Origin of the sequence: Pseudomonas sp. C2B4, assembly GCF_013359695.1 — a bacterium.
In the GTDB taxonomy this organism is placed as follows: Bacteria; Pseudomonadota; Gammaproteobacteria; order Pseudomonadales; family Pseudomonadaceae; genus Aquipseudomonas.
On sequence record NZ_JABFMU010000023.1, the window covers coordinates 1 to 56,212 of the forward strand.

At 55.8% G+C, this 56,212-nt stretch carries 56 protein-coding genes and 3 pseudogenes (1 of these 59 cut by a window edge); 32 read left to right on the forward strand and 27 right to left on the reverse strand.

Annotation, left to right across the window (positions count from 1 at the left end; translation table 11 throughout):
• Positions 1–1,457 (forward strand): tyrosine-type recombinase/integrase (locus HNQ83_RS16105; protein ID WP_256669009.1); only part of this gene is annotated, 1,457 nt, incomplete at its 5' end.
• Positions 1,447–1,881 carry a TetR family transcriptional regulator gene (locus HNQ83_RS16110; RefSeq protein ID WP_175389880.1) on the forward strand — a complete coding sequence of 145 codons (435 nt, stop codon included), beginning with the start codon at positions 1,447–1,449 and terminating at the stop codon, positions 1,879–1,881. The genes HNQ83_RS16105 and HNQ83_RS16110, both read left to right, overlap by 11 nt.
• 85 nt (positions 1,882–1,966) lie before the next feature.
• Here the strand turns inward: HNQ83_RS16110 and HNQ83_RS16115 are convergent, their stop codons facing one another.
• Positions 1,967–4,870, reverse strand: coding sequence for a TrlF family AAA-like ATPase (locus tag HNQ83_RS16115; protein WP_175389881.1), 2,904 nt, complete (start codon positions 4,868–4,870; stop codon positions 1,967–1,969).
• 338 nt (positions 4,871–5,208) lie between these two features.
• Here HNQ83_RS16115 and HNQ83_RS16120 point away from each other — a divergent pair, with 338 nt between their 5' ends.
• Positions 5,209–6,387 carry a Y-family DNA polymerase gene (locus HNQ83_RS16120; protein WP_372241909.1) on the forward strand — a complete coding sequence of 393 codons (1,179 nt, stop codon included), beginning with the start codon at positions 5,209–5,211 and terminating at the stop codon, positions 6,385–6,387.
• Between the two features lie 647 nt (positions 6,388–7,034).
• On the opposite strand, the gene HNQ83_RS16125 is transcribed toward HNQ83_RS16120, so the two are convergent.
• The 8 genes from HNQ83_RS16125 to HNQ83_RS16160 all read right to left on the reverse strand — a co-directional run bounded on the left by HNQ83_RS16125 (position 7,035) and on the right by HNQ83_RS16160 (position 13,232).
• Positions 7,035–8,303 carry a DUF1173 family protein gene (locus HNQ83_RS16125; protein WP_175389882.1) on the reverse strand — a complete coding sequence of 423 codons (1,269 nt, stop codon included), beginning with the start codon at positions 8,301–8,303 and terminating at the stop codon, positions 7,035–7,037.
• 10 nt (positions 8,304–8,313) lie between these two features.
• Positions 8,314–8,823 (reverse strand): hypothetical protein, encoded by a 510-nt coding sequence (locus HNQ83_RS16130; RefSeq protein WP_169882255.1) that lies wholly within the window; start codon positions 8,821–8,823, stop codon positions 8,314–8,316.
• 1 nt (position 8,824) lies between these two features.
• Positions 8,825–9,394 (reverse strand): helix-turn-helix domain-containing protein, encoded by a 570-nt coding sequence (locus tag HNQ83_RS16135; protein WP_169882257.1) that lies wholly within the window; start codon positions 9,392–9,394, stop codon positions 8,825–8,827.
• A 471-nt stretch (positions 9,395–9,865) separates the two neighbouring features.
• Positions 9,866–10,495, reverse strand: a complete 630-nt coding sequence (locus HNQ83_RS16140) for a recombinase family protein (protein WP_169882260.1) — start codon at positions 10,493–10,495, stop codon at positions 9,866–9,868.
• A gap of 267 nt (positions 10,496–10,762) precedes the next feature.
• The gene (locus HNQ83_RS16145; protein ID WP_169882262.1) at positions 10,763–11,179 is read right to left on the reverse strand and encodes a hypothetical protein; all 417 of its coding nucleotides are present in this window, start codon (positions 11,177–11,179) and stop codon (positions 10,763–10,765) included.
• 4 nt (positions 11,180–11,183) lie between these two features.
• Entirely contained in the window at positions 11,184–11,525 is a 342-nt protein-coding gene (locus tag HNQ83_RS16150; protein WP_169882264.1) for a TrfB-related DNA-binding protein, read from the reverse strand.
• Positions 11,522–12,448: a ParB/RepB/Spo0J family partition protein gene (locus tag HNQ83_RS16155; protein ID WP_169882266.1), complete on the reverse strand. Its 927-nt coding sequence runs from the start codon at positions 12,446–12,448 to the stop codon at positions 11,522–11,524. The genes HNQ83_RS16150 and HNQ83_RS16155 overlap by 4 nt, the downstream gene beginning before the upstream one ends.
• Positions 12,449–12,458: 10 nt before the next feature.
• Positions 12,459–13,232 (reverse strand): ParA family protein, encoded by a 774-nt coding sequence (locus tag HNQ83_RS16160; protein ID WP_218585540.1) that lies wholly within the window; start codon positions 13,230–13,232, stop codon positions 12,459–12,461.
• Between the two features lie 939 nt (positions 13,233–14,171).
• On the opposite strand from HNQ83_RS16160, the gene HNQ83_RS16165 reads away from it, so the two are divergent.
• Genes HNQ83_RS16165 through HNQ83_RS16240 form a run of 16 tightly spaced genes read left to right on the forward strand, consistent with a single transcriptional unit; the run spans position 14,172 to position 26,608 of the window.
• Positions 14,172–14,633, forward strand: coding sequence for a TrbC/VirB2 family protein (locus HNQ83_RS16165; RefSeq protein WP_169882270.1), 462 nt, complete (start codon positions 14,172–14,174; stop codon positions 14,631–14,633).
• Positions 14,634–14,636: 3 nt separating this feature from the next.
• Positions 14,637–14,930, forward strand: a complete 294-nt coding sequence (locus HNQ83_RS31645) for a VirB3 family type IV secretion system protein (protein WP_169882272.1) — start codon at positions 14,637–14,639, stop codon at positions 14,928–14,930.
• Positions 14,917–17,601 carry a type VI secretion protein gene (locus HNQ83_RS16175; protein WP_256669010.1) on the forward strand — a complete coding sequence of 895 codons (2,685 nt, stop codon included), beginning with the start codon at positions 14,917–14,919 and terminating at the stop codon, positions 17,599–17,601. Before HNQ83_RS31645 ends, HNQ83_RS16175 begins: the two co-directional genes overlap by 14 nt.
• Before the next feature lie 8 nt (positions 17,602–17,609).
• The gene (locus HNQ83_RS16180) at positions 17,610–18,284 is read left to right on the forward strand and encodes a type IV secretion system protein (RefSeq protein ID WP_175389883.1); all 675 of its coding nucleotides are present in this window, start codon (positions 17,610–17,612) and stop codon (positions 18,282–18,284) included.
• Positions 18,285–18,311: 27 nt separating this feature from the next.
• Positions 18,312–18,524 carry a hypothetical protein gene (locus tag HNQ83_RS16185; protein WP_094933913.1) on the forward strand — a complete coding sequence of 71 codons (213 nt, stop codon included), beginning with the start codon at positions 18,312–18,314 and terminating at the stop codon, positions 18,522–18,524.
• Positions 18,517–18,921: a hypothetical protein gene (locus HNQ83_RS16190; RefSeq protein ID WP_094933914.1), complete on the forward strand. Its 405-nt coding sequence runs from the start codon at positions 18,517–18,519 to the stop codon at positions 18,919–18,921. The genes HNQ83_RS16185 and HNQ83_RS16190 overlap by 8 nt, the downstream gene beginning before the upstream one ends.
• The gene (locus HNQ83_RS16195) at positions 18,909–19,772 is read left to right on the forward strand and encodes a type IV secretion system protein (protein WP_094933915.1); all 864 of its coding nucleotides are present in this window, start codon (positions 18,909–18,911) and stop codon (positions 19,770–19,772) included. Before HNQ83_RS16190 ends, HNQ83_RS16195 begins: the two co-directional genes overlap by 13 nt.
• A 3-nt stretch (positions 19,773–19,775) precedes the next feature.
• The gene (locus HNQ83_RS16200; RefSeq protein WP_094933916.1) at positions 19,776–20,441 is read left to right on the forward strand and encodes a type IV secretion system protein; all 666 of its coding nucleotides are present in this window, start codon (positions 19,776–19,778) and stop codon (positions 20,439–20,441) included.
• Positions 20,442–20,466: 25 nt separating this feature from the next.
• Complete coding sequence (locus tag HNQ83_RS16205; protein WP_094933917.1) at positions 20,467–21,258, forward strand: TrbG/VirB9 family P-type conjugative transfer protein; 792 nt, start codon at positions 20,467–20,469, stop codon at positions 21,256–21,258.
• Between the two features lie 2 nt (positions 21,259–21,260).
• The gene (locus HNQ83_RS16210; RefSeq protein WP_094933918.1) at positions 21,261–22,544 is read left to right on the forward strand and encodes a TrbI/VirB10 family protein; all 1,284 of its coding nucleotides are present in this window, start codon (positions 21,261–21,263) and stop codon (positions 22,542–22,544) included.
• 9 nt (positions 22,545–22,553) lie between these two features.
• Positions 22,554–23,582: a P-type DNA transfer ATPase VirB11 gene (gene virB11 / locus HNQ83_RS16215; protein ID WP_175389884.1), complete on the forward strand. Its 1,029-nt coding sequence runs from the start codon at positions 22,554–22,556 to the stop codon at positions 23,580–23,582.
• On the forward strand, positions 23,566–24,471 hold the full coding sequence (locus HNQ83_RS16220) for a lytic transglycosylase domain-containing protein (RefSeq protein ID WP_054902291.1): 906 nt from the start codon (positions 23,566–23,568) through the stop codon (positions 24,469–24,471). Before virB11 ends, HNQ83_RS16220 begins: the two co-directional genes overlap by 17 nt.
• A gap of 29 nt (positions 24,472–24,500) precedes the next feature.
• Positions 24,501–24,830, forward strand: coding sequence for a TrbM/KikA/MpfK family conjugal transfer protein (locus tag HNQ83_RS16225; protein WP_054902290.1), 330 nt, complete (start codon positions 24,501–24,503; stop codon positions 24,828–24,830).
• A complete protein-coding gene (locus HNQ83_RS16230; protein WP_175389885.1) occupies positions 24,820–25,425 on the forward strand; it encodes a phospholipase D family protein in 606 nt (201 codons plus the stop codon). Before HNQ83_RS16225 ends, HNQ83_RS16230 begins: the two co-directional genes overlap by 11 nt.
• 14 nt (positions 25,426–25,439) lie before the next feature.
• Positions 25,440–25,922, forward strand: a complete 483-nt coding sequence (locus HNQ83_RS16235; RefSeq protein WP_175389886.1) for a hypothetical protein — start codon at positions 25,440–25,442, stop codon at positions 25,920–25,922.
• A gap of 47 nt (positions 25,923–25,969) precedes the next feature.
• Positions 25,970–26,608, forward strand: a complete 639-nt coding sequence (locus HNQ83_RS16240; protein ID WP_175389887.1) for a hypothetical protein — start codon at positions 25,970–25,972, stop codon at positions 26,606–26,608.
• A gap of 529 nt (positions 26,609–27,137) precedes the next feature.
• On the opposite strand, the gene HNQ83_RS31005 is transcribed toward HNQ83_RS16240, so the two are convergent.
• Genes HNQ83_RS31005 through HNQ83_RS16255 form a run of 3 tightly spaced genes read right to left on the reverse strand, consistent with a single transcriptional unit; the run spans position 27,138 to position 28,329 of the window.
• The gene (locus HNQ83_RS31005; protein ID WP_003159187.1) at positions 27,138–27,674 is read right to left on the reverse strand and encodes a hypothetical protein; all 537 of its coding nucleotides are present in this window, start codon (positions 27,672–27,674) and stop codon (positions 27,138–27,140) included.
• Positions 27,675–27,685: 11 nt separating this feature from the next.
• Positions 27,686–28,081 carry a type II toxin-antitoxin system VapC family toxin gene (locus HNQ83_RS16250; protein ID WP_003159186.1) on the reverse strand — a complete coding sequence of 132 codons (396 nt, stop codon included), beginning with the start codon at positions 28,079–28,081 and terminating at the stop codon, positions 27,686–27,688.
• On the reverse strand, positions 28,078–28,329 hold the full coding sequence (locus HNQ83_RS16255) for an AbrB/MazE/SpoVT family DNA-binding domain-containing protein (protein ID WP_003108276.1): 252 nt from the start codon (positions 28,327–28,329) through the stop codon (positions 28,078–28,080). Before HNQ83_RS16255 ends, HNQ83_RS16250 begins: the two co-directional genes overlap by 4 nt.
• A gap of 181 nt (positions 28,330–28,510) precedes the next feature.
• Between HNQ83_RS16255 and HNQ83_RS16260 the strand changes: the two genes are divergently transcribed.
• From HNQ83_RS16260 to ung, 5 genes and pseudogenes are all read left to right on the forward strand, one after another.
• Positions 28,511–29,077 carry a recombinase family protein gene (locus HNQ83_RS16260; protein WP_003159185.1) on the forward strand — a complete coding sequence of 189 codons (567 nt, stop codon included), beginning with the start codon at positions 28,511–28,513 and terminating at the stop codon, positions 29,075–29,077.
• A 33-nt stretch (positions 29,078–29,110) separates the two neighbouring features.
• Positions 29,111–31,900 (forward strand): annotated as a pseudogene (locus tag HNQ83_RS16265) (Tn3-like element TnAs1 family transposase); the annotation flags it as partial.
• Positions 31,901–31,935: 35 nt separating this feature from the next.
• Positions 31,936–32,961, forward strand: a pseudogene (locus HNQ83_RS16270) (DEAD/DEAH box helicase); the annotation flags it as partial.
• 35 nt (positions 32,962–32,996) lie between these two features.
• Positions 32,997–34,370, forward strand: coding sequence for an IS1182 family transposase (locus HNQ83_RS16275; RefSeq protein ID WP_003458619.1), 1,374 nt, complete (start codon positions 32,997–32,999; stop codon positions 34,368–34,370).
• Between the two features lie 164 nt (positions 34,371–34,534).
• A complete protein-coding gene (gene ung / locus HNQ83_RS16280; protein ID WP_162493905.1) occupies positions 34,535–35,230 on the forward strand; it encodes a uracil-DNA glycosylase in 696 nt (231 codons plus the stop codon).
• Between the two features lie 65 nt (positions 35,231–35,295).
• On the opposite strand, the gene HNQ83_RS16285 is transcribed toward ung, so the two are convergent.
• From HNQ83_RS16285 to HNQ83_RS16305, 5 genes are all read right to left on the reverse strand, one after another.
• Positions 35,296–36,333, reverse strand: coding sequence for an AbrB family transcriptional regulator (locus HNQ83_RS16285; RefSeq protein WP_099167912.1), 1,038 nt, complete (start codon positions 36,331–36,333; stop codon positions 35,296–35,298).
• Positions 36,326–37,840: a tripartite tricarboxylate transporter permease gene (locus HNQ83_RS16290; RefSeq protein WP_076962520.1), complete on the reverse strand. Its 1,515-nt coding sequence runs from the start codon at positions 37,838–37,840 to the stop codon at positions 36,326–36,328. The genes HNQ83_RS16285 and HNQ83_RS16290 overlap by 8 nt, the downstream gene beginning before the upstream one ends.
• A 1-nt stretch (position 37,841) precedes the next feature.
• On the reverse strand, positions 37,842–38,300 hold the full coding sequence (locus HNQ83_RS16295) for a tripartite tricarboxylate transporter TctB family protein (protein WP_076962519.1): 459 nt from the start codon (positions 38,298–38,300) through the stop codon (positions 37,842–37,844).
• Between the two features lie 130 nt (positions 38,301–38,430).
• Positions 38,431–39,414 carry a tripartite tricarboxylate transporter substrate binding protein gene (locus tag HNQ83_RS16300; protein WP_076962518.1) on the reverse strand — a complete coding sequence of 328 codons (984 nt, stop codon included), beginning with the start codon at positions 39,412–39,414 and terminating at the stop codon, positions 38,431–38,433.
• Between the two features lie 45 nt (positions 39,415–39,459).
• Positions 39,460–40,752 (reverse strand): OprD family porin, encoded by a 1,293-nt coding sequence (locus tag HNQ83_RS16305; RefSeq protein WP_076962517.1) that lies wholly within the window; start codon positions 40,750–40,752, stop codon positions 39,460–39,462.
• A gap of 247 nt (positions 40,753–40,999) precedes the next feature.
• Here HNQ83_RS16305 and HNQ83_RS16310 point away from each other — a divergent pair, with 247 nt between their 5' ends.
• From HNQ83_RS16310 to HNQ83_RS16325, 4 genes and pseudogenes are all read left to right on the forward strand, one after another.
• Positions 41,000–41,671 carry a response regulator gene (locus HNQ83_RS16310; RefSeq protein ID WP_029299087.1) on the forward strand — a complete coding sequence of 224 codons (672 nt, stop codon included), beginning with the start codon at positions 41,000–41,002 and terminating at the stop codon, positions 41,669–41,671.
• Positions 41,664–42,764: pseudogene (locus HNQ83_RS16315) on the forward strand (sensor histidine kinase N-terminal domain-containing protein); the annotation flags it as partial. The gene HNQ83_RS16310 and the pseudogene HNQ83_RS16315, both read left to right, overlap by 8 nt.
• 89 nt (positions 42,765–42,853) lie before the next feature.
• On the forward strand, positions 42,854–43,126 hold the full coding sequence (locus HNQ83_RS16320; RefSeq protein WP_306156883.1) for a hypothetical protein: 273 nt from the start codon (positions 42,854–42,856) through the stop codon (positions 43,124–43,126).
• Positions 43,123–43,494: a hypothetical protein gene (locus HNQ83_RS16325; protein ID WP_023294894.1), complete on the forward strand. Its 372-nt coding sequence runs from the start codon at positions 43,123–43,125 to the stop codon at positions 43,492–43,494. The genes HNQ83_RS16320 and HNQ83_RS16325 overlap by 4 nt, the downstream gene beginning before the upstream one ends.
• Positions 43,495–43,920: 426 nt before the next feature.
• On the opposite strand, the gene HNQ83_RS16330 is transcribed toward HNQ83_RS16325, so the two are convergent.
• The 4 genes from HNQ83_RS16330 to HNQ83_RS16345 form a co-directional block, all read right to left on the reverse strand.
• Positions 43,921–44,598 (reverse strand): hypothetical protein, encoded by a 678-nt coding sequence (locus HNQ83_RS16330; RefSeq protein WP_256669011.1) that lies wholly within the window; start codon positions 44,596–44,598, stop codon positions 43,921–43,923.
• A gap of 147 nt (positions 44,599–44,745) precedes the next feature.
• Entirely contained in the window at positions 44,746–47,691 is a 2,946-nt protein-coding gene (mobF, locus tag HNQ83_RS16335; RefSeq protein WP_169882230.1) for a MobF family relaxase, read from the reverse strand.
• A gap of 10 nt (positions 47,692–47,701) precedes the next feature.
• Positions 47,702–49,258 (reverse strand): type IV secretion system DNA-binding domain-containing protein, encoded by a 1,557-nt coding sequence (locus tag HNQ83_RS16340; protein ID WP_169882229.1) that lies wholly within the window; start codon positions 49,256–49,258, stop codon positions 47,702–47,704.
• Complete coding sequence (locus HNQ83_RS16345) at positions 49,251–49,643, reverse strand: hypothetical protein (protein ID WP_256905043.1); 393 nt, start codon at positions 49,641–49,643, stop codon at positions 49,251–49,253. The genes HNQ83_RS16340 and HNQ83_RS16345 overlap by 8 nt, the downstream gene beginning before the upstream one ends.
• Positions 49,644–50,059: 416 nt before the next feature.
• Between HNQ83_RS16345 and HNQ83_RS16350 the strand changes: the two genes are divergently transcribed.
• The 4 genes from HNQ83_RS16350 (at position 50,060) to HNQ83_RS16365 (ending at position 52,546) form a co-directional block, all read left to right on the forward strand.
• Positions 50,060–50,515 (forward strand): conjugal transfer protein TraD, encoded by a 456-nt coding sequence (locus HNQ83_RS16350; protein WP_169882228.1) that lies wholly within the window; start codon positions 50,060–50,062, stop codon positions 50,513–50,515.
• Positions 50,512–51,231, forward strand: coding sequence for a StbB family protein (stbB, locus tag HNQ83_RS16355; RefSeq protein ID WP_169882227.1), 720 nt, complete (start codon positions 50,512–50,514; stop codon positions 51,229–51,231). Before HNQ83_RS16350 ends, stbB begins: the two co-directional genes overlap by 4 nt.
• Positions 51,232–51,234: 3 nt before the next feature.
• Entirely contained in the window at positions 51,235–51,624 is a 390-nt protein-coding gene (locus tag HNQ83_RS16360) for a hypothetical protein (protein ID WP_175389888.1), read from the forward strand.
• A gap of 133 nt (positions 51,625–51,757) precedes the next feature.
• Complete coding sequence (locus HNQ83_RS16365; RefSeq protein WP_169882225.1) at positions 51,758–52,546, forward strand: SprT-like domain-containing protein; 789 nt, start codon at positions 51,758–51,760, stop codon at positions 52,544–52,546.
• A gap of 749 nt (positions 52,547–53,295) precedes the next feature.
• Here the strand turns inward: HNQ83_RS16365 and HNQ83_RS16370 are convergent.
• From HNQ83_RS16370 to HNQ83_RS16395, 6 genes are all read right to left on the reverse strand, one after another.
• Complete coding sequence (locus HNQ83_RS16370) at positions 53,296–53,592, reverse strand: hypothetical protein (RefSeq protein WP_169882224.1); 297 nt, start codon at positions 53,590–53,592, stop codon at positions 53,296–53,298.
• The gene (locus HNQ83_RS16375; RefSeq protein ID WP_169882223.1) at positions 53,585–53,914 is read right to left on the reverse strand and encodes a TrfB-related DNA-binding protein; all 330 of its coding nucleotides are present in this window, start codon (positions 53,912–53,914) and stop codon (positions 53,585–53,587) included. Before HNQ83_RS16375 ends, HNQ83_RS16370 begins: the two co-directional genes overlap by 8 nt.
• Before the next feature lie 23 nt (positions 53,915–53,937).
• A complete protein-coding gene (locus HNQ83_RS16380; protein WP_169882222.1) occupies positions 53,938–54,360 on the reverse strand; it encodes a hypothetical protein in 423 nt (140 codons plus the stop codon).
• Between the two features lie 54 nt (positions 54,361–54,414).
• Positions 54,415–55,242: a DUF932 domain-containing protein gene (locus tag HNQ83_RS16385; protein WP_169882221.1), complete on the reverse strand. Its 828-nt coding sequence runs from the start codon at positions 55,240–55,242 to the stop codon at positions 54,415–54,417.
• A 193-nt stretch (positions 55,243–55,435) separates the two neighbouring features.
• Complete coding sequence (locus HNQ83_RS16390) at positions 55,436–55,912, reverse strand: single-stranded DNA-binding protein (RefSeq protein ID WP_169882220.1); 477 nt, start codon at positions 55,910–55,912, stop codon at positions 55,436–55,438.
• A 71-nt stretch (positions 55,913–55,983) separates the two neighbouring features.
• Positions 55,984–56,212, reverse strand: the 3' portion of a protein-coding gene (locus tag HNQ83_RS16395) for a hypothetical protein (RefSeq protein ID WP_169882219.1). It continues 167 nt past the right edge of the window; only the last 229 of its 396 coding nucleotides appear in the window; the start codon falls outside the window, past its right edge — the gene reads right to left on this strand; it ends in the stop codon at positions 55,984–55,986.

Here is a 56,212-nt window from a genome sequence, read left to right on the forward strand (position 1 = left end):
GATGCTCCCGCTTCAATTCAATAACCGTGTTGCACTCAGATCCTGCAACCAGCCATTATTGTAAGCATGAACTTAAACTGAGGCCGCTTCCTTTGTATGGGCGGCTACGGATTATCGATTTCATTTGGATTTTCGCTGCCGATATGCTATTCCCGCTTCAGAGTTATCCGTGGGGCAACTCTACACTATGGCGAATATGTGGAATTAGTAAGGTAAAAGGGCTTGATGCTGCTAACAAGAACGTAGGTCGAACGGATATAATCCCGCCTGAAGATCTGTCGAAAATATTCAATTTTTCGGAGGCTGTCGTTCGGGATATGAAATCCGAGCTTTCGATCAATGGCATTGGATACAACCCTAGCGATGATCAGCTATCAGTGCTTTGCAGAGATGCCGTACTTTTTATAGTTTCAATAACTAGCGGCATGCGTAATGATGAGGCTATTGGGATCGAGGTTGGAGCTTGGCGCCGTGTCGTTAAAGACGGCGTGTTGTTTTGCTGGGTTTCCACGATAGAGCACAAAACTGGGAAAGGGCGCGTAGAGTATCTCGTTCCTGAGTTAACTCTGAACGCGCTTGAAACCTTCGCAAAATATTCAGTAGCTATCAGAAAGGAGCTAGATCAAGAGATCAGGCTTCTTGCAAAACTTACCAATCCAGATGACCCCGCTGAACATTTGCTCCGGCTGGAAAAGGCGCGAAGGGACTCGAAAAAGCTATTTCTTGGACGGCATGCTCCGGGTGGAAGAATTCAGGATCAATATGTGGAGGCCCTTAGCGGGCAGGCATCAAATTATGCATTTGATCGGTTAGCCAAAGCTGCTGGGAGCACTTGGCCACTGAGGACGCACCAATGTAGACGAACTTATGCTCGATGCTTTGTAGAATCCCGTATGGGCCGCACCTCCCTGATCTATTTAAAATGGCAGTTCAAACATACCAGCATGAGCATGACTCAGCTCTATGCATCGAATCCGCAACAAGATCTAAGCCTTTTTGACGAAATCTTCCAGCAAATGACCGAATTCAAAATCGACCTGATCGAGTCATGGCTCGATGATCAGCCATTGGCTGGCGGGGCCGGCGAAAAGATCGTGGAGATGCGGGCTATTCCGATCAAAGATAGGGCCGCTCTACTTGCCCAAACGGCCCCACATGCCAACATTCGTGCTACTGGCCACGGCTGGTGCATTGCGACGGAGCGGGGCTGCGGTGGAGCTGGGTTATACGAAGCAACACGCTGCCCAGGATGCAAAAGCTCGGTGATTGATGAGTTTTTCGCTGGCACGTGGCAGGACATTTACAGCCAACAGCAGGAGCTGATCAAAATCGTGGATGCAGGCCCTGCTGTTAGGCAGCGAGCAGAGCGCGACATGCAGATCGCACTGGATGTCATCACAAGCTTAGGTCTATCTCCCATCAATGACGATACCAACGAGGCTGGGAATGGCGATTAAGCCGACTGAGGGGCAGTCCCCTGGCCGTTCGCGGTCAAAAACACTAGATGCCCTTGATAAAGTCATTGATGGCCTTGTCGAAGGTAACGAGAAGATTTCCATCGCTTCGGTTGCCCGAGCAGCAGGCGTTACACCTGGCCTCATTCACAACACGTACCCAGCGGTGGCGGAGAGAATTCGCACACTCATGGGCAAGTCAGTGCGCGCCCAGCGTGATTCGAAACATCAGGCGCTGATGGTTGAGAAGGAGAAAAATCGTGCCCTTCGTGCGGAAAACGAGCAGCTTCTGGAGGAGCTCGCCCGATTGGCATCTGTAAACCAGGTTTTGATACTTGAAATGGCCCACTTGAAGGGTGTCGTTGACGGTAAAGTTGTCGTCTTTGTACCGAAGTCAGGGGCCAATAACGAAAAGGCCCCTGATTGAGAACGTTTCCTCTCTTTTCTTTTTGCCCAGACCCATTACCAGACAAGACTAAAGACAAACGTTTCACGTCCTTGTTTGATAAGGTCTAGATTTTAAAACCATATTTGAGTTCTCGTTCCTTGAAGGCCGTAACTCCGCCTTCAAGGATCTCGCATACATGCTGGCGGATGCCCTGAGATCTCAATGGGCCGCCTATCAGCGGTGCCTCATAAGAGCACTCTAAGCTTCCACTGAAATAATCGAATCGATAGTTGTCTACAGCAGTATCCGATTGTTGGCCTGCTTGGTTCGCTACGATTATGCACTCCGCATCAGCTGCTACCACTAGGTTCGCATTGTGAGTGACCATAATTATTTGGCGTTTTCTTTTTTTCTGTCTGATGAAATCCTTCAGCTGGTCGTAAATAGTTCTGTTGTCTAAGTTGTCCTCTGGTTGATCGATAAGAATTGGGTGTGATGCGTTGCTTAAGTGCAAAATCAAATTTAATAGCACCAATCCGCGCTTGCCTGGTGACATGGTCGCAATGTCATCGCTTTTATAGTGAACAACATAGTTGATATAGAAGCAGTTGCTATACAGCTTTCTAATTACTTCAATATCTTCTATGCCTTTGCGAATGGCAGGAATGTTGATTTTTTTTATATAGATCGAGTGTGTGCTTGCGATACGTTCTGCATGAGTTTCGATATTAAAATTTAGCTCGCCCGTGGGTAGTACAAGATCACCTAACAAATTGCTCATATTGCCGCGTCGATCAAATAACAGGGAAAACTCGTTGAATTTATCCTCATTCAGCAGGACTTCTGCTGATACCGCAATGTCTTCTTCAAATTGATAGTCCGGCTTTGAGGTTTCTTTAGCATAATCGTAATAGATTTGTATAAGTTGGGTGTATAGATCGCTTAGCTCTTGCTTGCAATCTAGTCCTTGTGTTTTGATTGATGTTTGTTTTTCGGAAATATCATCCAACTGTTTTAGCTTTCCTTCCTCTGCTTTTAGTTTTTTGGTTGCAAGATCAAGTGTTGCTTGGTCGGTTATTTTAATTAAAAGGGGCTGAAGTGTCCTGTCGATTTCGCTCGATTCAGTTGCTATTTTTATATTTAGTATTGGTGTGTTTTGAATGCTGCGAGATAGTTCTTGTTTGAAACTTTCAACTGCGTTCAAAAGCTTTCGTTCTAAAGAGTTAAGAGCGTTGCTCGTAAAGGTTGACTCGCTTGGTAAATCTATATCAGCAAGTATCAAGTCTTTAAGGGTTTCGATTTGAGCATTAAATCTACTTGTGACAGACGCGGATATCTGCTGACTCCCAATCTCAATTTTTGAAATAATAGCTTCCCGCTTTTCAAGGCTTGATTTACGAGTCGAAAGACGCTTGTATTTTTGTTCCTCTAAATCGGAGAAGCCGGATTTTTCGCGCAAAGTTTTAATTTCACTCTGCAATCTTTCAATCTCAGCCGTAATAGCCGGTCGGGTTCCAATTGCTTCTGCCTCCTTGTTTAGAGAGCCGTACTTAGCTCTAAGCTCAAAAAAAGATTCGATCTTCTGATTTATATCTTTGTTGGTTGTAACTATTTTTCTTTCTTGAGTTTCAGAAAATTGTTGAAATGTTGAATTTTGTAGAAGTATGTCTTGCACTAGCGCGTTGAGTTGGGATCTTCCATCTTCCTCGGCCAGATGATTAATATAGAGCTGAGGTATGTATGTGATAGGTTTTTTTTCTGAAATTTCTGAAAGTCGACTGATATCGCCGTTAGACCAGCACGCTTCAAAGTCGAGAGAAGGTAGTCCCGTGTAAGTCGAAGCCTTAGCTAACTGCATTTTACTATCAACTTCTTCTGCATTTACTGCTCTGGCAATATGATAGAGCAGTAAAGATTTTCCGGAGGATTTCCCTCCAATGATCGTATTCAGATCCGGATTGAGCACTTGCCATTTTTCGCTAAATAGCTTCTGCTGCCCATTGTTTAAGAAGCGTACTTTTTCAATGGTCTGGTAGGGGCTTTTTTGCTGCGGTGAGAGCTCTTGTATCGCAACCCTTGAGCTAGGATCGTAAATCACCTGTTTTAAGCCTGAAAAAGTTAAATCACCCTTGACCCATGTATGTCTATTTTTTGCGGGGTTGAATAGCTCATCCCATTTGTGTGCGTCGGAACCCCATAAACAAGCTTTAATTGCTCCAAACTCTTTTATGAAGGAAGCTTTTTCTTTACCTCCAAGAAAAAATGCTGCCGTTTTTTGGTTTGAAGAAAATATGAAGTGCGCCTGTTTTATAAGGTTTTTGCGTAAATTGTGTCCTTGTGAGTTCCAGTTGACATCGCTAAGGTCTTCGTCGCACGGAAGAGCTGTCAGATGCCTATCCTTAAAAAAAGCATTCTGATTAAGAAGTCTTGATATTTCGTCTTCATCTACAGATGCGCACATCATCCCAACGAATAATGCGCTGCCACTTGTTGCGAATGGCGGGTGTTCCGCAATCAAACGCTGACCGAGTTCTTCAAGATTAGATCTTGTCAGTGGACGACGCTCAATTTGGCTGCCGACAGTAGCATTGAAAAAAATCTGGATTTGCGAAATGAAATCGCTTTCAATTTTTTCTACAGGTATTTCATCGGACAATAGAACGTGGTAGTTTACCTTCCGATTCCAGGAAAGATCTGCTTCTTTACCAATAACCAATTTGTTAATTCGGAACTCTATATTGGGAAATATTTTTATTTCGTTAATTGCAAGGAGGGTTTCGGCATCAAAGAGTTCTTTCATCTTTTCAGGATTATCTAAATAATCCCGTCTAAGAATCTTGTACCCCTCTGGCAGATAATAATCGGTAACTCCAATTGCGCTAACTCCGGCTGCAATGGCTCGCGTGAAAAGTTCAGTTACATATCTGTCCCAGTCTTGGCCAAATTCACTCCTGAGCACAGAGGCAGGAGTATGCACATGAAGATCCCACTTGCGCCATTCCGATCCTTTTGGGTAAGTCTTATTCACTTCAAATCATCCATTTAAGAGTTGCAAGCTTTTGAGTGTGACTGTTCTTTTTACTTCCAGCGCGGGTAGCATTGAGCCATCAATGCTATTGAAGCCGATTTCGAGGCGCCTGCATATGTGAACGTTGTTTGGGTGGGCATTTCTCTAGGGACGGTGAAGCATGCCTTGTCAGGAACGTGGGTTGCTAGGCGTCTGCTTACACACCTGTAGAAACATTTCGCTAGCTTTCACTCGTTCGAGCGCATCACCTAGAAGGTAATCGTCAATGCTAAAATCTTGAAAACTGTTAGATGAATAATTTATTTATAAATCAATGGCTTACAGTTTACTAACCGTTAGTGTCATTCAGATACTCAGATGGCTGCATCGTTGCTTGCACCAATGAGGCCAAGGCGCTTGGTTTGAAGATGGGAGATCCTTATTTCAAGATCCGGGCATTTCTGGAGCGTAACGGTGTTGCAGCGTTCAGCAGCAATTACACGCTCTACGGCGAGTTATCGCACAGGATGGCCATGGCTACAGCGTCCCTGGTCAGTGCCGTGGAACAGTATTCAATTGACGAATCCTTTGTACGCTTAGAGGACCAGCGCGAACCATTGGTGGACGTGGGCCGAGCTATTCAGGCGCGCGTGCTGCAGTGGGTCGCGTTGCCGGTAGGTGTGGGTATCGGCCACACCAAAACGCTCGCCAAGGCAGCACAACATGCCTCGAAGATCTGGCGAGAGAAAACCGGTGGTGTAGTAGACCTGCGCAAGCCGGAGGCCGTTGAGTGGTTGTTGCGCCGGATGCCTGTCGAAGAAGTGTGGGGCATTGGCAGGCGTATGCGCGATAACCTGGCCGGTGAAGGCATTAAAACAGCGTGGGAGCTATCGCACGCTGAGCCGCGAACAATGGGCCGCAAATACTCAGTGGTCTTGGAACGCACGATCAGGGAGCTTCGCGGCGAGTCCTGCATCGACATGGAACAAAGCCCACCGGACAAACAGACCATTTGCTCAAGCAAGATGTTTGGTCAGCGCGTCCACACAATCGAGGGGCTTGGCCAGGCGTTGGCCACCTATATCCACAAGGCCGCTGAGAAGCTGCGCAAGCAGCGATCTTTGTGCGGTGGCCTGCGGATCGGCATACAGACCTCGATCCATGGCGACGGTCCGAAGTACGCCAATGCAGCCACGGTCATTCCCGACTACCCAACAGATGACGTGCGCGTGCTGACAAAGCACGCGCTGCGTGCGTTGGAAGGCATCTACAGGCCGGGCTTTGCGTACAGCAAAGCTGAGGTCATGTTGATGGATCTGCGAAAGCGTGGTGAGTACACGCAAGATCTGTTCACGCCGAGTCAACCGGCGCGCACTGACGCGCTCATGAGCGTTATGGACAAGATCAATAGACGGTGGGGACATGACTGCTTACGCACTGCAGCTGTGCCCCTGTCGCCGGACTGGGGCATGCGTAGGGCTCTGCTGAGCCCTAGCTACATGACCAGTTGGGATCAGATGTGGACAGTAAAATGCTGAATCGCAGGCAAAAAAAAACCGCCTGAGAGGGGCGGTCTTTTTTGCTGGTCTGGTTGAGAGACCTGGCCAGCGGTTCCACTAGATACAGTCACTGAGGTCGATAGTAGAAAGAGTTGACACGTATGTCAATCACTACGTCTCATCCTACGTCACTGCCGATCACGCTGGCATGATGCCATTCCAAAGCTGAGAAGATGCGGTATGATGCCCACGCTTATGAGCGATTTGTATCAAGTGGAAGGGGCTGGACGTAAAGATTTCGCTGTACCACCCCTCCCGACACGACCCTGAGAAAGTCGTGCTGGTGGATGTTTTGGGAGGGCCAACCCCCGGTCGTACTTCCACTAGATACAGTCACTCGTACCTAAAGCGCTGAGTGCCAGCACAGGCGTTGGAAGGATGGCCAGCCAACACGGAGGCCATGGAATATGAAGCGTATGCTAAATATTTTGAGCCACGTATGGAGCACCTTGCGAACCTTGAGCATGCTCAAGTCAGCCTGGGAATTCATTCGTGATCATCATGATTTCTTGTCCTAACGGGCAGTGATCCGCTGATGTTGTAACACCAGTTGTAGGGCCGCCCTAGCTTGCTAGGGCGGTTTTTTTTCGTTTAGGCGCATACGAATTCTCGCGTGCGAGAAAGTCTTACGTCCGAACAGATGGGAATTCCGGTATTGCATTGCCTTGCGGATCGGAGCTTGCGTCCCATGCCCACCACCCAGTTCCGTAATGAGTCCGGTAGTAAGTGGCCTTCACCTCTTTACGTGCCAGATATTTAGGATCGGAGCGGCCATAGACCTCCATCGGATATTCAGTGCCGGCACTGGCGTCCATCAGCCAGAAGTCGGGGAATACCTGGTCTTCGCTTGAGTCGAATCGCAAGGGTTTGACGAACCTGCGTGATTCCTCACGCAACCTCGCCTCGATCACCGCTTCATAAGAGGATTCCACCGGGATCCACTCGTCACTGACCACCATCAACGCGACATTGAGCGCCTGTGCTTTACCCGGCTCCGTGGGTTGATCGGTCTGAACAATCGCTATAACCCGCCGTCCTTGCCTCCAGGCCGACAGCTCACGCTTGAATCGACGAGCAACGGTCGACCAGATCTCGTCATCGAGGAACATGCGAGGCACGCCATTGAAACCCGTGATGGTCAGGTAGCGAGCTGCGGTCTTTTCTCGGTCTTCGGTATGGCCTGCAAGTGGAGCGATCACCAATAAGCGACGGTTGTTCTTGATCGCGCTCTTGACCTTCCGCTCGTTGGCCTCGGATTGAAACCCCTTCGATCCTGCCGCAATGACAAGCGCATCACCGATCCGCATTCTCGACGCAAGCATTCGATCTGCTGCGTCCTGTAGCCTGCTATGAACGAGGCCCAACCCGCGTTTACCTGCCATGCCCGGCGACCATGTATTGAGCCCTGCTTCATTCCAAAGCAGGTGCAACAAGCCCAACAGGGTCATGGCCGGTTTTGTGGCTTTGCCGCTGCCCGAGCTGCTGCCGGTGGCTTCGGGTGCCTGTCCAGTGTCTGCGGGCTCTTTCTTGCGTAACGAGAGGGTGAGCTTGATCTTGAGATCACCCTCGGACGTTTCTTCAACCACGCCTTTGCTGTACGAGCCAAGACCCGATTTATCGGGATCTGGCGAGTAGTAAACGCAATCCAAGGCGTGTTCGGCGCCGGTGCGTGGATAACGCGAAAGGTGGAATGAATCGTTATCCGACATATGCCGTACAGCAAGGAGGCGGCAACCAGTGCCAGGGCATTGGCAACTGACGGTCGCCTGCTTGTGAGCTTTCTGCAGTACCGCTTTCCAAGGTGCTGCATAGCTGGCCTGAGTTTGGAACTGCTCGCTGTACTGCTTGACTGAATCACCGTGAACGATGGTCACGGCGTATCGTTGATCAGACATAAGATGACTCCTACGGATCGTCGTGGAGCGCGTCGATAGCGGTGCTGGCCATGCGCGCTAAATGCGCCTTGGCCACGTCCGCGACAGCTTCCAGCCAGCGAGGGAAAAACTCGTCGAATGTGAAGTCAATGACAGCGCCATCGTGCGGGGATTTGGCGCTGCCCAAATCGATAAACTGCGCGGTGTCGCCGATCCGGCAAAGGTCGTAGGGATCTTCCTGCTGAAACCAATCCAGAAAAGCGGCCGCTGGGCCGTGTTCGACCAGAACCTCATAGACGTCATGGTCAGGGCCTGTGAAAAAGTCATCAGGCCCGTCGCTTTGAATAACTTCTTCCACATGCCGGATCTGAGCCCGTACATAGCTTGAAGACATTGGTTGGATCTCCGTGTGGTTGCTGACGCCAGTTCGGCGCGCTCTGTAAATACCCACGGCCACGGTGTATGATGGGCGCGTGGATTTTTGCTCCTTCGCAAAAAACCTAGAAACCCGCAAGCATTGCCGTGCTGCGGGTTTCGTCATTTTAGGGTTCCTTCTTTTCGCTGTGCGGAATCGAAGGCATATCAGGCAGGTCTACTCCCTCTAATGAGTCTTGCGCCGGTGGTGCCATACCTGGGCCGGATGGCAATTGGATTTCGCCGTCATCCATGGTCGGCAGTTGCTTGAGTTTGTCGCTGCCAAGATCGGCCTGGTCCTCTGACGATATAAGCACCCGAGCATTGAAGCGGGCGTATTGCAGATTTTCGCGTTTGTCTGCCCATGCGATCCGGCTATTCACCACGTAGGCGAGTGTTCCGCCACGTTGCCCACCTACACTGATCGTCTGAATCCAGTTGTGCTTGGCCAGGACGCTGATTGCTCGCTTCGTGGTCGCAATGGACGTGTCCATCATCTTTGCCAAGGTCGACTGGCTGACGATCAATGCGCCGGACTTATCCATATGCTGGACGATGATGTGCATCAATTGCCCGGCCCTCGGCGCTTGAGCGATGAGAGCTGCCCATGCTTCGTGTCCCGCTCGTTCGGTCTGAACCCATGTACCGCGTTGTGTCGGTTGGACCAGTGCGCGGACTTCCCCTTCGTCATCAATCATTGTGCCTCCGGCAAGCTGTGTTAGCGTGTTAGATATCGTGCAAATTTGGAAGATATCTAACAAGGTAGGTCTATCTTAGCTCATGCAGTGAGCGATAGGTAGTGCATCCATGCACGTTATCTCTCACAAAATGGGGGATATCGTTCAAGGATGAGCGAGGGGTAGCTCATGGGGGGGTAGCTCATATAGTGAGCTAACCTAGCTCACAGATAGTGAGCGGGGGTTAGCTCATGGATAGTGAGCGATGGTGGTGCAAAGTAGGTGAACTGAGGTTCGCTCAAGTCGTGAGCTAGGCAATGCCCTGGAAGCCCCGTAATTCAAGGGCTTCTATCTCCTGGTTCTTATGATCTCTAACCACTCCAACTCATGCAGTGGCTGTTAGGGACTCAAGGTCGCCTGCCGGCGGCGGCCAGTCGTGAACGAATGACAGACTACGGCTACGCCTTCGCTAGTCATTCATTCCCAACCGGCTCAACTGGATAAACCTTCGACCAGTTCGTCACGGATACGCATCACGGTCGTTGTTGAACAAGCTGCATGACGGGCGATTGCTCGGATCCCTAGGCCAGCGGCCAAAAGCTCACTAACACGCTTTCGTAGTTCCAGATCTGCCGGTCTGCCCTTGTAGACCCCTGCGGCTTTGGCTTTGGTGATGCCTTGCGACTGCCGGTGCCGACGCTGCAGATAATCCTTCCGGGCGATTGCCGCCATCATATCCGTCATCATTGAATTGATCGCGGCCAACATTCGATCTGTGAACTCGTCACCAGATGGCAAAGTGAGGCCCTGGTAACTAGTCGGCAGGTCGACAGCTACGATTCGCAGCCCTCTGCTGTCAATCGCCGTTCTCAGTGCCCGCCAGTCCTGGTCGTTCATACGAGACAGCCGGTCAATAGCTTCAACCAGAATTACGTCACCCCGGCGCGCATCGTTCAGAAGGCGTTGAAGCTCTGGCCGATCAGCGAGCGCGCCGCTGATGTTCTCCATGTAACTGGCAGCGATAACCTTTCCGTGGCTTGCAACAAATTCTTCCAGTTGATCACGGGCACGACTGGCGTCCTGATCCTCGGTAGAGGCTCGGAGGTAAGCACGCACGAACATGTAAACCTCTCTGTATCATTTTGGGTGTGTTCATGTGAGTGTATCAGAAAGGCTGTCACTTAAATTGAATCGTTCGTGAAGATCCAGAGCGCCGCCGCGTCTTACTTGAGATATACCCAAATATGACAGGGTGATCACACCTAGCAGGGGCAACCCGTCACATTGATTACTCGCTTTTTCGTGCAGGCGCTGCGGTGGGTGAGGATGTCGCTAAGCCCGGAGGTTATGCCCCTGTGTCGTACTATACAGGGGCACCATGTTGCTGTTTCAGCGCTTCCACGCTTCACGAAGCCTTGTCAGTACAGGCGCAGCATTTTCAATTGCCGTGCGGTGATCAGATGCCGCTGATATCTGCGCCATAGCATCAATCACGGGTTTGTACTGTTCGTCAGCTTTCTCCTTCCCGTGCAGCTTCACCAGCTCGGTGTGGCCAACATCAGGTAAAGGCAATGGTTTGTTGTTCTGGGCTTCGGTCAGAGCTTCGCGTGCGCTCTTGTAATTCAGTTCGGCGGTGGCTAATTTTTGATAGTGCTTCTGCCGTTCGATTTGCTCTGGCTCGAACTCAGCGGCAAGTTGAAGCTGAGCCATCAGCCACAATGATTGGTCGATTCTGCTCACAGCTTCGGATAGAGGCCGTAGGATTTCGGACAGCTCTTTCATGGTGACTGGTTTGTCATTGCTCATGGGCCTACTCCTTGTGATTCATTGAATTCTTCTGCCAGTAGCGCACGCGTACCGCGTCGGCTTCCTTGACGAAGCGATCGATCATGTCGGTGGGTGCGCAGATCTGCGCGCACTTCCAGCCTTCGGGGGTCTTCATCAGGTATGCCGAATAAATTTTGTTGCGAATGGCAAGTGCCCGTTGCTTGGTGAGCCCATGTGCATTTGCAACGGCTACAAGGCCCTTGCCTTCAACCAGCAGCTCATAGGCAACATCGAGGTTGCGGGCATGCATCTTTGATTTTGAACGGATCCGCTCGAATTCATCGGGCGGGATCCGTAGGTCCTGGTCAGCAACTCGGCTACTCATTCCGGTGCTTTCCAGTTCTCGGCCTGGGCGGCTCGCGCTTTGTCCAGCTCGGTTTTGAGATAGTCGATTTCGGATTGCAGGGTTTCAACCTGTGCGGACAGGACGGTATTCGCCTCGCGCAACTTGTCGAGTTCATCATCGAGAAGGGCAGGGCCTGCGGGTTTGGCCTTCGTCTTTGACCCGCCATGAACGCGCAGGGCTTTGGTGTTGCGCAGCGCTGTTCTGACCTCTGTCCGCACGTTCATATCTGGATTTGCGTCTGCACGCTGTAGCAGGTCAGCAGCTGCAGCGCTGTCCAAGCGACCAAGGCGACCTAGATCATTGACAGTCGATATATCCGCGGTGATGCCCTTGGTAACAGCCTCACGGCTGGCCCCGTCACTGGTTACGTTTTCCAGATAAGCGATGCGTTCCGCTACCCAATTGAGGCTTTTGTTCCATTCGTTAGCAACCGCCTGCAGGGTTCCCAGCTCGTCCTTGTCGGCTTTCAGAGCGAGTGCAATGTCCAGCTGACTGAGGTTTTCGCTGTGTACGTTCTCAGAACGCTGGATGCGCTTGGCCTGTGCGTCTGTAAGTTCACGCACAACCGCTTTCAGCAACATGCCTTTCAGTTCGCAAGCCAGGTAACGGCGTTCACCTGCAACCATCAGGTATTTGAAACCTGACTCGGGGTTGGGGTGGGGACGGAGAATTGCAGGCTCGATCTGTCCGTTCTGTTCTATGTCGTCGCCCAGCTCCTCAAGCGACTCCTTGGAAAACCCGGGGTTATTACGGTTTCGAATCTGCTTGATGCATTGTATTTCACCGGTGCTGACGCCGATGATGGTTTCACCATCATTGAGCGCCGGTTTCTTCTGAAAATCCGAAAGTTTTTTTGCAGTCGCAGAAACGGCCCTGCCAAAAGGATTTGGTTTCTTCGTCATGTGATCTACCTCAGATTGACCAGACCTTCTCAAGAACAGCGGCACAGGCAGATTTCATTTCCCGTCCTGCAGCACGCTGACTACCGGATTTCGCTTTCCACCAAACCGGATTGCCGCTAGCGAGTGCCGAGTTGATGCATGGCCGGTGAACGATATGGACCGGAAACATGGCATCGCCATAGCTCTCCTGAAGGCTTGGCAACAGGTCAATTTCATTGGTTGATCGGCTGTTGATCTGGTTTGGAAGAAAACCGAGGAACTGCAAGTTCGGGTTGTACTGCTCACGCACAGCTTCGATAGTGGACAGAAGCTTGGGCATGCGAGCGAGTGTGAATCCGCTGATATTGAAAGGCGACACCACCGCGTCAGATGCTGCGAGCGCGGCGATCATCCGGCGTTGCAGGTTGGGCGGTGTGTCAATCATGCAGAGGTCAAAATCAGCGGAGAAGTGATCGAGCGCTTCTTTCAACCTGGTCACGATGCTGAGATCCATGTCGTCAACATCCAGCAATGGAACATCGGCCTCGATTAGCCAGATGTTTGCCGCGACCTGGCGAGGGTACAAGCCCTTATATTCGTCGCTGAATAGCATGCTTGATTGGACATAGGTTGTGTCGTCCCCGTCTTCGAGAGGCGGGTAGAACTGCGATAGATCGCCTTCATCGAGGTCGACGACAAGAACGCGTTTACCTTGCTCGGCTGCGAGACTGACAAGATGGACTTCAATAGTCGTTTTGCCGACGCCGCCTTTCTGGTTCGCCACGGTTGTGACTTTCATCGCCATGGGTATTCTCCGGTGAGCGCTGATTTGTGTAGGCACATCCTTGCATGGGTAAACCCCTTGGTCAACACCTTAATAGGGTTTACTTTGCATTCTTTCTCGCATGCGAGAAATAGGCAGCCTGCTAAAATCGGCACCGGGTCGGGGGTCTATAGAGCGGGGCGTTTCCTTGCGCATCTATAGGGCACTGATCAAGGGTGGCGGATCAGGGCGGCTCCTGTCCGCCGCCCGACCTCTCTAGACCGGGCATTCTGACCGTTCGTCTCCTGTTTGTAACAAAATGTCATTTCCGTTGTCATTAGCGCGTGAAGCACTGTCGTGGTGCCACATCCGCTCTTAGGCAAGGCACAGCCTTGCACCACTCGATGACGTGAATATGGAAATTCGCAGCCCTTTCAAACACTTATAGAACCATAACCGTAGCCGGGCTAATGCCTGGGGCTAGGCCTTTCGTTTTTTATCTGCATGGATCCAAATTTTTCAGAATGAAACCTTGATTTCGTCAAATGAAATGAATATTCTGTGTCACGAAACAGCGATTTCATGGAATAAAACCCGATAGAGGGAAGAAATGAGAGGTGGGATCTAGATCAAAGACGTGTAGGACTCCAGTATCGCCCCTGTATCTAGTGAACGGTTGCCCAGGGGAAATGATGCAGAGCCTAGACAAAAGAGAGTTGGCGGTTTTCGCCGTCGCACAGCCGGACTACCGCGTCGTTCTTGAGGAACGAATCGAAAGCGACGGACGGAAGTGGGCATTAATTATTGAAAGTCCTTCGACGGGACAGGTTTACAACGTTGTAACCGCGTTAGGGAAAACCAGGTTATTCAAGAATGCCGATACTGCTATCGACTTCATAAAGGAAACCTGCCCTAACAATCCTTTTAGAGTAATAACAGTAACCTACGGGGTTCCCCCGTCATGATGAAAGAGGCAATGGTATGCAATCTCAAACTTCCAAAGTTGGACGCAACATAGAAGGACTGAACAAACAAACTTGGCGCACTTGGCTCAAGGCCAAAGCATCACAAACCCTGCAAAGCGTTCTTTCGCAAAAGACCCCGTCGCATAAAGCGATGATGCGTAATGATTGGGTGGCCAAGGCTACCAAGTTTGCAACGCTGGGGTCGATTCTCTCGCTCGCCCTGATCCCTGAATTCGCCAACGCTGCACTGGATTTCAGCGGATTGAAGGGCATGGCCAAGGACTTTGTGTCCTTCCTCATCTTTGACGTTGGTTACTACCTGGGTATCGCAGCCATTGCGTTCTGCGGTTTCCAGGCGAAGTCCGGTCGTATGTCGTGGGGCCAGTTTGGCTGGGCCGTATTCGGTATCTTCCTGGTGTTCTTTGCCCCGAACTTTGTCGACACGATCAAAGAAGGCGCTCAATCAAGCTTGAGGTAATCCATGGCCGAGCCAGATCCTGATGAAGGTGAAGTGCTCGTAGTGGCGATGGCCCGGCCATCAATGGTGGGGCCGTTTACCTTATCGAGTATTTTGATCAGCCTTATAACCCCAGTGTTAGCAGCACTGTTACTTCGATCACTTTATGTGCTCGCTACGATGCCAATACTTTTTGCCGCTGCGTACTGGATCTGTAGCAAAGACGTGTACTTGTTCGGTGTGCTTAGAGCAGCATTCAAGTTGAGAGCATCACGACTACGTAAACTGTGGGGATATAGAAGTTATGCGCCTCGTTGATAAAGCTTTTAATAAGCTAGTGCGAAATATGGATCTTTCGCTTGGTGTCCAACATCCAGAAGGGTCCGATCAGGATCTCGATGAGTTGGTGGTCAGCGAGATGGTGCCGTATGACGTGCATTATGACGATCAAACTGTCATCACCGGCGAGGATTCACTGGTGCAGGTCATCAAGATCGATGGCCTGATGTTTGACTCGCTCACCAGCACGCAAATCAAGCTGTTTGAAGAACGCCGTAATACTGTGCTGCGCACGGTGGCGAGCAGCGATTTTGCCATTTACGTTCATGTCATTCGTCGCAAGGTAACGGACTTTCCCGAAGGGCAGGGCGGTACTTGGTTCTCCAAGTATTTCAATGCCCGGTTGCGCAAGCGCTATGAGAACAGAGGTTTCTACGTCAACGAGATCTATATCTCGTTGGTCCGCAATCGCTTTCGCTCCGGCGTGCCTGGACTCATGGATCGTGCATTGGCGCTGGTTACTGGTAACTCCGCTGCGGATGAAGCTGGCGAGACACATGAAGCGATGGCCGACTCGCTCTACAAGGCAGCAAACCTTGTACTGCGAGGCTTGTCCGATTACGGCGCTACTCGTCTTCGCATTCAGCGTCATCCGACCGCAACCAATGGTGTAGTTGATCGCGAAGCTGCATATCAAGCAGTGTCCCGCTTCCAATGGAAATGGGAGGACTTCAAGGTCCAGCTTGGGGATCACGATGAGTACGACGCGGAAGCTGTTTATGATTACCTGGGCGAGGAATACTGCGAGCTGAGTAGCTTCTTCAACTACTTGATCAACCTTGAGTATCGGAAAATCCCCGTCACTGAGCTGAAAATCAAGGAGGCGTTGCCCTATGCCCGGTTGAATTTCCGCATCCTGGCGAACATGTGCGAGATTCGAGGCAGTACGTCAGCTCGCATCGGTTCCATGTTGAGCATGGCCGAATGGCCGCGTCGTACACCGTCGCGCATGATGAATAAATTTCTCCAACAGCCTGTTGAATTCATCATCACTCAGTCGTTTTTCTTTGAAAACCGCATTGAAGCTGAATCCGCAATGATGGATGAAACTCGGCGTCTCAAGGTTGCGGATCCACACAAAATCTCGGAGGACGATGCAAAGGAACTGGCAGAGGGTATCCGTGCTTTGCGCCGTGGCGATACAGTCAATGGCAAACATCACCTGACCATTTTCATTCACGTTCCCTCAGACGCCAACACCAACGCCGAGAGTCGCAAAGCCAATGTGAAGCGACTGGATGATGCGGTGGGTTTGATCGAGGGTTGTTTTGTCGACCTGAACGTCAAGTCGGTTCGTGAGTGGTTGGCCCTTGAGACGTTCTACTGGTCGCAGCTACCTGGTCAACAAGAAGCTCTTATCGGTCGCCGGGGAAAGATCAAGTCAACCAACTTTGCGGGCTTCGCGTCGTTGCACAACTTTGCTCGCGGACGTCGTGACGGCAACCTATGGGGCCCTGCAATCACTGCTTTCGAAACGGAAAGCGGCACTCAATATAACTTCAACTACCACCGTGAATTGGAAGGGATGGTCGCTGGCCACACTGGTGTGGCCGCAGGCACCGGGTCGGGTAAAACCGCATTGATCGCTGAAACGGTCAGTGAAGCGGACAAAGCCTTGCCGGTGGTGTACTGGTTTGACATGCGGTACGGGGCCACCGTTTTCATGATGGCTATGGGTGGCGTTCATTCGATCCTTTCACCACACAACAGCATGGGTTGGAACCCTTTCAAGTTGCCTGATACGGCTGAGAACCGTGCCTACCTCATCGATCTACAGATCCAGATGCGGGAGTGCTACGCAAGCACCCCCACTGAGGCCGACGACATTAAGCGGTTCAAGGATGCGGTAAACGAGAACTACGAGCTGCCATACGAAAATCGCCGGTTGCGCAATGTCGTATGGACTTACGGGCACGGAGCTTTAGCCGACATTATGGCTATTTGGCACGGTGCCAAAGGAATCGAAGGCGCAAACGCCGGGGTTTTTGATAACGAAACCGATACTTTCGATCTCAGTAAATCCCGGCACTACTGCTTTGAAATGTCGGAGCTGATGAAAGGTGGCGATGCGCGCCCGGAACTGCCTGTCGTGATGAGCTACCCACTGCACTGCATTGAGCAGGCTATGGATGGCAGGCCATTCATTCTGGTTTTGGATGAAGGCCAGAACCTGGTCAAAAACGATTTTTGGCGCAATCGGATTGATAATTTCATCATGCAGATCCGCCGTAAAAACGGGATTTTGATCTTCATCACCCCTGACGCGAAATACTTCCACAGTGAAACCGACTCCATCGACAAGCAGACCGTGACCAAGATCTACCTGGCCAGCGACTCGGTGAAAGACGAAGACCACACGAACCTGACGGAGGAAGAAAAGAAGTGGTTGCGCGAGCTGAATCCAAAGGACCGCAAGTTCTTGATTCGTCGCGGTCAGGAATCGATTCGTGCGTGCTTCGACCTGACTTCCGATAACCCTGAAGAAGACCTGTCCGATTTCATCCCGGTCCTGTCTTCAAACGATGTTGGTGTGGCCTTGATGTACTCAATCATTGAGCGCCTGGGCACCAATGACCCCGAGGTCTGGGTGCCAGTTTTCATGGCAGAGGCCAAGGCCAACAACACCCATAACTTAAAGGCGATCAAATGATGGCTCGTATGAAGAAACTAGGTCTTGCTACAGCGATAACTCTTACGCTCGGTGGTGCAGCGAACGCGGGTGTCCCTACATTCGACTACGCAAACGCTGCCGCGATGGCTCAAGAGCTGCTCCAGCTCCAAGAGCAATTCAAGGTACTCAAGCAGCAGTACGAAACTCAGACCAACATTATGAACAACATGCGCGGTTCCTATGGCCGTGGTTCTATCGGTCTGAATGATTCGATCAATTCCGCGTCCGTGGTGCCTGGTTCCTGGCAAGAGGTGGTATCTCGTCAGAACTCTGGTGCCTACGGCAGTAAGCAGTCGCATTACGAGGAACTGGTCAACACCTTGCCGCAAGAGCTGTTCGCTAATCCGGATAGCAATCGCGCACGCGGCTATCAACTCAGCTCTAACTCTGTCGTTGCCGCCATGTCCGCCGGTGAAGCGCTGTACAGCGAGGTACAGGTTCACTTGAACAACCTGACCACGATGTCAATGCAAGTGGATAACACCACCAACGCGAAGGACGCCGCCGATCTGCAAAACCGTATTGCCACTGAAAACGGGATGCTGACTTCGGCCCAGTCCAAATTGCAGGCGTTGAACATGAACCTGCAGGCGAATCTGGCGAATCAGGAAAACCAAGCAACGTCGCAGAACGAACAGTTCTTCCGTTGGAAAAAAGACTAATTCTCGCGTGCGAGAAAAGGAGATCACATGAAAACTCTTTGGCTGATTCTCAAGATCATCACCGTACCGGCTTGGGGGCCTCTGTGGCTGTTCTACCGGTTTGGCAAATTCATGCTGCTGCTCGTCATCGTGTCTGCCGCGTCGGGCTGTGTAACCAACACCGGCAAGATCGACAAGTCGCCATGCGCCTGTGAGTTCAAGCCTTTCGTTATTCAGGCCAAGGAGGCCCGCAATGCCTAAGTTCTTCACCGTCACCAATACCGTATGCGTGGTCATCGCCGGGTTTGTCGTGGGGACCATCATCTACGTCAACACCACCACCTATCAGTTCGGAAGCGAGGCTCCTGCGGTTTCCAATGGCGATGCTCCAGTACGGATCGAAACGTCCTTGGGCAACCCGTTGTTGAAAGCCTCTAAAGCTGATGTGGCCAGGTGGTTTCCGGGGACCTGCTTCGCCGAGATCTACATGAAGAACCCATCGTACAAAGGGGGCCTGGTCGCTGGTTGCATCGACAAAACGTCGAAAGAGATCAAAGCCGAAACGGGTGTGACACTTGGTGCTGATGACTTCCGTTCTTCCGAGGTCATCACGCACTTCAAGTCTGTGTACGGGGCATCGAATCCATGGCGGACCTAACCCTCAAGGGCCTGATTGGGGCGACCGATGATGTGACGACTAGCTTTGTCGCCGAGGTCTTCCCAAATCTCGCTAACTTGGTAGAGCCCCTAGTATGGACAATAGCCGTCGCTTATTGGGCAGTGCTGGGTATTCAGACCTATAACGGCAAAATCTCTGTTGCGCCGTGGGACATTGTTAAACGGGCAATGCTTACGTTTATGGTCTTCCTGACGCTCAATTGGTCGACGGGGGGATCGGCGCTCTATCAGATTTGGGGGACTTGGACTGAAACGATTGCAGCACAAATCATGAGTCGAGGTGTTGATAGCACTTCTATGCTTGATGCGCTTTATGTGAATGTCGGTCAGGTTGCAAGCACGTTGATGAACGTAAGCTGGCGTCAGTTCGGCATGATTATCATGGGTTCCGGTTTGTTTGCGGTTAACTGCATTCTTTTTATCGCTGCAATCCTGAATATGCTGATTGCCAAGTTTGGTGCAGCGATCATTATGTGCATTTTGCCAATACTGATCGGATTCATATTTTTCGAGCAGACGCGTCAATGGACAATGAGCTGGTTCAGCAAAATGCTTAACTTCTCGCTGATTTACATATTGTCCATCGCAATTGTTCGTTTTGGATATGCGATTTTCGGCCAAGCAATTGACGAAGTTGCCAATACAGCCACCATTTCGGATGCTGCGTTGATAACCGCTCAACAATGGGGAACTCTTATCATCGTTGAAGGCGTGTTGATCATCTGCTTATTGCAAGTGCGCGGGTGGGCTGCTGCGATTGCTACCAGCGCAACAGTCGGTGGTTCTTCGCTGGCAATGATGGCATTGCGAACCGTAGGATTGGGGAAATAAGCAATGGACAATACATTAAAGAAAGATGAGATTGCGCGCCGTAAGCGTCAACTCGAACACAAGAAGGTAAAACAAGAACGTAACCGTGGTTATTTTCTGAATGGTGCGTTTGCACTAACCGTGGTTGGGTTGGCCATAGCCATTGCGTTCCTGGCTGAAACCAAGACGTTCGTCAATGTGGTGACGGTGATCGGCGCCGATGGTGAAGTGCTTAAACAGCGCACCGTTACGGCGGAAAACGTCGACAAAGAGCAGGCTATCATCGAAGGCGTTCTGTTTGACTTCATACGTGCTTGTAACACCTTTGACCCTCGGCGCAAGCAACAGCTGTCCGATACCTGCCACACATACATGACTCGCAATGTCGCGGTCGAATATGAGAAGGAAATCAGCCCTGATAATGCGCGCAATCCATACGCATCGCTCGGGGAAAACGACTGGATCGAAGCCCAACCCAAGCGCATGAACAAGATTGGCGATGAGTATCAGGTGATGTTTATTTCAACCAATCACAAATGGGGTGATAAAGAGCCAAAGGTTACTTCCTATCTGGCAACGATAAAGGTTGCACATACGATGATTCCTAGAGCTTTGGGTGATCGTTGGGAAAACCCGTTTGGCACTTTGGCAACTTTATACCGTAAGAGTGAAGAACTGAGCCGCCAGTAATTCATTCCCCCCAAGGAAACTAATCATGAAAAAACAGTTCGTTCTACCGACAGCTATTGCCCTGAGTTTGGCTCTGTGTGCATTTAACGCACAAGCTGCAAAGTTGCCGAGGGCTCTGTCCTCCGACAACCGTGTCAAACAGGTTCCCTATGATCCAAACCAAGTTTACGAGCTGGTCGGAACATACGGGTACCAAACATCTATTGAGTTCGAAGCGGATGAATTGGTCAAGGTTGTTGCACTTGGTGATACGATCTCCTGGCAAAGCATGCCATTCCGTAACCGGGTTTTCTTGAAGCCCGTGGAAGACAATGCGGACACAAACATGACGGTGATTACATCCAAACGGACGTATTACTTTCAGCTCAACAGTACGACGGCGAAAACAAGTCAGTCGTACCTGATCCGATTCGTTTATCCAACCAGCCGTGTCACATCGTATAACAATGCATCGGAAGCCCCAGCGCCTGCCGCTACTGGGCCAATTACCAGCACCGGTACTCCGTCCTCCCCGAACATCAACTACGGCTATTCGGGTGACAAAGAAGCCATCGGCCTGCAGGGCGTCATGGATGACGGTCAGTTCACCAAGTTTCTGATGAAAAAAGGTGCGGATCTGCCGCAGTTTTACCGCGTACTGCCTGACGGCACCGAGGCGATGGTCAATGCACGCCGCGAGGGCGAGTACTGGGTTGTTCAGCGTCTGGCCAGCATGTTCGTAGTGCGCAGCGGCAATTCCTATATCTGTGTTGAAAACCTGGCGAATCCGTACAAGCGCACAGTTACTCGGGGTGCGCGTGATGGGGGAGGGGCATAACCATGGCGAAGGAACCTATCAAGCCAATTGATCAGCAAGCGGATAAAACCCGCGAAGAAGAAATGGCCGAATGGAACGAGTCGCAATCGAACTCGATGCTAAAGGCTGGTTCTGGTGGAAAGCGCAGCGGCGTTCTCATGATTGGCGCAGCGGTTGTGGCGTGTGGCTTTGTGTACTGGCTCAAGCATGACAGTGGCGAGCCTGCTGCCCCTGCAAAAAACGATGAGATAGTCGCGGCTGAGCGCCGTAAGGTCCAAGACCCAACACCTAAGCGCGAAGCGGCGAAGGTCAAGCCAGTGAGCAACGATGGCGAGCCTGGCGCACCTGCTGACACACCGCGTTCAACAGCTGAGCGTCAGACTCAACAGGAGGGTTTGAGCGAAGCTGAACGTCAGCGACAAGCGTTGGAATTACAGGAAGAAATTAAACGCAAACAGATGCTCGCTGCGCGCCAGCGCTCTGCGATCTTTGCAACTGCAAAGGACGATGGTTTTGCGCAAGGTCGTGACGATCAAGATCCAGCTCAACAGTCAGCCGGTGGGTCGTTGCTGGGCGGTAACTCGGGTAATTCCGGGCACGTCTCCCGCAATGCCAACGAGAATTTCGCATCGTCGACTTACTCCACCGGCGTGCCGGTGGCGAAAGCTCGGGCTCTGGAGAACTTGCAGTTCAAGGTTCTGCAGGGTGCTGCAATCGAGGCGACTTTGCAGCCACGTGCGCAGAGTCAATTGCCCGGTCAGATTTGCGTAACCACTGCTCAGGACGTTTATGCAGCGGAGGGTCGCCGCGTAATGATCCCTTGGGGGTCTTCGGTGTGCGGGAGCTACAACGCCAGTCTGACACCTGGTCAAGAGCGCCTATTCACCGTTTGGAACTGGTTGCGTATGCCCAAGTTGGCGGGTCGCCGTGCAATGGAAATTCCATTGGATAGCGCTGGATCTGATCAGCTGGGTTCCGCTGGCCAAGGTGGTGTCGTTGATAACCACTGGGCGCAGATCTTCGGTGTTGCTGCTGCCGTTTCGATCATCGGCGCGGGTGCTTCCAACTCCGGCGTTTCCTCGGGCGATCAAGACAACTCCGCGTCTCAGTACCGCACTCAAGTGCAAGAGGCTGCCGCTGAGTCTTCGCAAACCATTCTTAGCCGGTACGCAAACATTCAACCGACAGTCACCGTTCCTCATGGCTCACGCGTGGTGATCTACCTGCAGCGTGATTTGGACTTCACCGAACAGTTCGCCGAGGAAGCCAAAGAGGCTGACAACGGCGGCGTGAAATTCATTAACTGAGGTTTTTCCATGTCTGAGATTGCTTCGTTCCGCCAAAAGCTGCGCAGTTTTGATTTCCTGCTCGATGACCCAGCGGTATCCGAGATCGCTATCAACGGTCCAGGCAACGTATGGGCGGCGTATCGCGGTAGCCGCTTCATGCGCCCCGTCGCTGTGGATGGCGTCACCCTTCCGCTGATCAAGTCGCTAGCCGAGTTGATTGCGGCGCATACAGAGCAAGAGGTCAACGCTTATACGCCGATCCTTTCCGGTCGCATCCCTATGGACATGAGCGACCACGTAGCGGACTCGGAACGTGGCGACTATCGAGTCCAGTGCGTGCTTGCGCCTGCCGTTGAGCAACATATCGGCGGCATCGTCTGTATTCGTAAACCTGGCCGCGTTCAGCTGACGATGGACCAATACATCGCTTCGGGAGCGTTTGACCAGATCAACGAGGCACGCACGCCAGATCAGTACAGCGATGATCACCTGGTCGAGTTGTACCGCGCCAAGCGCTGGTCGGAATTTTTCATTGGGTGCGTCAAGGCCCACAAAAACATCATGATTTCGGCAGGGACAAACGCGGGCAAAAGCACCTTCCTCAACATGCTGTTGCAGCATGTAGACCCTAATGAGCGGATCGTCACAATCGAAGATACCCGCGAGATCCGTCTCAAAAGCGAGAACGTGGTTCATTTGATCTATTCCCGAGGTGGCCAAGGCAAAGCGCGAGTCACGCCGTTTGATCACCTTGAATCGATTCTCCGTCTTACGCCTGACCGCGCAATCATGGGCGAGCTTCGCGGTGCTGAGGCTTACCCCTATCTTGAATTGCTGAACACCGGTCATAGCGGTTCATTCAGCACTATCCACGCGGATAGCCCCGACCTGATGTTTGACCGGCTTGCGTCGATGGCATCGCGTGGCGGTTCCGACATGAGCAAAAACCAACTTGTGGAATTCGCCCGTCAGCTGATCGACGTAGTGATCCAGTGGGAATATGGCTTTGATGGCCGTCGTTACATCACGGAGGTGCAATATGCAAAAGCTGCCTAAATTCGCGCTGGCCATCCTCGCATCGGCCTGCCTTGTCGGCCACGTTGCCGCCGAAGAATCACAGCCCAAGCGCTTTTCCGAACTGGCAGCTAAGTGCGCGCCGAACGTTCATGCGTCAACTCTCAAAGCGCTGATAGGCAATGAATCTTCGTTCAACCCCTATGCCATTGGCGTAGTTGGTACTCGTCTAGAGCGTCAACCCCAGTCCCTGAGCGAAGCCGTTGCGACGGCTGAGCAACTGGAGCGGGATGGTCATCGTTACGCGATGGGCTTGGGGCAATTGTTGGTTACGAACATGCGAGCCCGGGGCCTGAGCTATCAAGATGTTTTCGAGCCATGCCGCAACCTGCAGGCGATCAGCAATTTGCTGATCGAGTATTACAGTCAGGCCCTCAAGACCAGCAGCACGAAGCAAGAAGCGTTGTTGAAAGCAACGTCGATGTATTACAGCGGCAACGAACTGCGCGGTTTCAAACCAGACCATCCTGGGGAAATGTCCTACGTCGAAAAGGTTGTCGACCGTGCAAGTAATCCAACGGCAGAAGATCCGATTGTGCCCGCGTTCGACATTCAGGAAGCCGCGCAAGCCATTCCTGTAGTCGCTAGCACCAAATCCCCATCGAAAGCTCGTAAGCGCGCTCAGGGAGCCGCTGAGCAACCTGCAGGCCCGTGGTTGACCTTCACGGATGCAAATGGTCAGGCGGTAGCACAGGCCCAGCCTCAAGCACAGCAAAAGCCGCAGATTCAGGTCCAGTTGGATACCGGCGATGCGCCCGAGGAAAAACGGCAGTTCACAGCCTTCGACGCGCGGACTGCCAATGCAGAGCCAGCGGCAATGCCCGTACAGCAACAACAATCTGCCCCTTCATTCGTACAGATAATCAACTGATTTCTCGCATGCGAGAAAAGGAGATCCCAATGCGCAAACACTTTTTAGCTTTTATGGCGACCTTGGCATTCGCAGGTGCTGCCCAAGCAGGCGCGCAGCCCCCTACAGACTTCTCGGATGGGGACAACAGTAATGAGGACGCATGTGGCGCAACCCTTTGTCTGCTTGGCATGTCCCGCGATGGTGATTGCAACAAATATCTCAAGCGCTATTTCAGCATCGTGAGATTCAAGCACGGGCACTTCAGCCCTTCACGCACTGCCGCTGCTCGAGGGAATTTCGTGGCGCAATGCGTTGGTGATCAGGCTGGGGCCAAAAAAGCAAACGATCAGTGGGGAGGCTCACGCAATGGATTCTAAGTTGCACGCTTTCCGTATTTTTGCCTTCTCCGCGCTATTTGGCTTGGTGTCGCCGATTGCATGGGCGAACCAGCCCACGGACGCCAAGTCGTCAGCGGTGGCTGTCGATGTTGATGGTGCCCGCCGTATCGAGGTGGGGTTTTCTCCGGAAGGATCTGCCCGCGATTTGGTACTGCGAACCATAAATTCAGCCTCCAGCTCGATCAGGCTCTCGGCCTACATGTTCACCAGTCCTGATGTTGCGAAAGCATTGATCACTGCGAAACAGCGCGGGGTCGATGTGGCGGTGGTTGCTGATTACCAAGGCAACCTGCAGGGCAACGGCTCACGGGCTGGGAAACACGCTCTGTCACTCCTGGTACGTGCTGGCATACCGACGCGCACTATCAGCACTTACGCGATTCATCATGACAAGTTCATCGTAGTGGATGGCAAAGCGGTAGAAACCGGAAGCTTCAACTACACCGCTGCCGCCGCCAAGAGCAACAGCGAGAACGCATTGGTGGTTTGGAATGATGCCGATCTCGCCGAGCAATACCTGAACCACTGGCAAAGCCGGTGGGATCAGGGCAAAGCTTTCAAGCCGCAATATTGAGCGAGGGTCTACCAATGGACAAAGACGAAAACCCAATGGACAAGGATCGAACGCAACAGGGTGAACGTGGTGCTTATCAGCTGACTGGAGCCAAGCGACCTGGTGAGAACGTAGCAGAGCATGTGAACGCTTCGCCACGGAATGCCGAAGACTGGGCGACCGATCATAAGCGCAGTAGTGAGCCATCCTTCGAGCTGTTTCAAAAGTACGGTCCAGCTATCCAGCCGGACATTGGCAGGGCCTACGAAGGTCCAATCGTTCATCGCGATTCCCAGTCGTTTTATCAAGCATCACGGGTCAATGGTTACGATGTTTTGATTGAACACAAGCGCACGTCGCTCAACAGCGCGCAATCCAACGTGTTCACCAATGACAGGTCAGTGAGCGTTCGTTATGTGTCTGAAAGCGTCGGCATAGCGAAGCCAGCCCTGGAGCTGGATGGACAAAGATCACCGGAACGCCTGCCGAAAGGCGCCGCTGGAATAGGGCGGGTTTAATCCGCTTTCAATTGCTGCAGATCTAGGACAGATAAGAGGATTAGGACATGGCCAAAGAAGACGTTACTAAAACCACCTACACCATCAATCAGGAAGGCAAAGAGCGTCAGGTATTCACTGACGCAAAGGCTGCGGGAGAAGCGTGGTTCAAGGCAGACTTGACCAATAAACCGATGATCCTGGTACAAGAGCCCGGTGATCGTCCGAAAATGTACGCTGGCACCGGTGTGCATGAAGGTAAGGCATACAAGGATTTGCCGTTTGATAATGCACCTGGCGCTGCTGAGTTCAAGGCGTCGTTCAAAGACGCCCTCGAATTGAGCAAGAAGGAGCTGGCAGGCGCTGCAGCAGGTAAGCCAGTCGAACATGAGCAAGCCCGTTCAAAACAAGCGGATATGCCGGCGTTCGAGCACGCTGTAACTGGCAAAACCTACGAAGGTAAGGTTGTCGGGTTCAAAGAGAACCAAGTCATCCAGCAGATTGTGAACGGTGATCGAGTGACGCACATTGCGCATGATCGCTCTGCGCTGAGCAGCGCTAAGTCCGGGCTTGTCCAAAGTGGGAAAGACCTTTCCATTCGTTACCCTTTCGCCGGTGTAGGCATCGTCAAAGACCGTCAGCTGCAGCATGAACAAAAGGTGCCTTCGCACCAGCCAAAGGGGTTCGGCGGAATGGGCCGAGACTGAACATAGGTAGATTGTTTGAAAAGGGGGCTTTGCCCCCTTTTTGCTGCCTGCGGTAAATGTGGAAGCGCGCCATGCTGTCAGAACGAAGCGCGGTCAAGGGGTTCGGGGAGCAATGGAACAGTAAACGCACTTAAGCCCAGTACCTGCCCGCAAACCAGCGCTCTGTCTGGGGAGTACGATAAAACCACCGTTTTATGAAACCGCTTTAACGAACATCAGGAAGGACCGTAAACATCCGAAAAGCGGTTCGATAAACTCGTTTCGACAATCAGAGTTCTCCAATCAACAGTCACATACGAGTAAAGCGAACTCTAATTCGTGCTTACGTTGGTTTTCGGTTCCATTGCTCCCCAAATGTCGTTTTCAGAAGGCGACTGCACCAGTTCACTGGGCTGGCCGCCGTGTGTGCATAGAACTTCTGACCGGGAACGGTCAGAAGTTCTATGCACGAAGCGCCGCGAGAGATCGGAATTGCTCAGAACTCTTGTGCACGGCGCGACAAAGCCGGAACCGCCGAAAATTCCGGCGATCAACCGGCAAGCTGCTTGATGCGCTCGGCCAGGCGGCCGAAAGCCTCGTTCACGTATTCCAGCACCTTGGGTTCTGCGCCCTGCGTGCGCAGCGAGTCTTTGAAGGCTTCCAGGTCGGACAGCCATTGCCGATGCAGGCGGCCCAGCTCGTCGAGCTGAGGCCGGAAGTCTTGGAGACTGCCGCTCGCACGAAACGCCTGGTAGCCACGCTCAAGCGTGGCCGCCGTGGTCAGCAGTTGCGCGCCCATTTGCTTGTGCTGTTCGGAGAACTCGGCCATGCCGTCATAGGGCCGCGAAGCCTTGCGGCGCTCGGCTTCGGATGCCTCTTCCATGATGCGGGCGTAGCGGTAGAACCCTGGGAACTCGCGGGACAGCGCCATGAGCTGCTGATCGGATGTGCCGACCCAAATCCTGTGCAGGTCAGGCCCGTACCCCATCATGCGATTGATGATGGCATGGGCCTCGCTGACACCCTGGGCGGCAAGCTGCTGCATGTGTTGGTCGATCTTCGCGGCCAGTCGGCGGAATTCGTTCATGCTCATGTCCGTCACAAAAGGCGCGTTGATTGCCCTTGCGCCGTGAGAAGTGCCACCGCCTTCTTATCGAAGGAAACGAAGGTTTCCCCGCCAAGCCAGTTGCCTTCGTAGGCAATGACGCCATCGGCAAAGTCTCCGCCCGCGTCGAGCACCAGCAAGCCAGCCTCCACGGCAGGCCGGTTCACTTCCACATTCGCGGCGGCCAGTAGTGCCCGGATCGCGCTGGCCGCGTCGGCTTGCTGGAAGCCGTAGACACGCAGCAGCACCCAAACAAATTCGCATAGGCACGGCAGCGCGACCGCGATCAACTCGGCGTCGGTCAAGACTGCGGCGGCAACGTCCGCTTGTGCGGGATCGTCACGCACAACCGCACGCACAAGGACGTTGGTATCGACTGCGACCTTCATTGCTTACCTGCCCAGCCTTGCGCCGCCGCCTCGTTGATTTCTTCGATGGTGGCAACCTTCTGCGTCTTGCCCGCGAGCAGGCCGACAAAGCTGGCTATCGTCCCTGCGGGCCGTGCCGCCTTGAGCACGCCCCGACCGTCTGGCAACAAGTCCAGCTCGATCTTGTCGCCTGGCCTGATGCCGAGGTGTTGCAGTACGTCCTTCCGAAACGTCACTTGTCCCCGTGCGGTAACGGTCAATGTGGTCATGGTGGTTTGCCCTCGCAATCAAGGTTGATGCTTCACATAGTAATGCAAAAATGCCTTACCGTCAATGTCCGTCAAACGATCATTAGTCGGCCATGCCGGACACTGTCCAGCAAAGTTATTGCACAACGGGTTGTCGGACATTAAGATAGGCGGACGGAATGACGGACAAGAGAGGCGGCAAATGGCACTGATCGGCTATGCGCGGGTATCGACGGCGGAACAGGACACCGCCTTGCAGACGGATGCGCTACGCAAGGCAGGCTGCGAGCGCGTTTTCGAGGACACGGCTTCCGGGGCCAAGGCCGACCGCCCCGGCTTGGCTGATGCGCTGGCCTACCTGCGCGACGGCGACGTGCTGGCCGTCTGGCGGCTGGATCGGCTCGGGCGCTCTATGCCGCACCTAATCGAAACGATAGGCGCGCTGGAAGCGCGAGGCGTCGGCTTCCGTTCTCTGACGGAAGCCATCGACACCACCACGCCAGGCGGGCGGCTCATCTTCCACGTGTTCGGCGCGCTGGGCCAGTTCGAGCGCGACTTGATCCGCGAGCGCACCAAGGCCGGGTTGACTGCCGCCGCCGCTCGTGGGAGGAAGGGCGGGCGAAAGCCGGTTGTCACCGCCGACAAGTTGCAGCGAGCGCGGGAGCACATCGCCAACGGGCTTAATGTCCGAGAGGCCGCTACACGGCTCAAGGTGAGCAAGACGGCCCTGTACACCGCGCTGCAATCCACCAGTGCAGCCGACTCCTGATATTCCGTGCAGTCGTCTTCTGAAAATGACAGCTACCCCGGTTACGCGCTGGGAACCGACAGCGAGCTGCCCGAGCCGGTCATCCTGTGGGTGGCGAAGCAAGTCCAGGCCGAGCCGGCGAGCTGGGCAAAGTACGGCGAGCGCGACGTGACCCGTCGCGAGCATGCCCAGGAACTGCGCACCTACCTGCAACTGGCCCCGTTCGGCCTGTCCGACTTCCGCGCCCTGGTGCGCGAGCTAACCGAGCTGGCCCAGCAGACCGACAAAGGCTTGCTGCTGGCCGGTCAGGCCCTGGAGAGCCTACGGCAGAAACGACGCATCCTGCCGGCGCTGAGCGTGATTGACCGGGCCTGCTCGGAAGCCATTGCGCGAGCCAATCGGCGGGTCTACCGCGCCCTGGTCGAACCACTCACGGACTCGCATCGGGCCAAGCTGGACGAGCTGTTGAAGCTCAAGGCCGGCAGCAGCATCACCTGGTTGACCTGGCTGCGCCAGGCACCGCTGAAACCCAACTCTCGGCACATGCTGGAACACATCGAGCGGCTGAAGACATTTCAGTTGGTGGACTTGCCCGAAGGCCTGGGCCGGCACATCCACCAGAACCGCCTGCTCAAGCTGGCCCGCGAGGGTGGGCAGATGACGCCCAAAGACCTCGGTAAGTTCGAGCCGCAGCGCCGCTACGCGACCCTGGCCGCCGTGGTGCTGGAGAGCACCGCGACCGTGATCGATGAGCTGGTCGATCTGCATGACCGCATCCTGGTCAAGCTGTTCAGCGGCGCGAAGCACAAGCATCAGCAGCAGTTCCAGAAGCAGGGCAAGGCGATCAACGACAAGGTGCGCCTGTACTCCAGGATCGGCCAGGCGCTGCTGGAAGCGAAGGAAAGCGGCAGCGACCCCTATGCCGCCATCGAGGCGGTGATTCCCTGGGACGAGTTCACCGAGAGCGTCAGCGAGGCCGAGCTGCTGGCCCGGCCGGAAGGCTTCGACCACCTGCACCTGGTCGGCGAGAACTTCGCCACCCTGCGCCGTTACACGCCGGCCTTGCTGGAGGTGCTGGAACTGCGCGCCGCGCCGGCCGCGCAAGGCGTGCTGGCAGCCGTGCAGACCCTGCGTGAGATGAACGCCGACAACCTGCGCAAGGTGCCGGCCGATGCACCCACGGCCTTCATCAAGCCGCGCTGGAAGCCGCTGGTGATCACCCCGGAAGGCCTCGACCGGAAATTCTACGAAATCTGCGCCCTGTCCGAGCTGAAGAACGCCCTGCGCTCCGGCGACATCTGGGTCAAGGGCTCGCGGCAGTTCCGCGACTTCGACGACTACCTGCTGCCGGCCGAGAAGTTCGCCGCACTCAAGCGCGAGCAGGCCCTGCCCCTGGCGATCAACCCGAACAGCGACCAGTACCTGGAAGAGCGTTTGCAGCTGCTGGACGAGCAGTTGGCCACCGTCACCCGCCTGGCCAAGGACAACGAGCTGCCCGATGCCATCCTCACCGAGTCAGGGCTGAAAATCACCCCGCTGGATGCGGCGGTGCCGGATCGGGCGCAGGCGCTGATCGACCAAACCAGCCAGTTACTGCCGCGCATCAAGATCACCGAACTGCTGATGGACGTGGACGACTGGACGGGCTTCAGCCGCCACTTCACCCACTTGAAGGACGGGGCCGAGGCCAAAGACAGGACGTTGCTGCTGTCCGCAATCCTCGGTGATGCGATCAACCTCGGGCTGACCAAGATGGCCGAGTCGAGCCCCGGCCTGACCTACGCCAAGCTGTCCTGGCTGCAAGCCTGGCACATCCGCGACGAAACCTATTCGGCGGCCTTGGCCGAGCTGGTCAACCACCAGTATCGCCACGCCTTTGCCGCCCACTGGGGCGACGGCACGACCTCATCCTCCGATGGCCAGCGCTTCCGCGCGGGTGGCCGGGGCGAGAGCACCGGGCACGTCAACCCGAAGTACGGCAGCGAGCCGGGACGGCTGTTCTATACCCATATCTCCGACCAGTACGCGCCGTTCAGCACCCGCGTGGTGAATGTCGGCGTCCGCGATTCCACCTATGTGCTCGACGGCCTGCTGTACCACGAGTCCGACCTGCGGATCGAGGAGCACTACACCGACACGGCCGGCTTCACCGATCACGTCTTTGCCCTGATGCACCTGCTAGGCTTCCGCTTCGCGCCGCGCATCCGCGACCTCGGCGAAACCAAGCTGTACGTGCCGCAGGGCGTGCAAGCCTACCCGACGTTGCGCCCGCTGATCGGCGGCACCCTGAACATCAAGCACGTGCGTGCCCACTGGGACGACATCCTGCGCCTGGCCAGCTCGATCAAGCAGGGCACCGTCACCGCCTCGCTGATGCTGCGCAAGCTCGGCAGCTACCCGCGCCAGAACGGACTGGCCGTGGCCCTGCGCGAGCTGGGCCGGATCGAGCGCACGCTGTTCATCCTCGACTGGCTGCAAAGCGTCGAGCTGCGCCGTCGCGTGCATGCCGGCCTGAACAAGGGTGAAGCGCGCAACTCCCTGGCCAGGGCGGTGTTCTTCAACCGCCTCGGCGAAATCAGGGATCGGAGCTTCGAGCAGCAGCGCTACCGGGCCAGCGGCCTCAACCTGGTGACGGCGGCTATCGTGCTGTGGAACACAGTGTATCTGGAACGCGCCACCCAGGGGCTGGTCGAGGCTGGTAAGCCGGTGGACGGCGAGCTGCTGCAATACCTGTCGCCGCTGGGTTGGGAACACATCAACCTAACCGGCGATTACGTCTGGCGGCAGAGCCGTCGGCTTGAAGACGGGAAGTTCAGGCCGCTACGGTTGCCCGGAAAACCTTAGCGTACGATTTTTTCCGTTTTCTCTATTCGCCCCTGGCAGTCGCGCAATGTCCTCGCTGTTTCACCAAGCTCACGGATGACGAGGGCAACTATCGGACCGTCGAGCAGATCCAGCTCGATGAGCGCCGGCAGAGCTGTCCTCATTGCGGCGAGCGGCTATGGACGCTGATGCGTCCAGGCAAGCCTGAAGGTAGCAGCCGGCGTTCCGTGATTCTCAAGTCCATGTGTCGCATACCAACGATCGGCCCCGTCAAGGCTGAGCAGCTGGTAGGCCAGTTCGGAGAGGAGTTTCTCGCCTCAATGCTGGCTGACAACGTCCATGAGTTCATCAATCTGATGGATCGCGACGGCAACTTCGTCTTCAGCGACAAACAGGCGAAGCGCATGGAGCGGGCAATGGCAAACATCGAGTTCGGCCTGGGCGAGGGCGGTTACCAACCGACCGAGTTCATCAAGCGGTATCTGCCGGACCACACGTTTGATCTGTTGATCGTGGATGAGGGCCATGAGTACAAGAATGCTGGCACTGCACAAGGCCAAGCGATGGGTGTTCTGGCAGCAAAAGCGCGCAAGACGTTGCTGCTGACGGGCACCTTGATGGGAGGCTATGCCGATGACCTGTTCTACCTGCTGTTCAGGATCCTTTCGAGGCGAATGATTGAGGACGGGTATCGGCCCAATGAGCGGGGAAGTCTGGCGCCGGCCGCGATGGCGTTCATGCGAGAGCATGGGGTGCTAAAGGACATCTACACCGAGAAGGACTCGCGGTCGCACAAAACTGCTCGTGGGAAAGCTGTGAGTGTGAGGTCTGTAAAAGCGCCAGGGTTTGGTCCGAAAGGGATTTTGAGGTACGTGCTGCCATTCACCGTTTTCCTGAAACTCAAGGACATCGGTGGAAACGTGCTGCCACCCTACGATGAGGAGTTCGTCGAGGTGGACATGGCTGATGAGCAAGCCGCGGCATACGCCAGGCTGGCTGCAACCCTGACAGCTGAACTGAGACAGGCACTGGCTCGTAGGGACACAACGCTTCTAGCAGCCTGTCGGACTTTTCCCCTCGCCGGTAGAATTGCGCATCGCTCCTGGAACCTGACTGTATGAGCCGCTTTCGACCGATAAACCGCGAAATCGACTACTTGCTCCCGCCGTCGGTGCAGGACTGGCTGCCCGAGTCACATTTGGCGCGCTACGTGGTGGAGGTCGTAGAGGGCCTGGATCTGTCGAAGCTGGAGAGCGTCTATGCGGGCCGTGGCAGCGCTGCCTACCATCCGGCTATGTTGCTGTCGTTGCTGATCTACGGCTATGCCACGGGTGCGTATTCAAGCCGCAAGATCGAGCGAGCCAGCTATGACTCCCTGGCGTTCCGGTTTATCGCCTGCGACCAGCACCCGGATCACGACACCCTGGCCAGCTTCCGCCGTCGCCACGGAGAGCAGTTCGCCGCGACCTTTGTGCAGGTACTGCAAATCGCGCGCGAGAACCAAGTCTCGCGTTTTGGCACGGTCAGTCTGGACGGCACCAAGATCCACGCCAATGCCTCGCGGCACAGCGCCCTGTCCTATGCTCACGCCGAGAAGATCGAGGCCCAGCTAAAGGCCGAGGTCCAGGAGATGCTCAAGCTGGCAGAAGCGGCCGATCAGAGCGACCTCCCCGACGGGGTCAGTCTGCCCGACGAGATCAAGCGGCGCGAAGACCGCCTGGCCGCCATAGCAGAAGCCAAGACCAAGATCGAAGCGCGGGCCAAGGAACGCCTCGAGCGCGAGCAGGCCGAGTATCAAGCCAAGCTGGACAAGCGCGAGGCCAAGGAAAAGGCCAACGGCAAGAAGCCTGGAGGCAAACCGCCGAAGCCGCCGCAGGTGGGCCCGCGCCCGGACGACCAGATCAACCTGACCGACGAAGAGTCGCGCATCATGAAGGTGGCTGGTGGCGGCTTCGAGCAGTGCTACAACGCCCAAGCGCTGGTCGATAGCGAATCCATGTTGGTCATGGCGCCGCATGTGACCCAGGCGGGCAACGACAAGGAACAGGTCGTACCGATGCTGGCCAAGCTTCAAGCGCTTCCCGAGGAGCTGAACCAGCCGGAGAAATTCCTGGCCGATAGCGGCTACTTCAGCGAGAAGAATGTCGAAGCCTGCGAGGCCGCCAGGATCGAGCCCCTGATTGCCGTGGGCCGCGACGCCCACCATCGGCACTGGCGCGAGCGTTTCGAAGAGCCGGCAGCGTCATCGGAGCCGACCAGTCCGGTCGACAAAATGAAGCACCGACTCAAGACCAAGGCCGGGCGCGCGGCCTATGGGCAGCGCAAGCAGACGGTGGAACCGGTATTCGGAATCATCAAGTCGGTGATGGGCTTCCGTCAGTTCCTGCTGCGCGGTCTGGCGAATGTCCAGAACGAATGGACCCTGGTGTGCCTGGCGTGGAACTTGAAACGCATGGCCACGTTGCGCCCGCATTCCGTTCAAAATGCGTGAACAGAGGCTGAATCCGCTCGAATTCAGGAAATTCAGGGCAACAACCGGTTAAAAACGCTCAAATAGTGGGCAATTCGCTTTGTCTTTGTCGCGCTCTGTCCATTTATGAATTCAAGTCCGACAGGCTGCTAGGGTTCGCCCATTCTTTTTTACATGATGCTTTTCTGATGACTGCCGACGACCGTATCAAACTCGAACCGAGCTGGAAACACGCCCTGCGCGAGGAGTTCGAGCAGCCGTACATGAACGAGCTGCGCGAGTTCCTGCGCCAGGAGCACGCGGCGGGCAAGGAAATCTACCCGCCGGGCCCGCTGATCTTCAACGCGCTCAACTCTACGCCGCTGGACAAGGTCAAGGTGGTGATCCTCGGCCAGGACCCGTACCACGGCCCCGGCCAGGCCCATGGCCTGTGCTTCTCGGTGCAGCCGGGCGTGCCGGCGCCGCCGTCCTTGGTCAATATCTATAAAGAGCTCAAGCGCGACCTCAATATCGATATCCCCAGCCACGGCTGCCTGCAAAGCTGGGCTGACCAGGGCGTGTTGCTGCTCAACACCACCATGACCGTGGAGCGCGCCAATGCCAACGCCCATGCGGGCAAGGGCTGGCAGTTCTTTACCGACCGGGTGATCGAGGTGGTCAGTGAGCATCAGCCGCATTTGGTGTTCCTGCTGTGGGGCGCCCATGCCCAGGGCAAGCAGAAGCTGATCGATGCGACCAAGCACCTGGTGCTGACCTCGGTGCATCCATCGCCGTTGTCGGCGTATCGCGGGTTCTTGGGGTGTGGGCATTTCAGCCGGACCAACAAGTTTCTTGAGCAAAATGGCGAGACGCCGATCGAGTGGCGGTTGCCGCCTATCTAAGGCTCAACGCCAATGGGTGTGTGGGAGCGAGCAAGCCCGCTCCCACAGTAGAGAGGTGCCAGCTTTTAGACGGTGCCCGGCTGGCGGTTCCAGTGGCGGAATAACGGCTCCGCCAGGAACAACACAAACAACAGTCGCATCACCTGCATTGCCGTCACCAACGGCACCGACAGTTGCAGGGTCTGCGCCGTCAAACTCATCTCCGCAATCCCGCCGGGCATCATGCCCAGCGTCAGCGAACGCAGATCCAACTGCGTCAACGCACTCAAGCCCAGCGCCGCCAGGGTGGCGATCAACATGCTCAGCAGTGTGCCAATCACCGTACGGCCCATGAACGACGGCGCCCGGCGGAAGAACTGCCGGTTGAAGTGGCAACCCAGGCCGCTGCCGATCAACCATTGGCCGATTTGGCTGCCGCCGTCGGGCAGGCCGATGTGCAGATCCCAGGTGATACTGGCGATGGCGCTGACCAGCAACGGCCCGAACAACCAGGGGTTGGGTTGGCGCAGGCGCTGCCAACCCCAGGCGACCAGGGCGCCGACGGGAAACAACAGGGCCAGCCAGGCCCAATCCACGGGCGCCGGGTGAAACTGTGGCGCACCGCCGCCCAGCAAGTACTTGAAGATCGCCGGCACGCACAGCACCACCAGCAATACCCGCAGACTCTGGCCAGCGGCCACGCGACTGAGCACTGCGCCATTGCGCGCGCCCAGGTTGACCATCTCGCCGGAACCGCCCGGCATGCTCGAAAAAAACGCGGTGGCGCGGTCTTCACCGCTGCGGCGCATCAGCCACACACCGACAATGCTCGACAGGCTGGTGACCAGCGCACCGAAGAAGATCAGGCCAAAGTGGCTCATCACCTGCTCGACCACCAACGGGGTGAAGTGCAGACCGATGCCGATGCCCACCACCCATTGCCCGCATTTGCGCCCGCCGGGAATCTCGGCCAACTGCCAAGGGGTGAGGCAACGCACCAGGATGATCGCCAGCAACGAGCCGACCATATACGGCAAAGGCCAGCCGATCAGGCTGGCCAGGTAACCGCCGGCCAGGCCGACCAGCGGTGTTCCCCACCAATGTCTGAGGCTGACCTCAGACATCGGCTACAGCACGACGCTGCAGGGCGCGCTTGCGCCAGATGCGCAGCAGCGGTACGAACAGCATGATTGCAGTCAGCACCCACACGCCAAAGGTGATCGGGCTGGACCACAGGATCTCCAGCGCACCGTTGGAGATCGACAGCGCCCGACGCAGGTTCTGCTCCATCAGGCCGCCGAGGATAAAGCCCAGCAGCAGTGGCGACAGCGGGAAATCCAACTTGCGCAGGATATAGCCGAAGATGCCGATGCCGATCATCAGGAACAGATCGAAGGTGGTGGCGTGGACCGCGTAGACGCCAATGGCGGTGATGATGGCAATCACCGGCACCAGTGCCCAGTTCGGCACGGCAAGGATGCGCGTGAAGATGCGGATCATCGGGATGTTGAGGACCACCAGCATGATGTTGGCGATAAACAGCGAAGCGATCAGGCCCCAGACAATGTCCGGTTGTTGTTGGAACAGCAGCGGGCCAGGTGTGATGTTGTACAGCGACAGGGCGCCGATCATCACCGCCGTGGTGCCCGAGCCTGGAACGCCCAGGGTCAGCATTGGCACCATGGCGCCGCAGACTGAAGCGCCGATGGCGGTTTCCGGGGCGGCCAGGCCGCGCATGTCGCCCTGGCCGAACTTGCCACTGGCGCCGGCGATACGTTTCTCGGTCATGTAGGCCACGGCCGAGGCCATGGTCGCACCGGCACCGGGCAGCACGCCGATGATAAAGCCCGAGATGCCGCAACGTATGTTCACCGTCAACACCGACAAGGCTTCCTTGACGTTGAACATCATGCGTCCGGTAGCTTTCACGGCTTCCTGGCCGCGGTGGGTTTTTTCCAGGAGCAGGAGGATTTCACTGATAGAGAACAGGCCCAGTACCAGGACCACGAACTGGATGCCGTCCGTCAGGTGAATATTGTCGCCAGTGAAGCGGTACACGCCACTGTTGGCGTCGATACCCACCGCCGACAGGAACAGGCCGATCAGCGCTGCGACAAAGGTTTTCAGCGGTTTGTCACCGGCCATGCCGCCCAGGCAGACAATCGCAAACACCATCAGGACGAAATATTCCGCCGGGCCGAAGGCTATCGCCCATTTGGCCAGCAGCGGTGCGAACAGCACCATGCCGCAGGTGGCGATAAACGCACCGATGAACGAACTCCAGGCCGACAACGACAACGCTACACCGGCCATGCCTTTACGGGCCATCGGGTAGCCGTCGAGGGTGGTCATCACGGTGGAGGCTTCGCCCGGGATGTTCAGCAGGATCGAGCTGATCCGCCCGCCATATTCGCAGCCCAGGTACACCGCTGCCAGCAGGATCAGCGCCGACTCGGGCGGCAGGCCCAGGGCGAACGCGATGGGGATCAACAAGGCCACGCCATTGATCGGCCCCAGGCCTGGCAATAGCCCAACCACGGTGCCGATCAGGGTGCCGATCAGTGCGGTCACCAGGTTATAGGGGCTCAGCGCGACGCCGAAACCCTGGCCCAAATAGCCAAAAGTATCCATATCAGTTCTCCAGAACGTCGAGCAGACCGAGGGGCAGCGGCACGTCCATGGTTTTATCGAACAGCAGATAAAGACCGACGCTCATCAAGGTGATGACCACCGCACTGGGCAGCCAGCGGCCGCCATACAGCCGTGCCATCGGAATACCGATCAGCATGCTGCTGAGCATGAAACCCAGGGGTTCAAACGTGGCGGCAAACACCAGCAGCAAGACCACACAGATCCCGATCTTGACCAGGGTCGGGCGGTCCAGCGCCGGTTCATCTTCAGTATGTTTGGTGGGTTGCGGACGAATCAGCATGTAGATCAACGCCAGGCCCATCAGCCCGAGCAGCAGCAGCGGGAACGCCCGGGGTCCTACGGGTTCGTAGGAAAAGGCCGCCTGATAGGGCCAGGCCATCAGCGCCAGGCCGATGCAGACCAACAACATCACGCCAGCGAAAATGCGTTGTAAGAGCATAGGGGACTCCTTTGCGACTCGTATAGGCGCTAGCTTGCTCACGAAGAACGCCAGGACATCGCGTGTATCCAGGCAGCACGCGTCATCGTTGCAGTTTTTCGCGAGCAAGCCCGCTCCCACAGAGGGGCGATTACTGGATCAGGCCGAACTCTTTGGCCAGCACTTTGTAGTCAGCCACCTGTTTCTTCACGTAGGTGTCCAGCTCCTGGCCGGTCATGGCGAACGGGAACAGCTCGCGCTGGTCGCGCAGCTTGGCGAAGTCCTCGGAGGCCAGCAGTTTGTCGAACGCGGCTTTCCACCAGGCGTAGTCTTCATCGCTGACTTTTGGCCCGAGGTAGAAACCACGCACCACCGGCCAGACGATGTCGTAGCCTTGCTCCTTGGCCGTCGGGATATCCTTCATTTCCGGCTCGTCCAGGCGCTGCTCGGAGAACACCGCCAGCAGGCGCATATCACCGCTCTGGATGTGTGGCATGGAGTCGGAGATATCGGTACTGCCGACCTGGATATGCCCGCCGAGCAGGGCGGTGGCGATTTCGCCGCCGCCTTCGAGGGCCACGTAACGCAGGTCACGCGGGTTGATCCCGGCGGCCTTGGCGATCAGTGCGGTTTGCATCCAGTCCTGGCTGCCGACGGTGCCGCCGGAGCCGATCACCACTTTGCTCGGATCTTTCTTCAGGGCCTGGACCAGGTCGTCGAGGCTCTTGTAGGGCGAGTCGGATTTGACCGCAATCGCGCCATAACTGGTGCCGACGGCGGCCAGCCATTTCACGGCGCTCTCATCAAAACGCCCGAACTTGCCCTGGGCCAGGTTCAGCAGCGAACCGCTGGACCAGGCCACCAGCGTGCCGGCATCGGCGGGGCGCTGGGCCACGACGGCGTTGTAGGCCACCGCCCCGACGCCGCCGGGCATGTAGGTCACGCGCATCGGCTTGCTCAGCAGCTTTTCGTTGATCAGTGCGCTTTGCACCAGCTTGCAGGTCAGGTCAAAACCACCGCCGGGGGAGGCCGGTGCGATGCATTCCGGGCGCTTGGGTTCTTCGGCGGCCAGCAGTTGACCGGCAAACAGCATGCAGCCGGCGGCCAGGGCAAATTTACGTAGGGATGAAGACATGAGGAACTCCGTCATTGTTGTTATTGGGGAGATGACTTTCAGCGGTTACCACAGCGCGACGCTGTAACTGACCAGCACGCGCACTTCGTCTGCGTCCCGGGCCGAGTAGTTGGAGCGGTAGGTGGCGTTGCGCAGGCGCACGGCCACGTCCTTGAGGGTGCCGCTTTGCACCACGTATTTGATCTCGGTGTCGCGTTCCCACTCTTTGCCGGTGTCGCCGTTCTTGAGCTGGATATTGTCACCGGACATGTAACGGCTCATGAAACTCAGGCCGGGAATCCCCAGCTTGGCGAAGTCGTAGTCGTAGCGGGCCTGCCAGGAGCGTTCTTCGGCGCCGGCAAAGTCGTTGAGCTGCACGAAGTTGATGAGGTACGGGTTGCTGCCATCCACATAGGGGAATGCACTGTCACCGAACATGCGCTGGTAGCCGGCGCTCAGTTTATGGCCGTTGAGGCCGTAGCTGAAAATGCTACTGAAGGATTTGTTGTCAATGTTGCCAGCGCGTGCACTGCCGGCGTCATCGCTGATGGCCAGGCGCATGTCGGCGGCGAAGGTGCCGGGGCCCATCGGGCTGGAAGTGAGCAGGCCGAGGAAGTGCTGGCGGTACACGTCGTCCAGTTGGGCGAAGTGGTAGCTGCCGGTGACTTTTTCGGCAAACTTGTAGTCCACGCCGCCGAAGTTGAAGTATTTGCCGGTGGCTCCACTGACGAAGCGGCCGTTCTTGTTGTTGAGGGCGATATCCTCATAGTTGCTGTCGTTGCGGTCCTTGACCTTGTCCAGGCGCCCACCGGTGAACGTCAGGTTCTTGAACTCCTTGGAGGTCAGCAGGCCGCCGTTGAAGGTCTGCGGCAGGATGCGCCCGTCGTTGGGCTTGAGGATTGGCAGCTCAGGGATCAGCGAACCGATTTTCAGCTCGGTGGCCGAGATTTTCACTTTGCCGGTCAGGCCCAGCTTCGAGTATTCGTCGGCGGCGCGGCCATCATCGTGGGTCGGCAGCAGGCCGCTGCCGGTGCGGTCCGGGCTGGAGTCGAGCTTGACCCCGAGCATGCCCAGCGCATCCACGCCAAAACCGACGGTGCCGTCGGTGTAGCCCGACTGCAGGTTGAGCATAAAGCCCTGGGCCCACTCGTCGCGCTTGGATTGCTGGGCGCTGGTGCCGTCGCGAAAGTCGCGGTTGAAGTACATGTTGCGGGTTTCCAGGGTCGCGCTACTGTCTTCAAAGAAGGCAGCCTGGGCAAGCGGCGAAAAGCCGGCAAGGGTAGCGGCACTGGCGAGGGCGGTCTGGGTCAGGCGGGAAAAACGAACAGACGGGCAAGTATTGGGCCGTGTAGGCAGCATCGGTGTGCACTCCGTTTATTGTTTTTATTTGGCGAAAACGCATCAGGGCGTTTTTCGGGCGCTATAGGTCAGATAGCTCGGAAGGTATAACCATCCGTTTTTGGATGCTAATGGGCGAACCTTTCACTAACCTTTCAACGCCCTTTCCATGTTTTCGGGCTTCACAGCACAGGCTGCGGCTGTAAACTGCGCCGCGAGTTGGTCAACCCGGGGCGGCGTCGGCCACCCCTTAACGAGGTAAGAATCCATGCGTGTCCTGCTCGTCGAAGACCATTTGCAACTCGCCGAAAGTGTGGCCCAGGCGCTCAAGAGCACGGGCTTGACGGTGGATGTGCTGCACGATGGCGTGGCTGCGGACCTGGCCTTGAGCAGCGAGGAGTACGCGGTGGCGATTCTCGATGTGGGCCTGCCGCGCATGGACGGCTTCGAGGTGCTGGCGCGCTTGCGGGCCCGTGGGAAAAACCTGCCGGTGTTGATGCTCACCGCCCGCAGCGATGTAAAGGATCGGGTGCATGGCCTTAACCTGGGGGCCGATGACTATCTGGCCAAGCCCTTTGAGTTGACCGAGCTGGAAGCCAGGGTCAAGGCCCTGTTGCGCCGCAGTGTGCTGGGCGGCGAGCGGCAGCAGACCTGCGGGGTGCTGGTGTATGACGTGGAAACCCGGCGTTTTACCCTCGGCGGTGAACTGCTGACGCTGACCTCCCGCGAGCAGGCGGTGCTTGAAGCGCTGATCGCCCGTCCTGGCCGGGTCATGAGCAAGGAACAACTGGCGTCCCAGGTATTTGGCCTGGACGAGGAAGCCAGCCCCGACGCCATCGAAATCTATGTGCATCGCTTGCGCAAGAAGCTTGATGGCCAGCCGGTTGCCATCGTTACCTTCCGCGGCCTTGGTTACTTGCTGGAAGCCCGCGATGCGTAAGCACAGCAGCCTGCGTTGGCGTTTGCTGTGGAACCTGGCATTGCTGTTGGTGGTGCTGATGCTGGCCAGCGGCTTGAGTGCCTACTGGAACGGTCGCGAGGCGGCCGACACCGCCTACGACCGCACCCTGCTGGCCTCGGCCCGCACCATCGCTGCTGGGTTGTCCCAGCGTGACGGCACCCTGAGCGCCGATGTGCCCTACGTGGCATTGGACACCTTCGCCTACGACAGCGCCGGGCGGATTTACTACCAGGTCAATGATATTCACCAGAAGCTGATTTCAGGCTACGAACACCTGCCTGGCCCGCCGCCCGGTACGCCACGCACCGACGATTACCCGGCCCTGGCGCGGTTCTATAACGCCAAGTACCAGGGGCAGAATGTGCGGGTGGTGAGCCTGCTCAAGGCGGTGTCGGAGCCGAATATGAACGGCATGGCCGAAATCCGTGTGGCCGAAACCGACGAAGCCCGCGTCAGCATGGCCCGCAGCCTGATGGCCGACACTCTGCTGCGCCTGGGCATGCTGGCCGTCGGTGCCTTGTTGCTGGTGTGGTTCGCGGTGAGTGCGGCGTTGCGCCCGCTGGAGCGCTTGCGCACGGCAGTGGAAGAGCGCCAGCCGGATGATCTGCGCCCCTTGCCGTTGGTTGAGGTGCAGCACGAATTCGGGCCGCTGGTGCGAGCGTTGAACCACTTTACCGAACGCCTGCGCGGGCAGTTCGAGCGCCAGGCCCAGTTTATCGCCGATGCGGCCCACGAATTGCGCACCCCGCTGGCGGCCCTCAAGGCCCGGCTGGAGTTGGGCCTGCGCGCCGAGGAGCCGGCGATCTGGCGCAGCACCCTGGAAACAACGGCGCAAGGCACGGATCGCTTGACCCACCTGGCCAATCAGTTGCTGTCCCTGGCCCGCATCGAAAACGGTGCGCGGGCGATTGCCGAAGGTGGCGCGCAGTTGCTCGACCTCAGCCAATTGGCCCGTGAGTTGGGCATGGCCATGGCGCCCCTGGCGCATGCGCGGGGCGTGGCGCTGGCGTTGGAGGCCGATGAGCCGGTGTGGTTGCGTGGCGAGCCGACCTTGCTGAATGGGGTTGTAAGCCGGAACCGCCGAAATTTCCGTCAGCCCAGTTCCAGTCCCGCCACGAGCGCATCCAGGTCGATGAACTTGCCGTCAGTCTGGAAGGTGTAATGCCCGTTCAGCAGGATGTGCCGCCAGGCCGCTGGCGAACCCACGAGCGCACCGCGCTGGCCAGCGCGTCGCCGGAAGCTCTATGCGCCCATCTGCCTCTACTGGAAAACCAGGTCAGCAACGTCTGGTCGATGGGTAAGGATGGCCGCTCCTACTGGCCCATCAAGCGCCAGGCCGCCACGGCGGATCGCATTGCCAACCACAAGGGACGCAATCCGCAAGAGCGCGCCTCCCTGAAAAAGCGTCTGCTGCGCAAGTGGATGAGCAAATGAACCTGTCCACCATCGAGGCGCTGGCTATCGCTTGGGCGCGAATCGCTGAAGAAGCAGAACTCCCAGCCGGCTACGAGGGCACGGCGACGCCAGAGGCGCATCGGGCCTGCGAGGTGATCCAGGAGCGGATTCGAGAGCACGTCGTCGCCACCAATGACATGCGGCTGTTCGGCCTGCTGCACCTGCTTGGGCAGGCGTCGCTGCGCATGGAGCAAGCGCTGTGGCCGGAAGAATATGCGCGGATGACCCGCGAGGTCGAGGAAGCTCTCCGAGAGGCCGACGACCCCAACGCCAAGTCGTACACCCACGAAGAAGTCATGCGGGCGATGCAGGAACTCATCGACCAAGCGCGAGACAAGCCATGTTGATCGGCTGACGGAAATTTCTGGGTTTCCGGCTTACAACCCCGAGTTGGACCATATTCGCCATAACGGTCGTCGTGTCCGCCAGGCTCGAACGTCTTGAACTTGATGTAAGCGGGTTCGATAAGACCTAGCCGATTCAACGTTATCACTGACACAGGGTCGTGGGCGTTCGTACCATCGACGCCGGGACCGTAGGCAAGTGGAATGGCGGGGGCCCCGCCGAAGGTGGGTTCCGCGTCCGCAGGACCGCCGCAGGCGTATTCTGCTTGACGGTGCGCAGTGACCCCCAGTCTGCGCCGGGGTGTGTGGGGTAGCTTCACCACCCCGCGCACCCGAGGCCTGGGCGACCCCAGCGCGTTGACAAGGGCCGCGCCCTTGGTGTTGCTTTGTTCTGCCGTCCAGGGGGCCCCCTGGCTGCCAGGGGCTATCCTAGCTCTGCTTGACGACCACCGTGTTGCAAAATTCGCTAGCGCGAGTGATGGAAACACCGGCAAGTTTAGCCAACAGACCAATAGGAATGAGCCCGACCAAATGTTGGTACCGGGCCAATTTTGAAACCCGCTGATATGGGGTCGCCCCTAGAAACTTCTGCCGCTGTTCTACAACGGCGAAGGGCACGCCCACGGCGCGGCTTATCTTCGCGGCTGACATTGATCCGAACAGTGATTCGTAACCCAGCCACGGACCGACATAGTTTTTTAGCGGGGCCGCTGCTCGTGGCTTCGGTAATGGTTTAGCAGGGGTATGGCCTAACGTTTCACGCCAGTTTCGAACCGTTGATCTTGATACTCCTGCCAGATCTGCCACGTCCTGGTCATGCACAAGGCCTAAGAGCGGCTTGTAGGGACGCAACGGGTGGTTGATGGGGAAACGCTTTGGTTTAGGGAGTGAGGCCGGTCCCGGCTTGGCCTTGACCCCTAAAGACTTCCGGTATTGATCGACGCTGTAGGCTGAAACCCCGCAAAGACGCGCTACAGTGCGAGTTGATTCTATGCCCAGCAAATGCCGGTAGGGCTCGATGGCCATTCTTACATTCCAAGCTTCGATACCGAATAGCTGACGCCGGTAACGAATTACATTCTTTTTCGTACCGACAAGCTGAGCCAAGTCCTCGTCTCTCATGGTTCCCAGTTTGCAGTCATACCACCTGGCTTGGCCTATATTCTTCCAATCAGCCATATAATCCTGTCATCTAAATGCGAAAGGTTCCGGCAATACCGGAACCCATATTCTCATCACAATTCAAAAAATCATCTACACGCCTGATTTACCTGCGCTCGCTCCGTCCAGGGCGGAACGCTGTTTGCGTTCCAGCGCCTTACCGTCCAACACCGTGCGCGGCTTGATGGACTCGTTACGCTGACGCTCTCGCGCTTGCTGCAATGAAAGGGCGGTGGTTTTGTCGTAACGGTTTGCGATGGCGGCAGGCAATCCGGCTATTGAGTCCGTATAGATGCGCGCTTCGTGTCTTGCCCGACTGATGGCCACGTACCAAAGGTTTTGTGAGGTCGTCCGGCTTTTCGTGTTGATGGATATCATCACTCGATCATTTGTAAGACCTTGAGCGCTGTGGACGGTAGCGGAATAGGCGTGTTCTAGATGCAAAGGCCGGTTAGTTGGGAGGGCCACTACACGTTCTGGCGTGCCGTCTTTCTCTTTGAGGGATGCCAGCTCGATGACGCCATTGGCGTTCCCAACCACCCGCATTCGGTCGCCGTTGGTGAGATCCAGTTTCTGGTCATTGCGGGTAATCCGCACCAGATCGCCAACGGAAAACTCTGGCTTCTCAAGGTTGTACACGCTGAGTTTTGTCAGCTTCCGAGGATTGAACTCGACGCGATTCCCATTCTTGTCCTTTACCACCAGCACGTTTCCGGGCAAGGCCTGGTCAACGGTATACAGCTCCCCTCGGGACAGACCAGCCCTTATGTAGTCCTTCTCGGGCTGTACGATCATTCCCTTTTTGTAGCTTGGAGCGTACCGGCGTTCGGCCTGTGTGGTGTCGACGCGGTTGAGCGTTGGCAGCTCTTTTCCGTTGCCCACGAGCCCAAGCGACTCCCTTGTCATTGCGTTGATCTGTTTGCGGTCCTTGTTCGTACCGGCGACGATCAATACCTCTTTACGTTCTTGCGGCGTCAACGACATGTAGTCACGAACGATGGCTTGGTGCCGTTGGCTGGGCTCCCTGAATTCTTCAACATGATTAACATGCTCAAGTGATTTTCCCGGATTGCCATCAGCCGCATGCTGAACAGCAATTTTTAGTTCCTGGTTCTTCTGTCGCTGAATTTCCTTGATCCGCGCAGTTTGCATACCGTGTTGCTGTAACTGGGCGAATGGTTTGCCAGCCTCGATAGCTTCAGTTTGTTTGGTGTCGCCCAGCATCACCAGTCGTGCGCCTGATTGCTCGATGGTTCGCAATAACTGTTCCATCTGGCGGGCACCGACCACACCAGCCTCATCGAGTACGACGATTGTCCGCTCGTCCAGCTTCTTGTCTTTGGTGTGGAAAAAACTAGCGAGTGTGTGAGCGTCCAGCCCCTCGTTTTTCAGTGCGGTTACTTGGTTGCCGTAGGGTGCCAAAGCAACGACACGAAAACCTGCATCGGTCGTTGTGGAACGCTCGGTCATGGCATTGTTGACTGACTCGATCAACTTCACAGCGCGATCAACTGAGTAAGTTTTGCCGGTGCCTGCGTCGCCCTGGATGCCAACGAATCGGTTGCTCGTACTGACGATCACTTCCACGGCCTGGTACTGGCCTGCAGAAAGTGTTGAGCCTTCTAGCGCTTTCGCTACCTGTTCTTTGCTCAACAGCGGTGCGACTTGGCCACGTCCGGTGCGCTCGATGGCCAGAATCGCCTTTTCCCGCTTTAGTGCCCGTTGAGTGGTGTACCGTTTTTCAGCTTCCACCAAAGAGCCACGATTGATAGCCATCTTGACGTACTGCTGGGCTTCCTTGTCGGTCCAGCCCTTTTGTTCTTTCAGTAATGCGCGCCACCCTGCAGGTGACAGCGCTGCCCCCTCGGTTCCGGTGGCCATCCTGTAGGTTGGTGGCGATTCGATCAACGTTCCCTGTTTCACCAGACGTTTGATTTCATCGTCGACTTCGGATGGCGAAGCCAAGCCCACAGCGCGCCGTAGTGCAGCTGTGCGCAGATCTGACTCGCCGACAACCTGCTCACGTTCGGTCAGATGGTTTATGGCGTATTGCACCACTGCTTGGCCTGCGGTGATGCCTTCCGGCAGATTGTGTTCTGCATGGATGCTCTCTGAGCGCCTGCCGTACTCGCGGTTATCAAGCTGACTGCGGCCACCGAACTCGATGCCTAGATCTCTCGCCTTGGTGACCCAGTATTCCTTGACCAGATGACGGTCGCGCTCGTCTTTGCGTGGCCTGGTGGCCATCGCAATGATCTGCTTTTCCAGCGCTGTGGCGTTGCTGCGTGTTTTGCCGTCCTTGGCCAACGCTTCCTCGATCACCTTGGACCGACTCGAAAACGCCTCGATCTGGTCCCTCGAAATATGGGCCAGCTCGAAATTCCCGTCTTTGTCCAACACCCGAATTTCATAGCCCAGCTCGCGCAGCTCCTTGGCCAGCTCGCCCTTGTACATGGCGTCGATCTGCGGTTGGATCTTGAAAATATCGTCGTTGTGTATTGCTCGCCATTTACCGTCTGCACGCCGTGTCGCGTTCATGACTACTGCGTGGGTGTGCAGCTGAGGATCTTTGGCGCGGCTGAGTTCATGGCGAAACTTACCAATGATCAGGTTGCCAGTTCGTTCGAGCATGGACTTGCCATGTTCCTTTCGGCGGGTCTGCGCCAGTTTCTCGACATGCTCCATCGCTTTAGTCACTGCGCGGTCGTGCGCCGCTACCACGTCCTTGTCACCGGCGATCAGTGCCTGCATAGACACAGATTTTGGAGCTGAGAAGGTCAGGTCCAAACCCATCCGGCGATTAACTATTTCACCTGTTTCTTTGTTGACGGTCTTGGGCATCACCTCGCCGTTCGGGAGCTTGCCGTCAAAAAGCTTGGCCAGCTCCTTCTGGTCGATTGGCCCATCCAGTCCTAGAAGCTCGGCGCCGATCCCCTGCCACTCACCGGGGGACTCTTTTGCGTAGTAGTCGTCTGCAGCTGTGTAGTAGCCAGCTGCAGCGTACTGGTTGCTCCCCTTGATAGAGGTAACATTGAACATGGCTACCTCGTTACGCGGCTTGACCGGTGATCATGATTGCCTGGGCGCGCTCTTTGTAATCGATGTATGGCGTCTTCACCTTGGTGATCGGGAAGTCTTCACCGAATTTCACGTAGGCGACCAGATCTGGAAGGTTGGAGATTTCAGACGCCTGAACCACCGGCTCATCCCGTGTGACTTCCTCGGTCCTGGTCAACTTGCCCGCGGTGTAGGATTTCCGCCAGCGCTTCACATCGTGAGAGCCGAGGATTTCGCTGGCCATGCCTGCGTTCTTGGCGTTCGCTGCAGCAAGAATGACGTAGTTTCGGAAGCACGAAAGCAGCGTTTCCGCATCGTCACGGCCATAACTGGCATTGAGTTGGGACCAATCCTGCAGACTGCCGACCATACGCAGACCATGTTTCCGCCCTTTGGTCGCCGCTGGAACAAAGCTTTCCAGCTTGCCGAGGGACTGCAGCTCGTCGAGGAACAGCCATAGCCGTTTGCCTGTCATTGGCTCAGAGCTGAGGATCGTTGCGCAGATGGTGTCAATCCACGTGGCCACCAGTGGTTTCATGGTGTCCCGCATGTCCTCCCGCCAAGTGATGAACAGATTGCCGGCATTCGGATCGTTCACCCACTGATAGATGGAAAAATCGCCCTTGCTCATGTAGCGCAGGGGACGAATGTATTTGTTCATCATGAACTGGATGCTGGCGATTGCCTTCTCTGCGTTGTCGCGGAAGTAGCCCTCGGAGTCCGTGTTGGCCAGGAAAGCGCGGATGGTGTCGCCATCCTCCCGCACCAGCAAATTTACCAGCGTGTCTTGGTTTGGGTTGTTGGTTTCTTTCAGCTTGCGCATGGTGTCGGACAATACGTCGCGTGCGTAAGCGCACCATTGCTCGTCACTCGGATCGACCTGGGGCGGAATTATCGACTTGGCCATCCGGTTGAAGTCATGGATGCCACGGATCTCGTTGAAGATCGTCCAGCCAGCGGACCGAGCGTCGAATGGGTTGAGAATGTAATCGCCTTTGAAACTGAATTTCGAATAGAACGTGCCGTTTGGGTCGACAACGGCCATGCGATCACCACGCTTCAATGCCGAGGCGATCATGCCTTCCATAGTTACCGACTTACCGGCACCGATAGACGCGCAGATCATCGTGTTTCGATCTTCAAGGTGCAGAGGCATAGGCAGCTTGCCAATCATGATCGGCTCAGACTTGGCCAACCCCCGTTTTTTTCGCTCACGATTGGTCTTCTCGTTGCGGCGGCGCACCTTTGCCTTGACGGTATGCCAGTTTTTTATCTCCGAACCCCGTAGAAATTCCTGGTACTGCTCGCCACGGAACCCATCGTCACAATATTCGTACAGGTAATAAACCAGTGAAGCGGCGACCGCTGACGTGGCAATTGTGGCCCCCAATACAATCGGGTTGTGCCAGCCGTTGTGAAGCGTTTCCTTGAACGCTGCAGGGAATGGCGTCAAAGGCATCTGCGCCAAATACACGCCCGCTGCCCATCCAGCGATCGGCAAACCGAAACCCGCTGTCATCACCGCAGAATCGACTTCTCTTTTATGCATTGTCCTCTCCTGATAGACGCTCGATGTCGCTTGCCAACTCTGGCAACAGCGTTCTGATGAGCTGATCGGTGTCGGCCAGATGGCTAAGTTCGGCACGCAATTCGTTGACCTTTCCTTGCTGCAAACCTTGGCGCAGCAGGTGAACGGCAATGGTCAACAGGGTTCGGTTTTGCGCCTGAGCCTGACTGACGTTTTCGAGCAAACCAAGCACGCGTTGCTGATCTGCCCAGCTGTCCAAATCGGTCTGTCGGCCACCTGATTTCTCGCTGGCCAGAGCCCTGTCACGCACATAGGTGGACAGGTGTTTGTAGCCTGCTAACGCCGCCGCTTGCTCTAGGCGAGCCTCTTGGTCGTCGTTTAAACGTATGGGTAGTGTCTTCGCCACGGTGGTCCTCTCAGAGCCAAAAATGGGACATATTCAGGCTAACGATAACTGCCAAAAGAACGTATAGCAAATGTAATACATAAAAAGCTTGATTTTACTGGTCTAGATGGTACTTTCGTAATACATATGTATAGCACATAAAAAACAGGATTTTGCTCTGTAGGCCGCGCACAGCGCGGCTTTCACCTCCCGCTAGGGGGTGCGTGTTGTGTATTGAGACTTTGACCCTGTTAAGGGGAAAAGTTGAAGCTCTTGTTAAGGGCGTATCCACTAGTTAGGCCGAAGGCCGTAGGGGGGTAGCAAAGACAGGATGCAACTAGGATGCAACTAGGATGCAGAAAGAATGCAACTTGACGGCAGATAGGTGGCGAGTAAGATGCATGTAGGTTGCACATAGGATGCAAAAAGGATGCAAAATGACCAACAAAGATCTAACGAATGCACTGATGGCGGTAGGGCCTGAATCAAAGGCAGCGAAAATACGCCAGGTGATGCCATTGATTGAGCAGCAAATCAGTGCAGGTGTACGTCTCCAAGTGATCCTGGATGTGTTGATACAGCAGGGTGTCGAGCTGAGCATGCCAACGCTGAAAAGCTACCTGCAGCGGTATCGAAAAGCGCAACGACAAAACCCTGCGAAACAGACAAAAACGACAAGCCCAGTGCCAAGCATGCAACCTGTGATTGAGCGAGAGGCACCGGAGATAGAGGGAGGTGTATCGTACTATACAGATGCAGATTCAAAGGAGAGTCAAACGGCCCCGTTGGGGCCGAGTGAGCTGAGCAAGATTATGAATCCTGGGGACGATCAGAACGCCTCAGATCTGGCCATGTACGAAAGTGCTGGCCGTAGCAGAAGGAAGCGCACATGAAACTCGCAGTAGTCAATTTCAGTGGCAATACCGGTAAAACAACCGTATCCGATCAATTGGTTTGGCCGCGCTTAGGAGGTTTGCGTTTTGCCATTGAAACGATCAACGCCGGTGCTTCAGACGACGCGGCTGAGATAGAACGTATGAAGGGTCGCCAGTTTGGCGAGCTTTCCGAAATTTTGATGACCGAGGACAATGCAGTTATCGACGTTGGAGCATCCAACGTCGAAGATTTTTTCAAGTACATGGGCCAGTTCGCAGGCTCGCACGAAGAATTCGATTACTTCCTGGTGCCCACGGTATCAGAGAAGAAGCAACAGGCCGATACGATCAACACGATCAAGACCTTGGCAGCGTTGGGTGTTCCCCGTAGCCGGATCTTGGTGGTGTTCAACAAGGTCGAGATCGATGACGCGGACGACTTGCCGCACACCTTTGCTGCATTGATCGGTTTCCATGAGCTGGAAAAGAAGTTCACGCTCAAGCGTGATGCCGTTATCTATTCGAACGAAGTTTTCGAGCGGTTGCGGGCTCTGAAAACGAATATTGCCGCAGTAGTGCAAGACACCACGGATTACCGTGAACAATTGCGTACAGCAAAAGACGACGCGACCAAGGAACACGCTAAGCGGATGATTTCGGTGCAGCGGTTGGCCAAGTCTGCCTGGCAGAACCTCGATCAGGTTTACGCCACGCTCTTTGGCAAGGTGAAGTAAGCGATGGCCAAGGAGCCTACGACAGCGCGAGAAGCGATGTTCGGGCAGATGATGGAAGATTTCGACGCCATCGTCCGTCGCCTGGAACAGGTCGACGGCGAGTTGGCGGGGAAGATCTCCGAGGCCGTGCGCGATGGCTCAGGCAAAGCTCTGCTCCAGTCGCAGATGAACTTCGAATCCATGATGGAAAAGGAGCGCAATGCGCTGATCCTTGCCGGGCGCGAAGCGGTCGCAAGGATCGGTAACGAGATAAACCGAAGTTCGGCTAATCTGGTCACGGCGCAAGCGCAGCGCCGCGCCGTGGGTTTCTGCGCTTTACTCATCGGCTCCGGGATGGTCATCGGCGCGCTACTCATGATCGTCGGCCACCTGCTCGGGCTGTTCGGTAAATAGGGGGGGCACTCCCCCTTTTTTTCAGATTTATTCTGTATAGTACGATACAGATTATACTTTTCCACGAAGTCCCCCCCCCCGGCGCTGGTGATCAGGCTTCGGGGGGGTTCTCGCATGCGAGAAAGGAGTCCATATGTCCGCTACGCCAAGTCAGCAGCTTTACGAAGAAATTGAGGGGGCTTACGACTGGTTCAACGAGAAATTATTCGACGGCCAGTTGCCTGGTTGTATTTTCACTTTGCAAAGAAAGGCGAACACATTCGGGTACTTCTCTCCTTCGCGGTTCCTGCGCCGGAACGGCGCGGGGAAAAGCGATGAGATTGCACTCAACTGTGCGTACTTCGCGCATCGTCGTATCGATCAGACCCTTTCGACACTTGCTCATGAACAGGTACATCAGTGGCAGGTTCACTTAGGCACTCCTTCAAGGAGTGGCTACCACAATCGCGAGTGGGCCAACAAAATGAAAGCCATCGGACTGATGCCGTCAGATACGGGTGAACCTGGTGGCAAACAATGCGGCCAGCAGATGACGCACTACATCATTGATGGGGGGCCATTCGCTGTTGCGTGTCAGGAGTTGATCGATCAGGGGGGCATGCTTTCCTGGATTGACGTGGTTACCCATCGGGTAGCCATGTCAGCTACCCAGCTTTATGGTCCGGACGGTAAACCCGTTGAGCAGCCCTTGGCTGACCCGACGATAGACATTCTCGCTCTAACCTCGGCGGGTCTATTGACACCGGCGCCGAACCCGGAAGATGCAAAGAACAAACGCAAATACACATGCCCGAGCTGCCATTTGAATTTGTGGGGTAAGCCTGGTTTGAGCGGTCGCGTGCAATGCGTCGACTGCAAGGTGCTGTTCGTCGACTCGAAAGAACTGGTGGAAGTCCCAGTTGAGCCGGTCGCAAATTTCTGACGAATCAGGATGATCGTCAGTTTTTGCGCCTGGCTGCTGCCGATCAGGCGACTTATGAGCTGCGGATCCAAGGGCGCAGCTCTTGGTCGCCGAAGGCAGCTTCGGCGACGGTGGGCTCACGCATGAAAAATCGCCCAGCGAGCGAGGCCCAACAAAGGCCAGAGCGAGCGGTGCAGTTATCCACGGGCCAGGCGTGTTGTTTGCCTGGACGGTGGGTAACTGCAGGGTGATTTCCTGAGTCGTCCGCAAATCTTGAACGTGAGCCCACCGGCGACCGGCCATCTGGCCGGTTTTTTTCGTCCTTCCATCTGCGGATCCAAGGGCGTAGCTCTTGGTCGCCGAAGGCAGCTTTTGCGCTGCAGGAGCTCACGCACGAAAAATCGTCCAGCGAGCGAGGCCCAACAAAGGCCAGAGCGAGCGGTGCAGTTGTCCACGGGCCGGGCGTGTTGTTTGCCCGGGCGGTGGGCAACTGCAGGACGATTTCCTGAGCCTAGCGCTGATCTCAGACGTGAGTTGCTGCAGCGCCCGGCCGCCAGGCCGGAAGGTTTTAAATCCGACCGGGAGGTCGGCCAAGGAAAATCCCCTGTGCCGTACTTTACAGAGCAAGCGGAGCGCGCAGCCCGGAACGGGCGTAGGCGTGAGGATGGAAGCCCGAAGGGCCAAGACCCGGCGCGCTCTTGGCCGGGGCTTGGTTTACGACAGCCGTTGAGGCGCAGCCGAACACGCCCGGACGGCTTAGTGAGTTCCATTCATTTTGGTTGTCGAGGATCTTCACAGACTGATTCGGGAAAAACGATGCTTTGCAGCGTCCAGCTAACAAAGCGGTGCGCCTGTTCAATCTCGCTTTCCAGCGCTTGCCGATCGGGGCAGTTGTGATCATGGGCGGCGTCTTGCAAGAGCCGCACGCGGTCGAGCTGGTGCAGCAACTCCGGCGTGAGGGTCACGGTTTGAGGCGCGAATGTATAAGCCACCGGGTCATCTTCAAACAGCACCGGCAAGGCCATTCCGTTGTCTTTTAGCCATGATTTAAAATCGGTTTTACGCATCTTTGCCAGCCTTTTTCGGTGCCGGTTTTGTGTCCATATAGGGCTTGGCCATCTCCATGACCTGTGCGGCCAACTCGGGCGGCAACCAGACCATAACGGGCACCAGCTCACTGGCCCCGTGCTCGTCTAGGATTGCCCGAACTCGCTTTACTGCTGCGTGAACGGTCTGTTTAGACATGCCCCTATCGTTGGCCACGTCTTGCGGTCGTTGGCCATCTACCAAGATGGCCTTGGCGATCTCTACGGTAGAGACCGCCAAGCGGCGCGAGGCGAATACCGGCGATATTCTTTTCCAGTCCTCGGCGGTGTAAATCGGGTGCATGTAGTAGCTCCGTTTTTCAGTGGTCAATGATTAGCGGCCACCGTTTCGCGGATCCGGGAACGGATCTCGCTATGGGTGATGATCGGCAGACACAGGAACGACCAGCAATGACCGAAACAACGGGCATACACGCGCACCAAATCGCCGACCTCGGGGGCCTGCAGTATGAATGAATCGCCGGTGTCATCGGCGAAGTAGTCCAGCACCTGGCCATGACTGACCGCAAAATCAAAGCGCGCCTCAGTGATGCGCGCAGGCTTGGTGCCGTTGGCCGCTTCCTGCGCCTGCAGGAAAGCGGTTTGATCGTCCAGCACAGCGCCGGGGTGACGCACGCGAATCTCCGGCAACATTAGCCAGCTGCACCGAGCGGCCCACATGTTGGGGCCAATCTCGCGGGCGTAGTCAATAATCGTTGTTTGTCCTGGTACAAAGAAAACTTTCTGCATGGCGGCTTTCTCCTTGCGAGGAAGGCCGGGCGGATAAAGCCCGGCCTGGACTTGTTAGGCGGCTTCGCGAATGTGCTGAGCCAGTACCCAAAGGGCGCGGTTTAGTTTCACGTCCTGGTCAATGCCGGAGACGGCGCGGGTAGTGGTGCGGCGACCTTGCTTGTTGCGGCCTGTAAGCCCTCCCTTGATGCTGTTTTCCTGTACGCGGTTGAACGTGGTCCAGAGATCATCGGTGCGATCTTCACGGCGGCGAGGCATGAGCAGCTGTGAAGCTGTCACCGGCGCCGGGCCTTCTGCGGGGTCGTAGCGGTAGGCCAATGCAGCCTCGGCGAAGGCATGTTGCAGCTCGGGGCGGATCTGGATTTGCTTCATGGTTTCGCGCTGATCCTCGATCAGTGCAAATTGATTCAGCACCTCGTAAGCCCCCTCGATGACTTCGCCAATCACGTCTTGGCGTCCGCTGTGACGGACTTTCTGATCCATCGCGGCTTCGCCCAGGACAAGGCCGTTGGCGCACACAAAGCGGAAGCACCCGCCCATCATTTGATAACTGCTAGTGCCATCGTGGCTGTTGAGCAGGATGATTTCGTTGGCTTCCTTGTCCATGATGTTGGACGCATGGCGCAGGCGGATCATGTGTTTGGTGTGCTGGATCTTGTCGGAGTTACGCACGCGGGTTTGGCAGGCCATGAAGGGTTCAAACCCTTCTGCGCGCAGCGCGGTAAGCACGTCGACGGTTGGGATGTAGCGGTAGCGATCGGAGCGGCTGTCGTGCGCTTCGACGGCAAAGATGGACGGCGCGACACGCGCGATTTCGTCGTTAGTCAAAGGGGTGTTGCTGCGAACCATGCAAGGGTTGCGGAAGCTGCTGGATAGACGCATTTTTGAATCTCCTTCGCGATGTGCCTGGGCGGTTGCCGCCGCTGGTTCCAGGCTGTCTTAGCGGTATTGCTTCGACGTAGAAATTATCGCAAAAGATCGTTACATAGTCAACTATTAGTACAATCTAATTTTACTTATTTACGCTCATAAAATGCCCGGCACTGGGCCGGGCTCTGATAGCGCAGACAGTCAGTCAGAACGGAATCCCGTCATCCTCGGGGTCAAAATCGGGCAGCGGTTGCGGCGCCGCTTGTTGTGGGGCCGGTTGTTGTGGTCGCCGCTGTTGCTGCGGCCTTGGCGCCTGGTTGGTGCCGTCCTGGTTCTGTGGTCTGCCCCCCAGCAGCTGCATGGTGCCTTGCATGTCTACGACAATTTCTGTCGTGTAACGCTTGATACCGTCCTTCTCCCATTCGCGGGTTTGCAGCTTGCCTTCGATGTAGACCTGTGAACCTTTGCGCAGATACTCGCCGGCAATCTCGGCCACCTTGCCGAACAGGGATACCCGGTGCCACTCGGTTTTTTCGACCTTCTGCCCGGTTTGCTTATCGGTCCATTGCTCACTGGTGGCCAAGCTCAAATTGGTCACGGCGTTACCGTTGGGAAGGTAACGAACCTCGGGATCCTGGCCGCAAGTCCCTACTAGAATCACTTTGTTTACGCCACGGGCCATGATGGAAACTCCTTTTAGATGCCCCGGCGTACCGGGGCTGTGGGGTGGTTTAAGTATGCGTCGCCTTGCGATCAGTCTTCGAAGCAACCGCACGGGCAGGTCATTGCATCCAGGCCATGATGGCAATAGCCGTTCTCGGCGTCCGCCTGTTCGCGTGCGGCGTTTTCAGTCGCATTCATGTAGCCATATTCCCGCGCATACTTGAAAACTTCCGCGAACTCGGGCGCTGTTTCGTCTGTGCCGAATTCACCCTCTACACCCGCGCAAAAGAAGTTGTGAACGACAGTTTCATAGGTCGAA

Excerpts from the sequence above, each read along its gene's own strand:
- HNQ83_RS16135 (WP_169882257.1), bottom strand. The coding sequence starts at position 9,394 with ATGATTGATGACGAAGGGGAAGTCCGCGCACTGGTCCAACCGACACAA.
- HNQ83_RS16205 (WP_094933917.1), top strand. The coding sequence starts at position 20,467 with ATGAAAAAACAGTTCGTTCTACCGACAGCTATTGCCCTGAGTTTGGCT.
- HNQ83_RS16275 (WP_003458619.1), top strand. The coding sequence starts at position 32,997 with ATGAGCCGCTTTCGACCGATAAACCGCGAAATCGACTACTTGCTCCCG.
- HNQ83_RS16350 (WP_169882228.1), top strand. The coding sequence starts at position 50,060 with ATGACCAACAAAGATCTAACGAATGCACTGATGGCGGTAGGGCCTGAA.
- HNQ83_RS16130 (WP_169882255.1), bottom strand. The coding sequence starts at position 8,823 with ATGACGAAACCCGCAGCACGGCAATGCTTGCGGGTTTCTAGGTTTTTT.
- HNQ83_RS16240 (WP_175389887.1), top strand. The coding sequence starts at position 25,970 with ATGGCCAAAGAAGACGTTACTAAAACCACCTACACCATCAATCAGGAA.
- HNQ83_RS16375 (WP_169882223.1), bottom strand. The coding sequence starts at position 53,914 with ATGCACCCGATTTACACCGCCGAGGACTGGAAAAGAATATCGCCGGTA.
- virB11 (WP_175389884.1), top strand. The coding sequence starts at position 22,554 with ATGTCTGAGATTGCTTCGTTCCGCCAAAAGCTGCGCAGTTTTGATTTC.
- HNQ83_RS16300 (WP_076962518.1), bottom strand. The coding sequence starts at position 39,414 with ATGTCTTCATCCCTACGTAAATTTGCCCTGGCCGCCGGCTGCATGCTG.
- HNQ83_RS16165 (WP_169882270.1), top strand. The coding sequence starts at position 14,172 with ATGCAATCTCAAACTTCCAAAGTTGGACGCAACATAGAAGGACTGAAC.
- HNQ83_RS16250 (WP_003159186.1), bottom strand. The coding sequence starts at position 28,081 with ATGAAGGTCGCAGTCGATACCAACGTCCTTGTGCGTGCGGTTGTGCGT.
- HNQ83_RS16365 (WP_169882225.1), top strand. The coding sequence starts at position 51,758 with ATGTCCGCTACGCCAAGTCAGCAGCTTTACGAAGAAATTGAGGGGGCT.
- HNQ83_RS16255 (WP_003108276.1), bottom strand. The coding sequence starts at position 28,329 with ATGACCACATTGACCGTTACCGCACGGGGACAAGTGACGTTTCGGAAG.
- HNQ83_RS16140 (WP_169882260.1), bottom strand. The coding sequence starts at position 10,495 with ATGTTCGTGCGTGCTTACCTCCGAGCCTCTACCGAGGATCAGGACGCC.
- HNQ83_RS16290 (WP_076962520.1), bottom strand. The coding sequence starts at position 37,840 with ATGGATACTTTTGGCTATTTGGGCCAGGGTTTCGGCGTCGCGCTGAGC.
- HNQ83_RS16385 (WP_169882221.1), bottom strand. The coding sequence starts at position 55,242 with ATGCGTCTATCCAGCAGCTTCCGCAACCCTTGCATGGTTCGCAGCAAC.
- HNQ83_RS16230 (WP_175389885.1), top strand. The coding sequence starts at position 24,820 with ATGGATTCTAAGTTGCACGCTTTCCGTATTTTTGCCTTCTCCGCGCTA.
- HNQ83_RS16260 (WP_003159185.1), top strand. The coding sequence starts at position 28,511 with ATGGCACTGATCGGCTATGCGCGGGTATCGACGGCGGAACAGGACACC.
- HNQ83_RS16325 (WP_023294894.1), top strand. The coding sequence starts at position 43,123 with ATGAACCTGTCCACCATCGAGGCGCTGGCTATCGCTTGGGCGCGAATC.
- HNQ83_RS16180 (WP_175389883.1), top strand. The coding sequence starts at position 17,610 with ATGAAGAAACTAGGTCTTGCTACAGCGATAACTCTTACGCTCGGTGGT.
- HNQ83_RS16150 (WP_169882264.1), bottom strand. The coding sequence starts at position 11,525 with ATGAGTAGCCGAGTTGCTGACCAGGACCTACGGATCCCGCCCGATGAA.
- HNQ83_RS16225 (WP_054902290.1), top strand. The coding sequence starts at position 24,501 with ATGCGCAAACACTTTTTAGCTTTTATGGCGACCTTGGCATTCGCAGGT.
- HNQ83_RS31645 (WP_169882272.1), top strand. The coding sequence starts at position 14,637 with ATGGCCGAGCCAGATCCTGATGAAGGTGAAGTGCTCGTAGTGGCGATG.
- HNQ83_RS16145 (WP_169882262.1), bottom strand. The coding sequence starts at position 11,179 with ATGAGCAATGACAAACCAGTCACCATGAAAGAGCTGTCCGAAATCCTA.
- HNQ83_RS16200 (WP_094933916.1), top strand. The coding sequence starts at position 19,776 with ATGGACAATACATTAAAGAAAGATGAGATTGCGCGCCGTAAGCGTCAA.
- HNQ83_RS16195 (WP_094933915.1), top strand. The coding sequence starts at position 18,909 with ATGGCGGACCTAACCCTCAAGGGCCTGATTGGGGCGACCGATGATGTG.
- HNQ83_RS16380 (WP_169882222.1), bottom strand. The coding sequence starts at position 54,360 with ATGCAGAAAGTTTTCTTTGTACCAGGACAAACAACGATTATTGACTAC.
- HNQ83_RS16210 (WP_094933918.1), top strand. The coding sequence starts at position 21,261 with ATGGCGAAGGAACCTATCAAGCCAATTGATCAGCAAGCGGATAAAACC.
- HNQ83_RS16310 (WP_029299087.1), top strand. The coding sequence starts at position 41,000 with ATGCGTGTCCTGCTCGTCGAAGACCATTTGCAACTCGCCGAAAGTGTG.
- HNQ83_RS16175 (WP_256669010.1), top strand. The coding sequence starts at position 14,917 with ATGCGCCTCGTTGATAAAGCTTTTAATAAGCTAGTGCGAAATATGGAT.
- HNQ83_RS16155 (WP_169882266.1), bottom strand. The coding sequence starts at position 12,448 with ATGACGAAGAAACCAAATCCTTTTGGCAGGGCCGTTTCTGCGACTGCA.
- HNQ83_RS16220 (WP_054902291.1), top strand. The coding sequence starts at position 23,566 with ATGCAAAAGCTGCCTAAATTCGCGCTGGCCATCCTCGCATCGGCCTGC.
- HNQ83_RS31005 (WP_003159187.1), bottom strand. The coding sequence starts at position 27,674 with ATGAACGAATTCCGCCGACTGGCCGCGAAGATCGACCAACACATGCAG.
- HNQ83_RS16295 (WP_076962519.1), bottom strand. The coding sequence starts at position 38,300 with ATGCTCTTACAACGCATTTTCGCTGGCGTGATGTTGTTGGTCTGCATC.
- HNQ83_RS16110 (WP_175389880.1), top strand. The coding sequence starts at position 1,447 with ATGGCGATTAAGCCGACTGAGGGGCAGTCCCCTGGCCGTTCGCGGTCA.
- HNQ83_RS16370 (WP_169882224.1), bottom strand. The coding sequence starts at position 53,592 with ATGCGTAAAACCGATTTTAAATCATGGCTAAAAGACAACGGAATGGCC.
- HNQ83_RS16235 (WP_175389886.1), top strand. The coding sequence starts at position 25,440 with ATGGACAAAGACGAAAACCCAATGGACAAGGATCGAACGCAACAGGGT.
- HNQ83_RS16305 (WP_076962517.1), bottom strand. The coding sequence starts at position 40,752 with ATGCTGCCTACACGGCCCAATACTTGCCCGTCTGTTCGTTTTTCCCGC.
- HNQ83_RS16190 (WP_094933914.1), top strand. The coding sequence starts at position 18,517 with ATGCCTAAGTTCTTCACCGTCACCAATACCGTATGCGTGGTCATCGCC.
- HNQ83_RS16185 (WP_094933913.1), top strand. The coding sequence starts at position 18,312 with ATGAAAACTCTTTGGCTGATTCTCAAGATCATCACCGTACCGGCTTGG.
- HNQ83_RS16360 (WP_175389888.1), top strand. The coding sequence starts at position 51,235 with ATGGCCAAGGAGCCTACGACAGCGCGAGAAGCGATGTTCGGGCAGATG.
- stbB (WP_169882227.1), top strand. The coding sequence starts at position 50,512 with ATGAAACTCGCAGTAGTCAATTTCAGTGGCAATACCGGTAAAACAACC.
- mobF (WP_169882230.1), bottom strand. The coding sequence starts at position 47,691 with ATGTTCAATGTTACCTCTATCAAGGGGAGCAACCAGTACGCTGCAGCT.
- HNQ83_RS16320 (WP_306156883.1), top strand. The coding sequence starts at position 42,854 with ATGCCCGTTCAGCAGGATGTGCCGCCAGGCCGCTGGCGAACCCACGAG.
- HNQ83_RS16160 (WP_218585540.1), bottom strand. The coding sequence starts at position 13,232 with ATGGCGATGAAAGTCACAACCGTGGCGAACCAGAAAGGCGGCGTCGGC.
- HNQ83_RS16125 (WP_175389882.1), bottom strand. The coding sequence starts at position 8,303 with ATGTCTGATCAACGATACGCCGTGACCATCGTTCACGGTGATTCAGTC.
- HNQ83_RS16285 (WP_099167912.1), bottom strand. The coding sequence starts at position 36,333 with ATGTCTGAGGTCAGCCTCAGACATTGGTGGGGAACACCGCTGGTCGGC.
- HNQ83_RS16390 (WP_169882220.1), bottom strand. The coding sequence starts at position 55,912 with ATGGCCCGTGGCGTAAACAAAGTGATTCTAGTAGGGACTTGCGGCCAG.
- HNQ83_RS16340 (WP_169882229.1), bottom strand. The coding sequence starts at position 49,258 with ATGCATAAAAGAGAAGTCGATTCTGCGGTGATGACAGCGGGTTTCGGT.